Source organism: Nakamurella sp. (genome assembly GCF_044224575.1).
In the GTDB taxonomy this organism is placed as follows: Bacteria; Actinomycetota; Actinomycetes; order Mycobacteriales; family Nakamurellaceae; genus Nakamurella.
Window position 1 is genome coordinate 57,672 of sequence record NZ_JBGAKE010000002.1, and the last position, 57,671, is coordinate 115,342.

General features: G+C 71.0%; 44 protein-coding genes, 1 tRNA gene and 1 pseudogene (2 of these 46 cut by a window edge). 25 read left to right on the top strand and 21 right to left on the bottom strand.

Annotated features, from left to right (window positions below):
- From ACILSK_RS02490 to glnA, 6 genes and pseudogenes are all read right to left on the bottom strand, one after another.
- On the bottom strand, positions 1 to 2,622 hold the 5' portion of the coding sequence (locus ACILSK_RS02490) for a winged helix-turn-helix domain-containing protein (RefSeq protein ID WP_395725537.1). 384 nt of this gene lie to the left of the window's left edge; the window shows 2,622 of its 3,006 coding nt (coding positions 1-2,622); the start codon lies at positions 2,620 to 2,622; its stop codon lies off the left edge, out of view.
- A 10-nt stretch (positions 2,623 to 2,632) separates the two neighbouring features.
- Positions 2,633 to 5,239, bottom strand: a complete 2,607-nt coding sequence (locus ACILSK_RS02495; RefSeq protein ID WP_395725538.1) for a hypothetical protein — start codon at positions 5,237 to 5,239, stop codon at positions 2,633 to 2,635.
- A gap of 149 nt (positions 5,240 to 5,388) precedes the next feature.
- A complete protein-coding gene (locus tag ACILSK_RS02500; RefSeq protein WP_395725539.1) occupies positions 5,389 to 5,676 on the bottom strand; it encodes a YciI family protein in 288 nt (95 codons plus the stop codon).
- Positions 5,677 to 5,694: 18 nt separating this feature from the next.
- A complete protein-coding gene (locus tag ACILSK_RS02505; RefSeq protein ID WP_395725540.1) occupies positions 5,695 to 6,744 on the bottom strand; it encodes an iron-containing alcohol dehydrogenase family protein in 1,050 nt (349 codons plus the stop codon).
- Between the two features lie 5 nt (positions 6,745 to 6,749).
- A complete protein-coding gene (locus ACILSK_RS02510) occupies positions 6,750 to 7,505 on the bottom strand; it encodes an HAD-IIA family hydrolase (protein ID WP_395725830.1) in 756 nt (251 codons plus the stop codon).
- 165 nt (positions 7,506 to 7,670) lie between these two features.
- Positions 7,671 to 9,053, bottom strand: a pseudogene (gene glnA / locus ACILSK_RS02515) (type I glutamate--ammonia ligase); the annotation flags it as partial.
- 240 nt (positions 9,054 to 9,293) lie between these two features.
- Here glnA and ACILSK_RS02520 point away from each other — a divergent pair.
- Together ACILSK_RS02520 and ACILSK_RS02525 are read left to right on the top strand one after the other, a co-directional pair.
- Positions 9,294 to 9,725, top strand: a complete 432-nt coding sequence (locus ACILSK_RS02520; RefSeq protein WP_395725541.1) for an RDD family protein — start codon at positions 9,294 to 9,296, stop codon at positions 9,723 to 9,725.
- Between the two features lie 78 nt (positions 9,726 to 9,803).
- On the top strand, positions 9,804 to 10,034 hold the full coding sequence (locus ACILSK_RS02525; protein WP_395725542.1) for a hypothetical protein: 231 nt from the start codon (positions 9,804 to 9,806) through the stop codon (positions 10,032 to 10,034).
- 15 nt (positions 10,035 to 10,049) lie between these two features.
- Here ACILSK_RS02525 and ACILSK_RS02530 read toward each other — a convergent pair whose 3' ends face one another.
- The 4 genes from ACILSK_RS02530 to lipB all read right to left on the bottom strand — a co-directional run bounded on the left by ACILSK_RS02530 (position 10,050) and on the right by lipB (position 13,883).
- Positions 10,050 to 10,811, bottom strand: a complete 762-nt coding sequence (locus tag ACILSK_RS02530; protein WP_395725543.1) for a DUF4191 domain-containing protein — start codon at positions 10,809 to 10,811, stop codon at positions 10,050 to 10,052.
- Between the two features lie 36 nt (positions 10,812 to 10,847).
- Positions 10,848 to 11,816, bottom strand: a complete 969-nt coding sequence (lipA, locus tag ACILSK_RS02535; RefSeq protein WP_395725544.1) for a lipoyl synthase — start codon at positions 11,814 to 11,816, stop codon at positions 10,848 to 10,850.
- The gene (locus ACILSK_RS02540; RefSeq protein ID WP_395725545.1) at positions 11,813 to 12,952 is read right to left on the bottom strand and encodes a hypothetical protein; all 1,140 of its coding nucleotides are present in this window, start codon (positions 12,950 to 12,952) and stop codon (positions 11,813 to 11,815) included. Before ACILSK_RS02540 ends, lipA begins: the two co-directional genes overlap by 4 nt.
- A gap of 187 nt (positions 12,953 to 13,139) precedes the next feature.
- On the bottom strand, positions 13,140 to 13,883 hold the full coding sequence (gene lipB, locus ACILSK_RS02545) for a lipoyl(octanoyl) transferase LipB (protein ID WP_395725546.1): 744 nt from the start codon (positions 13,881 to 13,883) through the stop codon (positions 13,140 to 13,142).
- A 105-nt stretch (positions 13,884 to 13,988) separates the two neighbouring features.
- Between lipB and ACILSK_RS02550 the strand changes: the two genes are divergently transcribed.
- From ACILSK_RS02550 to ACILSK_RS02570, 5 genes are all read left to right on the top strand, one after another.
- A complete protein-coding gene (locus tag ACILSK_RS02550) occupies positions 13,989 to 15,557 on the top strand; it encodes a protein kinase domain-containing protein (RefSeq protein ID WP_395725547.1) in 1,569 nt (522 codons plus the stop codon).
- 90 nt (positions 15,558 to 15,647) lie between these two features.
- A complete protein-coding gene (locus tag ACILSK_RS02555) occupies positions 15,648 to 16,787 on the top strand; it encodes an exonuclease SbcCD subunit D (RefSeq protein ID WP_395725548.1) in 1,140 nt (379 codons plus the stop codon).
- Positions 16,784 to 19,795, top strand: a complete 3,012-nt coding sequence (locus tag ACILSK_RS02560; RefSeq protein WP_395725549.1) for an AAA family ATPase — start codon at positions 16,784 to 16,786, stop codon at positions 19,793 to 19,795. The genes ACILSK_RS02555 and ACILSK_RS02560 overlap by 4 nt, the downstream gene beginning before the upstream one ends.
- Complete coding sequence (locus ACILSK_RS02565) at positions 19,783 to 20,127, top strand: hypothetical protein (RefSeq protein WP_395725550.1); 345 nt, start codon at positions 19,783 to 19,785, stop codon at positions 20,125 to 20,127. Before ACILSK_RS02560 ends, ACILSK_RS02565 begins: the two co-directional genes overlap by 13 nt.
- A gap of 106 nt (positions 20,128 to 20,233) precedes the next feature.
- Positions 20,234 to 21,616 carry a glycine--tRNA ligase gene (locus ACILSK_RS02570; protein WP_395725551.1) on the top strand — a complete coding sequence of 461 codons (1,383 nt, stop codon included), beginning with the start codon at positions 20,234 to 20,236 and terminating at the stop codon, positions 21,614 to 21,616.
- 10 nt (positions 21,617 to 21,626) lie between these two features.
- Here ACILSK_RS02570 and ACILSK_RS02575 read toward each other — a convergent pair whose 3' ends face one another.
- Positions 21,627 to 22,313, bottom strand: coding sequence for a hypothetical protein (locus ACILSK_RS02575; RefSeq protein WP_395725552.1), 687 nt, complete (start codon positions 22,311 to 22,313; stop codon positions 21,627 to 21,629).
- A gap of 104 nt (positions 22,314 to 22,417) precedes the next feature.
- Here ACILSK_RS02575 and ACILSK_RS02580 point away from each other — a divergent pair, with 104 nt between their 5' ends.
- Together ACILSK_RS02580 and ACILSK_RS02585 are read left to right on the top strand one after the other, a co-directional pair.
- Positions 22,418 to 23,974 carry a DUF6777 domain-containing protein gene (locus ACILSK_RS02580; RefSeq protein ID WP_395725553.1) on the top strand — a complete coding sequence of 519 codons (1,557 nt, stop codon included), beginning with the start codon at positions 22,418 to 22,420 and terminating at the stop codon, positions 23,972 to 23,974.
- Positions 23,975 to 24,041: 67 nt separating this feature from the next.
- A complete protein-coding gene (locus ACILSK_RS02585; protein ID WP_395725554.1) occupies positions 24,042 to 25,604 on the top strand; it encodes a DUF6777 domain-containing protein in 1,563 nt (520 codons plus the stop codon).
- A 19-nt stretch (positions 25,605 to 25,623) separates the two neighbouring features.
- On the opposite strand, the gene ACILSK_RS02590 is transcribed toward ACILSK_RS02585, so the two are convergent.
- Positions 25,624 to 27,207, bottom strand: a complete 1,584-nt coding sequence (locus ACILSK_RS02590; RefSeq protein ID WP_395725555.1) for a M1 family metallopeptidase — start codon at positions 27,205 to 27,207, stop codon at positions 25,624 to 25,626.
- Between the two features lie 67 nt (positions 27,208 to 27,274).
- Here ACILSK_RS02590 and ACILSK_RS02595 point away from each other — a divergent pair, with 67 nt between their 5' ends.
- The 5 genes from ACILSK_RS02595 to ACILSK_RS02615 are packed head-to-tail and all read left to right on the top strand — an operon-like array spanning position 27,275 to position 32,541.
- A complete protein-coding gene (locus ACILSK_RS02595) occupies positions 27,275 to 27,892 on the top strand; it encodes a YdcF family protein (protein WP_395725556.1) in 618 nt (205 codons plus the stop codon).
- The gene (locus ACILSK_RS02600) at positions 27,892 to 29,163 is read left to right on the top strand and encodes a deoxyguanosinetriphosphate triphosphohydrolase (protein WP_395725557.1); all 1,272 of its coding nucleotides are present in this window, start codon (positions 27,892 to 27,894) and stop codon (positions 29,161 to 29,163) included. Before ACILSK_RS02595 ends, ACILSK_RS02600 begins: the two co-directional genes overlap by 1 nt.
- A 56-nt stretch (positions 29,164 to 29,219) precedes the next feature.
- The gene (gene dnaG / locus ACILSK_RS02605; protein ID WP_395725558.1) at positions 29,220 to 31,241 is read left to right on the top strand and encodes a DNA primase; all 2,022 of its coding nucleotides are present in this window, start codon (positions 29,220 to 29,222) and stop codon (positions 31,239 to 31,241) included.
- Entirely contained in the window at positions 31,238 to 31,831 is a 594-nt protein-coding gene (locus ACILSK_RS02610; RefSeq protein WP_395725559.1) for a hypothetical protein, read from the top strand. The genes dnaG and ACILSK_RS02610 overlap by 4 nt, the downstream gene beginning before the upstream one ends.
- A gap of 11 nt (positions 31,832 to 31,842) precedes the next feature.
- Entirely contained in the window at positions 31,843 to 32,541 is a 699-nt protein-coding gene (locus ACILSK_RS02615) for a DUF1707 domain-containing protein (protein ID WP_395725560.1), read from the top strand.
- A 19-nt stretch (positions 32,542 to 32,560) separates the two neighbouring features.
- Here ACILSK_RS02615 and ACILSK_RS02620 read toward each other — a convergent pair whose 3' ends face one another.
- Positions 32,561 to 32,734 carry a hypothetical protein gene (locus ACILSK_RS02620; RefSeq protein WP_395725561.1) on the bottom strand — a complete coding sequence of 58 codons (174 nt, stop codon included), beginning with the start codon at positions 32,732 to 32,734 and terminating at the stop codon, positions 32,561 to 32,563.
- Positions 32,735 to 33,842: 1,108 nt separating this feature from the next.
- Here ACILSK_RS02620 and ACILSK_RS02625 point away from each other — a divergent pair.
- From ACILSK_RS02625 to ACILSK_RS02640, 4 genes are all read left to right on the top strand, one after another.
- Positions 33,843 to 33,915 (top strand) — tRNA-Asn (locus ACILSK_RS02625).
- Between the two features lie 3,301 nt (positions 33,916 to 37,216).
- A complete protein-coding gene (locus ACILSK_RS02630) occupies positions 37,217 to 37,471 on the top strand; it encodes a hypothetical protein (protein WP_395725562.1) in 255 nt (84 codons plus the stop codon).
- 242 nt (positions 37,472 to 37,713) lie between these two features.
- Positions 37,714 to 37,932 carry a hypothetical protein gene (locus tag ACILSK_RS02635; protein WP_395725563.1) on the top strand — a complete coding sequence of 73 codons (219 nt, stop codon included), beginning with the start codon at positions 37,714 to 37,716 and terminating at the stop codon, positions 37,930 to 37,932.
- A gap of 1,149 nt (positions 37,933 to 39,081) precedes the next feature.
- Positions 39,082 to 39,384: a LuxR C-terminal-related transcriptional regulator gene (locus tag ACILSK_RS02640; RefSeq protein ID WP_395725564.1), complete on the top strand. Its 303-nt coding sequence runs from the start codon at positions 39,082 to 39,084 to the stop codon at positions 39,382 to 39,384.
- A 93-nt stretch (positions 39,385 to 39,477) separates the two neighbouring features.
- On the opposite strand, the gene ACILSK_RS02645 is transcribed toward ACILSK_RS02640, so the two are convergent.
- The gene (locus ACILSK_RS02645; protein WP_395725565.1) at positions 39,478 to 39,654 is read right to left on the bottom strand and encodes a hypothetical protein; all 177 of its coding nucleotides are present in this window, start codon (positions 39,652 to 39,654) and stop codon (positions 39,478 to 39,480) included.
- Positions 39,655 to 40,069: 415 nt separating this feature from the next.
- On the opposite strand from ACILSK_RS02645, the gene ACILSK_RS02650 reads away from it, so the two are divergent.
- The gene (locus tag ACILSK_RS02650; protein ID WP_395725566.1) at positions 40,070 to 40,357 is read left to right on the top strand and encodes a hypothetical protein; all 288 of its coding nucleotides are present in this window, start codon (positions 40,070 to 40,072) and stop codon (positions 40,355 to 40,357) included.
- A 1,987-nt stretch (positions 40,358 to 42,344) separates the two neighbouring features.
- The gene (locus tag ACILSK_RS02655; RefSeq protein WP_395725567.1) at positions 42,345 to 42,851 is read left to right on the top strand and encodes a hypothetical protein; all 507 of its coding nucleotides are present in this window, start codon (positions 42,345 to 42,347) and stop codon (positions 42,849 to 42,851) included.
- A 1,373-nt stretch (positions 42,852 to 44,224) separates the two neighbouring features.
- Here the strand turns inward: ACILSK_RS02655 and ACILSK_RS02660 are convergent.
- The 7 genes from ACILSK_RS02660 to ACILSK_RS02690 form a co-directional block, all read right to left on the bottom strand.
- Positions 44,225 to 45,928 carry a long-chain fatty acid--CoA ligase gene (locus ACILSK_RS02660; RefSeq protein WP_395725568.1) on the bottom strand — a complete coding sequence of 568 codons (1,704 nt, stop codon included), beginning with the start codon at positions 45,926 to 45,928 and terminating at the stop codon, positions 44,225 to 44,227.
- Positions 45,929 to 46,018: 90 nt separating this feature from the next.
- Positions 46,019 to 46,501, bottom strand: coding sequence for a VOC family protein (locus tag ACILSK_RS02665; RefSeq protein WP_395725569.1), 483 nt, complete (start codon positions 46,499 to 46,501; stop codon positions 46,019 to 46,021).
- A gap of 91 nt (positions 46,502 to 46,592) precedes the next feature.
- Complete coding sequence (locus ACILSK_RS02670) at positions 46,593 to 47,048, bottom strand: hypothetical protein (RefSeq protein ID WP_395725570.1); 456 nt, start codon at positions 47,046 to 47,048, stop codon at positions 46,593 to 46,595.
- Between the two features lie 95 nt (positions 47,049 to 47,143).
- A complete protein-coding gene (locus ACILSK_RS02675; RefSeq protein ID WP_395725571.1) occupies positions 47,144 to 49,567 on the bottom strand; it encodes an immune inhibitor A domain-containing protein in 2,424 nt (807 codons plus the stop codon).
- A gap of 467 nt (positions 49,568 to 50,034) precedes the next feature.
- Positions 50,035 to 50,328 (bottom strand): hypothetical protein, encoded by a 294-nt coding sequence (locus ACILSK_RS02680; RefSeq protein WP_395725572.1) that lies wholly within the window; start codon positions 50,326 to 50,328, stop codon positions 50,035 to 50,037.
- A gap of 356 nt (positions 50,329 to 50,684) precedes the next feature.
- Complete coding sequence (locus ACILSK_RS02685) at positions 50,685 to 51,614, bottom strand: anti-sigma factor (RefSeq protein ID WP_395725573.1); 930 nt, start codon at positions 51,612 to 51,614, stop codon at positions 50,685 to 50,687.
- An 80-nt stretch (positions 51,615 to 51,694) separates the two neighbouring features.
- Positions 51,695 to 52,243 (bottom strand): RNA polymerase sigma factor, encoded by a 549-nt coding sequence (locus tag ACILSK_RS02690; RefSeq protein WP_395725574.1) that lies wholly within the window; start codon positions 52,241 to 52,243, stop codon positions 51,695 to 51,697.
- A gap of 329 nt (positions 52,244 to 52,572) precedes the next feature.
- Here ACILSK_RS02690 and ACILSK_RS02695 point away from each other — a divergent pair, with 329 nt between their 5' ends.
- The 5 genes from ACILSK_RS02695 to idi form a co-directional block, all read left to right on the top strand.
- On the top strand, positions 52,573 to 53,268 hold the full coding sequence (locus ACILSK_RS02695) for a GntR family transcriptional regulator (protein WP_395725575.1): 696 nt from the start codon (positions 52,573 to 52,575) through the stop codon (positions 53,266 to 53,268).
- 65 nt (positions 53,269 to 53,333) lie between these two features.
- A complete protein-coding gene (gene atzF / locus ACILSK_RS02700) occupies positions 53,334 to 55,103 on the top strand; it encodes an allophanate hydrolase (RefSeq protein ID WP_395725576.1) in 1,770 nt (589 codons plus the stop codon).
- A 49-nt stretch (positions 55,104 to 55,152) separates the two neighbouring features.
- Positions 55,153 to 55,869: a cysteine hydrolase family protein gene (locus ACILSK_RS02705; protein ID WP_395725577.1), complete on the top strand. Its 717-nt coding sequence runs from the start codon at positions 55,153 to 55,155 to the stop codon at positions 55,867 to 55,869.
- Positions 55,870 to 55,966: 97 nt separating this feature from the next.
- Positions 55,967 to 57,553 (top strand): regulator, encoded by a 1,587-nt coding sequence (locus tag ACILSK_RS02710; RefSeq protein WP_395725578.1) that lies wholly within the window; start codon positions 55,967 to 55,969, stop codon positions 57,551 to 57,553.
- 91 nt (positions 57,554 to 57,644) lie between these two features.
- On the top strand, positions 57,645 to 57,671 hold the 5' end (the start) of the coding sequence (gene idi, locus ACILSK_RS02715) for an isopentenyl-diphosphate Delta-isomerase (protein ID WP_395725579.1). It continues 600 nt past the right edge of the window; 27 of the gene's 627 nt are visible here — the first part of the coding sequence; its start codon is at positions 57,645 to 57,647; the stop codon falls past the right edge of the window.

Here is a 57,671-nt window from a genome sequence, read left to right on the forward strand (position 1 = left end):
GAACGCCTCGACGTCGACCTCCGAACCGGGCGGCAACGCCAGCCGGTAGGCGTCACCGCGGCGGGACAGCACTTCGGTACCGGGCAGACCCGCTTGCTCCAGCAGTTGTCGCACGCTGGACACCGCGACCTGCAGCCGGCGCGTCCCGACCGTGAGATCGGCCCCCGGCCAGAGCGCGTCGACCAGTTGCTCGCGGTGCACGTCCCGGTTCGGGGTCAGCGCCAGCAGGCGCAGCAATGCCCGGGCTCGGGGCCGCAGGGCACCCAGATCGACTGTTCGACCGTCGGTCTCGAGCGCAAAACCGCCCAGGCAGCGCAGTCGGACCATCCGCGGTTCGGCCTGCTCGGGTGGGGCCGTCACCGTCACCGTCGCCGGGCCCGGCATCTCGCCCGCGACGGATCCCGGGCCGGGCCGGGCCGGGCCGGGACCGGCGACCAGCAGCGCCAGGGTGTGTCCGAGGTTGCCGGCGGCCGGCAGCGAGGTCAGGTCGGACAGTGCCGTGTCCGGTGCCGCGGCCAGCAGGAGGGCCAGCTGGGCCAGCGCCTGGGGGCCCGCCGCCTGGGCGCCCCGGGCGGCGCCCGAGACCCGGCCGGCCAACTCGGCCACCCCGGGCAGGTGCCGCCCGGCGAGCGCGCAGGCCTGCAGCGCCTCCGCCCACAGCGCGGGGACCGGTGCTTCCAAACGCCGGAAGCGCGCCGCGGCGTCGGCGAATCCGGCGGCGAAACCACCGGATTCGGCCGCCTCGGCGGCGGGATCGGCCACCACGCCGGCGACGGCGGCGGCCAGGGTGAGCAGGGCGGCGCCCCAGTCGTCACCGGTCTCCTCGCACTCCTCGATCAGGTCGAGGCAGACCGCCAGCCGCCAGGCCGACGGCTCGGTGGCCGCGAGCGCGCACTCGCCCAGGCCGCGGGCGAGCCGGGCGATCCACGGCAGGCCGGCGACCTCGGCGTCCAACGCGATCTGCCCGAGGCGCCCGGACAGGTCCCCGGCCTGCTGCGCGATCAGATCGATGACGGTGACCGCCAGATCGGCCAGCAGTCGGTGCGTCGACTCCGCACCACGGTCGGCCAGCACGGTGTCCAGAACTGCTCGGGCGCCGTCGAACTCGCCCGCGAGAAGTTCGATGACGCCACGGGCCAACCGGTTCGGGGCCGGTACCTGGGTGGTGGTGCCGGCCGGCAACCGCGCGGCCGGCAGGCGCCGGGTGGCCAGCCGGATGGGGATCGACCAGTGCCGGGATTCGCCGCGGCCGTCGACCGCCCAACTCATCCCGTCGGTCGACGCCCACATGGCCGCCACCGACCGCTCGCGCCGGCAGGCATCGCGGAAATCCGGCTCGTCCAGCAGGCTCTCGGCCTGCCGGAACCGGTCGACGGCGGCCGGCAACGCGCCCTCCCGAACCCGGCGCCGGGCCTGAGCGAGCGACAGCCACGGATCGTGCTCCACCACGGCGGCGGGCAGCAGCAGGTCGGTGCCGGTCGCGCCGGCATCCGGACCGGTGCCGCCGACCTGCAGCAGGCGGCCGACCGCGCCCCAATCCTCGGCGCGCGCGAACGCCCGGACGGCGGCCCGCCGGTCACCCACCGACTCGAGCAGCGTGGCGCTGCGCGAGTACCACTCGCGGGCGCCGGCCGCCCCGTACTCCTGCACGAGCGCCCATTCCAGGTGGGTGCGCAGCACCTCGTGGTACCGGAAGGTCTGCCCGTCGTCGTCGGAGGAGGTGAACAACTGGCGGTGTTCCAGCTCGTCGAGCACGGTCGAACTGCCGGTGACGCCGAGCAGCTCATCGCACAACGGGCCGGTCAACGTGCCGAGGGTGCAGGTGCGCAACAGGAAGTGCCGGTGTTCCTCCGGCAGCTCGGCGAGCACGTTGCGGGCCAGGTAGGAACGGACCAGTTTCGACCGGCCGCCGAGGTCGTCGACGGCCCGGCCGCGATCGACCGCGCTGCGCCCCGAGGTGGCCAGGTGGAACAGCTGCAGGCCGGCGGCCCACCCACCGGTGCGCCGGGTCAGGGCTGCGGCCGATTCCGGGGACAGCGGCTCCCGGAACACCGAGATGAACAGCTCCTCGACCTCCCACGAACGGAAACGCAGGTCATCGCTCGTGATCTCGCGCAGATGGCCGGAGACTCGCAGACGCGGGATGTTCATCTCCGGCGGACGGCGCGAGCCGACCAGCACCCGCAAGTGTCGCGGGCGCAACTGGACGAACTGCTCCAGGGCCCGTTCGGCTGCCGAACCGGCGATCTCGTGGACATCGTCGAACACCACGATCGCGGGGGTCACCGGCAGCGCGTCCAATGACTCGAGCACGTCCGTGACGACCCCGGTTTCCGCGTCCGGAGCCGGATCGAGCCGCAGGGCCCGGGCCAGATGGGCGACGAAGGCCGGCTCGGTGACGTCGTCGGCAGTGATCCGATACCAGGCGACCGCTGTCCCGGCGGCGTCCGCGGCGGCCGCGACCCGGGCCAGCAGGGTCGTCTTGCCCGACCCGGGCGGGGCGACCACCAGATCCAGCCGGCTCTCGGACGGGGCGGTGAGCAGCTCTTCGAGCCGGCGGCGGCCCAACCCGCCCGGCTCGGGTCGACGCAGCTTCTCGGTCAGTACGACTGGTCTGGTCACGAGCCGCCGATCAGTGGAAGTCGAGGCCGGCGTCGGCCATGACGTGGTCGGCGGCGTCGGTGCCGTCCGGATCCAGCCCGACGTCACCGCCGAGCGGGATCGGACCGGTGTCCGCGAGGAGTGGATTCATGTCCAGGTGCAGCTCCAGGCCGTCGGTGTAGCCGTCCAGGTCGGTGTCCATCAGAGCGGGATCGGTGCCTGCGCTGACTTCGACGCCGTCGATCAGCCCGTCCAGGTCGGTGTCCGCGGCCGTAGGGTTGGTGCCGATCATCGACTCGAACTCGTTGGTCAGGCCGTCGTGGTCGCTGTCCGCGGCCGGATCGCCGATGTCGACTCCCGGGTCGATCTCGAAGGCCGCGGGCACCGTTGCATCATCGTGCGGCACCGGCATCGGCATTGGGATCGGCACTGACGGGTCTGCGGTGGGCGCGATGACGGGATCGGTAGGCATGGTGGTCGGCACGGTGGGCTGGAGCCCGGGCAACACTGCGGCGTACTGGAACCGGTCCCCGATATCCATGACGGTCACCCCGTGGGTGTCGTCGGCCTCCACGGTCATCCCGGTGCCCTGGCTGATCGCGACATGCGCGACGTCCGGTTTCGGGCCGTCCGCGGTGGGTTCGATGGAGAAGCTGAACAGCAGCGCGCCGGGGGTGTGCGCGGCCTGGGCGACCGGGATCAGCAGCCCCTTGGCCTTGAGGTCGAGGTACTGCGCGGCCGAACCGTCCGGAATCTCGATGCCGGCCTGATGTGCCGCCCACTGGGTCAGCTCGGACCGGTCGAACGCGGTCGGATCGGACTGGCCGTCGGCCTCGGCGCCGAACTCGTAGGCGTCACCACGCTGCGCCAGCGCGGCGTCGACCAGCTTCTGGGCCGTCAGGTGCGGATCGATCGGCGGCGTGGGATCGACCGCCGGGGCGGTGCTGGCCGCGGCGACCGCCGCGGTGGTGACGGTGCCGGCGCTCAGGGTGTGGCCGCCGAACATCGACGGGTCGGCTTCCTCGATGTGGCCGAGCACCCCGTCCACGTACTGCCGAATGGAGGGGTTCTGGTTGTAGTCGTAGCCCGGGACCTTGGTCCAGTCGCTCTTCGGGCCGGCCTGGACGTTCTCGCCGGCGAAGTGAGAGGCGATGACGCGTTCCCAGTCGCCCAGACGGTCGTAGGCGGCCTGGGTATCGGCCCGCATCTTGGCGTCCTGCACGTCGGGCGGTGCGTCGCCGGCGTGGTCGTAGCCGCCGTAGCCGTCCCAGGTCCCGTCGATGTACTGGTACGCACCGGATGCGGTGCTGGTCGGATTGTCCGCCGTGTAGTTGCCGTGCGATTCCTGGATCTTGATGCCGTAGATGACCATGTCCTGGGTGAGCCCGGAGGCGTCCGGGACCGCCGCGGCGCCCATGGCCGCGTCGGCCGCGGCGGGAAGTTCGGTCATCGCGGCGGTGCCCGCCCCCGAGTAGTCGACCCCGGGCAGCAGTGCCGCGTACTCGAACCGGCCGCCGGCGTCGTCGGTGATGACGCCGACCTCCTCGCTCTGCGCCTCGACGGTCTGCCCGTGGCCCAGGCTCAACGCCACGTGCGCCTCGCTGGGCCGGCCGCCGCCCGGCTGCGGCTCGCTGGAAAAGTGGAACAGCAACGCGCCGGGGGTGTTCATGCCCTGTTCGATCGGGATGATCAGCCCCTGGGACTTGAGCGCCAGGTACTGCTCGAAGGAGCTGCCGGGGATGTCCGACCCGATCTGCGCCGCCGACCACTGGGTCAGCTCGGCGCAGTCCCACACCGACGGATCGGGATCGGTCTCGGCGACGTCGGCCCCGAACACGTACTCGTCGCCGACCTGCTTGAGCGCCAGGTCGATCATGTGCTGCACCTGCCCGCCCGCGGCGTCGGAGCTGGTCGGTGCTGAGGTCGGCACCACGGCGACCGCGGCCGGGGCGGTGATCAACGTGGCCGGGGCGGCGGTGACCGGGGCCGGGCCGGTGCCCGCGTCCATGGTCAACGGGTCGGTGCCGAACTGGATCTCGGCGCCGTCGGTCAACCCGTCGCCGTCGGTGTCCACGGACGTGGGGTCGGTGCCGAAGGTGACCTCGAGGTTGTCGGCCAGGCCGTCGCCGTCGGTGTCGGCCTTGGCCGGATCGGACCCGATCGAGATCTCGTACGGGTCGGTGACGCCGTCGTGGTCGGTGTCCAGCGCGCCCGCCCGGATGTTCTGCGCGTGCTCGCCCAGCCCGGACACCCCGCCGAAGCCGGGGATCCGCCCCGGGTCGGTACCGGCGGCCACCTCGGCGGCGTCCGGGGTGCCGTCCTGGTCGGTGTCCGCGGACAGCGGATCGGTATGGCTGGACAGCGCCTCGTAGCCGTCGGTCAGCCCGTCGGCGTCGGTGTCGGCGACCGCGGGATCGGTCCCGGCGAGCTTCTCGAAGGCGTCGGTCAGGCCGTCGGTGTCGGCGTCCGCGGAGGTCGGCGACGAGCCCGGATCGATGTCGGTGTCGCCGTTGGTTGCCGGCGCGGGAGCCGTCGCCGCGGCCGCGGCCGCGCCGTTGTGCGTGTTCGCGTCCCGAGCAGGGTCGGTGGTGCCGGGTGGACCGCCCGGGGTCGCGGGGGTGGTGACCGGTGCCGTCATCGGAGTCGCCTCACCTCGCGCGGGCAGGTGGGGGCGACGGCCATGCCGGATACGGTCGACACACGCCACCACCTGGGTCAGGGCGTTTTGAGCGTTTCTTGCACACCGAAGAGCCCTGTGTGGACCCTGAGATACACCGAGGAAAAAAGTTACTCCGTCCAGGGCCCCATCGCGAGACCCCATTGGCGGATCTCACAGCCGGTCACCAGGTCCTGCTGCCGGAACGGATCGTCGCGGAGCAGCTCGGTCACCTGTTCGGCCGAGTCGGCCCGGAACACCAGCAGGGCGCCGGCCGGGCCCTGCGGGTAGGCGCCGGCGGCGAGCACGACGCCCCGGTCGTACAGCTGGCGCAGGAAGGCACGGTGCGCGGGCCGGTGCGCGGTCACCTCAGCGGGTCGCTCGTCGGCGTAGCGGTAGTGCACGGCGAAGACGGGCATGGCTCTCCTTGGGATCGGTCAGGCGAGCAGATCCTTCCAGAGCGGGTCGTCCGCGATGTGGTGGGTCAACCGGTCGATCGCCTCGGGCTCCGACAGCACCGTGTGGTAGCCGGGCTTGACCGATGGCGCTTCCCGGATCGCGGCCAGGAAGGCCGCCCGGTCCAGCGGGTCCGCCCGGATCGACGCCAGGAAGCCGGTCTGCTCCAGCACCTGCAGCACCGTGTCCCGGCTCGGGTCGTCCTGCAGCCAGCCGGTGGCGATGGTGGCCACCCCGACCTGCTCACCGTGCATCCGCGGGCGGGTCGCCAGGTGCTCGTAGGCGTGGGAGATCAGGTGTTCGCTGCCGGAGGCCGGCCGCGACGACCCGGCCACCTCCATCGCCACCCCGCTCATCACCAGGGCGCCGCAGACCAGTTGCAAAAAGCCCAGGTCGTCGACCGCCTTGACCGGATGGGTGACCAGGTTCTGCACGCTCTGCAGCGCGATCATCACCGAGAAGTCGTTGATCGCCTCGCCGGTCGCGTGATAGGCCAACTTCCAGTCGGCGATCGCGCTGTACTTGGAGATCAGGTCGCCGATCCCGGACAGGGTGAACCGCGGCGGGCTGCCGGCGATCACGGCGGTGTCGATCACGACGCCGAACGGGATCGCGGCCTTGGCGCTGATCCGCCGGCCGTCCACCCGCAGGCTGGCGCCGGGGGAGGCGAAGCCGTCGTTGGAGATGGCGGTGGGCACCGCGATGACCGGCAGCCGGTTGAGGAAGCCGATGTACTTGCCGGCGTCCACGGCCACCCCGCCGCCGACCGCCACGACCGCCTGGGTGCCGCGCGGCAGATCGAAGGCCACCGTCATGAGGTCGGCGACGTCGTTGCCGTGCACCACCTCCTGCCGGACCACCGTGATCTCCGACGAGTCCAGCGAGATGCGCACGCTGCGGCCGACGAGGTCCTCGATGCCCTCCCCGTAGAACAACGCGATCCGGTCGAAGCCGTTCTTGCGCAGGTATTTTCCGAGTTTGAACAGGGTGTCTGGCTTGATCCGCAGCAGCGACGGAATTCGGATGTCCATCGCGCTCAGTCCTTCGCCAGGTGGTCCGGGTCGATGTCGGCGACGCTGTCGTAGACGAACGTCGGCCGGTACGGGAACCCGTTCACCGTCCCCGCGTCGGACACGCCGGACAGCACCAGGCAGGTGCGCATGCCGGCCTCCAGACCGCCGACCACGTCGGTGTCCATCCGGTCGCCGATCATGACGCAGTCGCCGGCCGGCACGCCGAGCATCTCCCGGGCGTAGATCATCATCAGCGAGTTCGGCTTGCCCACCACGTACGGCTTCATCCCGGTCGCCGCCTCGATCGAGGCGAGCAGCACACCGGCGGCCGGTTCGGTGCCGCCCTCCACCGGGTCCACCATGTCCGGGTTGGTGCCGATGAACCGGGCGCCGTTGCCGATCAGCTTGGCCGCCTTGCGCAGCTGCGGAAAGGCGAACCCGGACGTCTTGCCCACCACCACATAGTCGGGATCGCTGTCGGTGATGGAATAGCCGACCTTGTAGAGCTCCGCGGACAGGGCGCCGCCGCCGATCACGTAGGCGGTGCCGTGCGGGCGCTGCGAATGCAGGAACTGGGCGGTGGCCATCGCCGAGGTGATGAAGTTCTGCTCGGTCAACCCGCGGAAGCCCAGCCCGTCCAGCTTGCGGACCAGGTCCAGTGGGGTCTGTTCCGAGTTGTTGGTGAGGAACACCAAGCCGATGCCGCGGTCGCGCAGCCGGTCGATGAACTCCTGGGCGCCGGGTACGGCCTGCTTGCCCCGGTAGATCACCCCGTCCATGTCCGAGATGATGCCGAGCTGGCGTCCCACGTCTGCCTCCTGGTGGCCTCGGTCTCTGAATCGTTTCCGACACTATCGAGGCGGCGGCCGCGGCGCGCGGGCCGAAGGTCCCGATCCGGGGCACGACCCGGGAAACGGCGGCGCCCCCGAATCCGGTCGGGATTCGGGGCGCAGGCGGATGGCGTCGATCTCCTCGCGCTTGAGGTTGATCCACATCTCGATCAGGTCGTCGGTGAACACGCCACCCTCGAGCAGGTAGTCGTGGTCCTGCTCCAACCGGTCGATGACCGCGGCCAGCGACGACGGCACCTGCGGGATGTTCGCGGCCTCGTCCGGCGGCAGCTCGTAGAGATCCTTGTCGACCGGCGCCGGCGGCTCGATCTTGTTCTTGATGCCGTCCAGGCCGGCCATCATCATCGCGGAGAAGGCCAGGTACGGGTTGGACGACGGGTCGGGGCAGCGGAACTCGAGCCGCTTGGCCTTCGCGTTGGTGCCGGTCAGCGGGATGCGGATGCAGGCCGAGCGGTTCCGGGCCGAGTAGACCAGGTTCACCGGGGCCTCGTAGCCGGGCACCAGGCGGTGGTAGGAGTTCACCGTCGGGTTGGTGAAGGCCAGCAACGACGGCGCGTGGTGCAGCAGACCACCGATGTAGTAGCGGGCCAGGTCCGACAGCCCGCCATAGCCGGCCTCGTCGTAGAACAGCGGCTTGCCGCCCTGCCAGATCGACTGGTGCGCGTGCATGCCGGAGCCGTTGTCGCCGAACAGTGGCTTGGGCATGAAGGTGGCGGTCTTGCCGGCGGCCCACGCGGTGTTCTTGATGATGTACTTGAACAGCATCACCTCGTCGGCGGAGGCCAGCAGGGTGTTGAACTTGTAGTTGATCTCGGCCTGCCCGCCGGTGCCCACCTCGTGGTGACCCCGCTCGACCTCGAAGCCCATCGAGATGAGGTTCGCCGTCATGTCCTCGCGCAGGTCGGCCTGGTGGTCGTACGGCGGGACGGGGAAGTAGCCACCCTTGAACCGGGTCTTGTAGCCCAGGTTCGGCTGCTCGTCGCGGCCGGTGTTCCAGTAGCCCTCTTCCGAGTCGACCTTGTAGAAGGCGCCGTTCGGGGTGGTGCCGTAGCGCACGTCGTCGAAGACGTAGAACTCGGCCTCGGCGCCGAAGTAACAGGTGTCGCCGATGCCCGTGCTGGCCAGGTACTCCTCGGCCTTACGGGCCACGTTGCGCGGGTCGCGCGAATACGGCTGCAGGGTCAGCGGGTCGTGCACGAAGAAGTTGCAGGTCATCGTCTTGCGCCGGCGGAACGGGTCGACCCGCGCAGTCGTCACGTCGGGCAACAGCGTCATGTCCGACTCGTGGATCGACTGGAAGCCGCGAATGGAGGAGCCGTCGAACGCCATGCCTCCCGCCAGCGACTTCTCGGTCACCGTCGCGGCCGGAACCGTGAGGTGGTTCATCACGCCGGGCAGATCGCAGAACCGGATGTCGAAGACCTCGACATCGTTGTCCGAGATGTACTTGACCAGCTCTTCGGTGGTGGAGAACACGCACGCGCTCCTTGCTGTCGGTGGACAACCCCAGTCGGTGGACAACCTGTCGCAGGGACGGTACAACCCTTCCCTGCATCCCGGGCGTCGGGTCCGGCGGACCGGTCGATGCCCGCCGCGAGCAGTGCTGAACGCGCCGGCCCCGTCGCCATGCCTGCGCCACGCTAAGCAGGTGCTGTTGCCACCGGGTCTCGCCCAGGTTTCGCCGGGGTTACGTGGGCGAATGCCTAGGCTGGAGCAATGACGACGACCAACGACCCGGCCGAGCAGGCCTATCCGGGGCGGGCGCTGGGTCTGCCCGAGGAGGGGGTGGGTTCCGTCGCCTCCATGGGGGCCCGGGTCGGCGCGTTCCTGATCGACATCGTGCTGTCGGCCCTGGCGGCCTGGTGGATCACCGCGCCCGAGGCCCCACGGAACACCAGCCTGCTGGTCTGGGTGGTCATGACGGTCGTGACGGTCGGGCTGTTCGGCATCACCCCCGGTCAGGCGGCCCTGGGCATCCGGGTGGTGCCGATGGACAAGGACCGGGAACGAGTGCGCGCCTTCGTGGGCCTCTGGGCGATCCCGCGCACCGCGCTGATCTTCCTGATCGTGCCGCCGCTGCTGCTCGACGCGAACGGTCGGGGACTGCACGACCGGCTGTGCCGCACCGTGGTGCTGCGGATCCGGTAGGCCGGCCGGCCACATGTGTCGGGACGGGCCGGCGCGGGTACGAACCTGGGACCCCACCGACCCGAAAGGCACTCACCGATGACGGCCGACCTGCCCGCGAAGAATTCCGACCATGACGCTCACGAGGGGCCGGACACGGCCGGCAAGACAGTTCTCGACGGCCCCGCGCTGGAGAACGAACAGATGCGCCGGGGGACCGAGGACCTGAGATCCAGTCAGGACAAGACCGCCCAGGCCCGTGAATTCGCCGACGACGTGGCGCGCACGACCGAACCGGAACCGCCGGCCCGCCCGGGCGACGAATCCTGACGGGTCGGCCCGGGGTCAGCGCTTGCGCATGGCGCGCTGCATGTTGCGCTGCTTGACCCCGGCCGGCATGGGGCCCTTGGGCAGCCCGCCCTGCGTCTTGGCGGCCAGCACGGCCAGCCGGTTGTCCAGGTCGCCGACCATGGCCGCGGGAATGTTGCGCGGCAGCTTCATGATCGCCGGGGCGAGCTTGCGCAGCGTGGTCTCGCCCTCCTCGTTCCCGACGATGAAGTCGTAGATCGGGGTGTCGCCGACGACCCGGGCGACCTTCTTCTTCTCCTGCGCCAGCATCGGCTTGACGCGGTGCGGGGCGCCCTCGCCGACCAGGATGATGCCCGGCCGGCCGATCACCCGGTGCACGGCGTCCAGGTAGGTGTTGCCGGTCACCGCCGGGGTCACCCGCCAGGTGCCGCGCAGGTTGTTCTGCAGGGCCCAGGCGGCCGCGCCCGGGGTGCCGTCGGCCTGGGCGTAGACACTCTTCTGCACCCGCCGGGAGAAGATGATCATGGCCAGCAATGCGCCGATGACGATGCCCAGCGGCAGCACCATCCACCAGGGCAGGAACCACATCAAGGCCAGGGTGACGATCGCCGCGGTGCCGACCAGCGCGCCGATCATGTAGGGCAGCAGCTTCTTGTCGTTCTTGCGCTGCATCTGGAACGCCTGCCACAGCTGGCTGCGGCGCTCCTTGGCGGCGGCCCTCTTCTCGGACCTGGCCGCCTTCTTCGCTTCCTTCGATGGTTTCGCGGAGGAGCCGGACCCGGCGGCGTTCTTGGCCATGAGAACCAGCTTAGTGCCCGGGGTCCGGCTCGGCGCCTACTCCACCACGGTCGAGAGCTCGGGTTGCCGGGCCCGCTCGCGGGCCGTCCGGGCCTCGGCCCCCTGCCGGTACAGCGTGCCGGCCCGGTAGGAGGACCTGACCAGCGGTCCGGACATCACTCCGGCGAACCCGATGGCCTTCGCCTCCTCAGCGAGTTCGACGAACTCCTGCGGTTTGACCCAGCGCTCGACCGGGTGGTGCCGCGGGGTCGGCCGCAGGTACTGCGTGATCGTCACCAGGTCGCAGCCGGCGTCGTTCATGTCGCGCAGCGCCTGCGAGATCTCCTCGCGGGTCTCGCCCATCCCCAGGATCAGGTTCGACTTGGTCACCATGCCGGCGTCCCGGCCCTGGCTGAGCACGTCGAGCGACCGCTCGTACCGGAACGCGGGGCGGATCGACTTGAAGATCCGCGGGACCGTCTCCAGGTTGTGCGCGAACACCTCGGGCTTGGCCTCGAAGACCTGACTCAGCAACTCCGGATGCCCGGAGAAGTCGGGGGTCAGGATCTCCACCCCCGTCTGCGGGGCGTGCGCATGCACCTGGCGGATCGTCTCGGCGTAGAGCCAGGCGCCCTCGTCCGGCAGATCGTCGCGGGTGACGCCGGTGATCGTGGCGTAGCGCAGATCCATGCTGCGGATCGACTCCGCGACCCGGCGGGGCTCGTCCCGATCGAGTTCGCCGGGCTTGCCGGTGTCGATCAGGCAGAAGTCGCACCGACGGGTGCACTGGTCACCGCCGATGAGGAAGGTGGCCTCCCGGTCCTCCCAGCACTCGTAGATGTTCGGGCAGCCGGCCTCCTGGCAGACGGTGTGCAGACCCTCGCGCTTGACCAGGGTCTGCAACCGCTCGAACTCCGGACCGGTGCGCATCCGGGTCTTGATCCACTCGGGCTTCTTCTCGATCGGCGTGGCGGCGTTCCGCACCTCCAGCCGCAGCAGCTTCCGGCCCTCGGGAGCAATCGTCACGGTGTATCCCCCGCCTTCTTCCGGGCCGCTTCCTTGGCCGCCTCGGCCTGCTCGGCGGCGGCCTTCTTGACGGCCTCGCGCGCCTTGTCGGCCGCGTCGGCGAGATTCTGGGCGCCGGTGCTCGCCTTGCCCGCCGCCTTGTCGGCGGCGGTGGAGACCGAGGTGGCGGCGGAATCGGCGGCCGACGCGGTCGCGTCCGCCGCCTTGTCGGCCGCGTCGGCGATCTTGTCCGCAGCCGCGGGAGCCTTGTCGGACACGGCGTCCGCGGCCTTGTCGGCCTTGTCAGCTGCCTTGTCCGCGGCCGCACCGACGGCGTCCTTCGCGGTCTCGACCGCGTCGGCGGCCTTGTCGGCGACGGTGTTCGCGGCGGCCGCCGCCTTGTCCTTGGCGGTGTCCACGGCGTCGGCGGCCTTGTCCTTGGCAGCGTCCACGGCGTCGGCGGCCTTGTCCTTCGCCGTTGCCGCCGCATCCGCGGCCTTGTCCAGCGGGCTCGCCGCCGGCTTGCTGGGCGGGGTGTAGGTGGGGGCGGGCGCGTTGTCCGGCGGCGGGGTCCCGCCCGAGCGCAGCTTGGAAAACGCGTACGCGCCGCCGCCGGCGACCGCGCCGATGATCAGCAGATTGCGCACCCGGTGGGACTTCTTGCCGGACTTGGCTTCGGCCTTGGCCGCCGCCTTGTTCGCCGACTTGCTGGCCTTGGCCGCCTGCACGCTGGCCGCGGTCAGCGCCTGCGCCAACGTCGCCTGCCCCTTCTCCTGGACGACCTGGGCGACGTCGGCCACCTGGGACCGGCCCTTCTTGGCCTGCTTCGCGGCCTTGGCCTGGGCGATCTTGGCCTGCTGGGCGGCTTTGGCCTGGGCGATCTTGGCCTGCTTCGAGGCGGTGGCGGCGGCCTTCTTGCTCGACTTCTTGGCGGTGCGGCGGGCCCGGCGGCCGAGCTTGACCGCGGTCTCCTCGAGCTGCTCGCCGGCCTTCTCCACATACGGCGTGGCGGCGTGCGCAGCCTCACCGGCCAGGGCGGCGGCCTTGCTGGCCGCATCGTGGGTCACATCGGCCACCTTGTCGGCGACCAATTCCGCGATCTCGCCGGCCTTCGCGGCCAGATCCTGCGCGGCGGACCGCCGGGTGCTCCTGCTCATCAGAACTCCTCATCGTTGAACGGCGCGCCCCACGGAACCGGGGCAGGTCGCCGAGGCGGCGAGCCCACGGTCCGGGTTCCCCGCCCCCACTGTCCCCACACGGTCCGACCGGGCCGAACGCAGGGCCACGGTGACCGTCGGCTCGCAGAGATCATTGTTCCATCTCGTGGATGGGCACGCCCCCTGGTCAGCGACCGGCCGGGCCGGCCAGCAGCGGATCCAGCCGCCAGTCCACGCCGGACGCCGGTGGGGGCGCCGGTTCGCGTTCTTCCGGCAGGTGGGTGTCGAGGGTGCCGTCGAATCCCTGCCGGAGCCGGTGCTCAACCACCCCGACCACGTCGTCGACGGTGACCCGGCGGCCGAGCTCGATGCTCAGCGAGGTCACCCCGGCGTCGGTGATGCCGCAGGGCACGATGCGGTCGAACCAGGTCAGGTCGGGGTCGCAGTTGAGGGCGAAGCCGTGCACCGTCACGTTGCGGGCGACCCGCACCCCGATGGCGGCGACCTTGCGATCGGGCCGGCCGCCGTCCGCGGGGAGCCAGACGCCACTGCGCCCGGCCACCCGGATCGTCGCCAGGCCCAGGTCGCCGCACGCGCTGACCAGGATGTGTTCCAGCAGCCGGATGTAGGCGACCAGATCGACCGGGGTGGCCAGTTTGACGATCGGATATCCGACCAGCTGCCCGGGGCCGTGCCAGGTGATCCGGCCGCCCCGATCGACGTCGACCACCGGGGTGCCGTCGTTGGGCCGGTCGGCCGGGCGGGTTCGTTTGCCCGCCGTGTAGACCGGCGGGTGCTCCAGCAGCAGCACGGTGTCCGGGCCGGTGCCGGCCACCCGGGCGGTGGCCAGGTCGCGTTGACGCTGCCACGCCTGCTCGTACTCGACCACGCCGCACCGTTCGATGCGGACCGGGTCCGTGTCCTCACGCATGGGGCGACGGTACGCCGGGCCGGGTTGCGCACGCATCGCGCCACCCCCACCTGCAGAATGTGGACAACTCCGGGCAGGGGGCGGTCCAGGCCCTAGCGTGGGGTCATGGGATTCGCGATCGGCGCCTACCGGGCGGTCGAGCACCTCGGCGGTGGCGGCTCCGGTCATCGGGTGTCGCCGTTCTGGCGCGCCGAGGACACTCGCACGCTCGAGGACGTGGCCCTGGCCGTCCTGCCGGTGGAATCGGCCGAGTCCGTCCGGGACCTCATTGATTCGGCCGGCGTCATCCGCCATCCCCACCTGCTGCCGGTCTCGGACGTCGTCGAGGACCAGACCCGGGTCGCGTTGGTCAGCCCGTGGCCGCGCGGTGGCCGGCTGACCGAACTGGTCCGCCGGCGCGGCCCGCTGTCGGTCGGTGAGACGGTCACCGTGCTGCTGCCGGTGGCCGCCGCGCTCGCCGACCTGCACCGGGAACGAGTGCGGCACGGCTGGGTCTGCCCCGAGGCGATCTGGTTCGACGCGCGCGGCCGGCCGTTGCTGGGGCCGACGGCGGTGAGTCTGGCGGTGGCGGACGTCGCCGGACCGGTCGCCCTGGGGTGCGCGGACGTCGCGCCCGAGGTGTTCCGGCAGGCCCGGTCCGGCGCGCCGGGGACGTCGGCGGACGTCTTCTCGCTCGGGTCGGTCGCGCTGTTCGCGATGACCGGTCGGTCGGCCTGGCCGGCCGACGAACCCGCGGACGTGCTCGTCCAGTCGGCCGCCGGGCAGTGGCCCGATCCGCCCGACGACGCCGGCTCGGCCGAGCTCGTCTCGTTGGTCCGGTCGATGCTGCGGATCGATCCGGCCGCCCGCCCCACCGCCGACGTGGTGGTCGGCCGGTTGTCGGCCGGTGGCCTCGGGGATCCGGCGCCGATCCGCCTCGGGTCCGGACCCTGCCCGACCCCGGCGTCGTCGAAGCGGTGGCGAGGCTGGGCCGGTCGGGCCGATGCCGAGCCGATCGGGGCCGCCGCCCCGGACGCGGCCGAGTCCGGGATGCCGCCTCCCGGCGATGGCCCGTCTGGCGGGCAGGTCCCCGGCGATGGTCCGTCCGATGTCTCGGCCGCGGACGCGGCGGGCGTGTCCGCCGGACCGGGCGCGCGCGGGGAACCGGCGCCCGGCCGCCGGCGGGGGCCGTTGGCCCGGTTGCTGGTCGCCGTGCTGACCGGGCTCCTGCTGACCGTGCTGGTCGCCCAGGTGGGTCAGTGGGTGGCCGATCCTCCCACCGACTCGGCGGACTCGGCCGGCCCGGCGGCGTCCACCGACTGGGCGCGGGTCGTCACCGATCTCGACCTGGCGCGCAGCCGGGCCCTGGCGGCGGGCGACCCGGTCCTGCTGGACCAGGTGTACCTGCCCGGCTCGGCCGCCGGGGCCGCCGACGCCAGCATGGTCGCGGGGCTCGCGGACCGGGGGCTGCGGGTCGTCGATGGACGGCACGATCTGGTCAGCGTCGAGGTCCTGGACCCCGACGGGACGGACGGCACCCGGCTGGCGGTGGTCGACCTGCTGGCCGCCCGCCCGGTGTTGGACGGCTCGGGGCGGCAGGTGGCCGCCACGACCGGCCGCGGCGAGCAGCGACGGGTCCTGGTGCTCGCCGCGACCGACGACGGCTACCGGATCCGCGCCATCGAGCCGGGCTGAGCCGGCCCAGGCCCGGCCGATCCGGGACCGGGTGGGCACCTGCGCGAGTCGTGCGGCGTCACTGTCGTACCCCACTCCTACGGTTTGCTCATGCGGCTGCTGCACACTTCCGACTGGCACCTGGGCCGAACGTTCCACGGGCAGAACCTGCTCGCCGATCAGGAGGCGGTGCTGACCGCGCTGGCCGACCTGGCCATCGAGCACCGGGTCGATGCGGTGCTGATCTCCGGTGATCTCTACGACCGTGCGGTGCCGTCGCCGGACGCGGTGCAGGCGGCCTCGCGGATCCTGTCGAGGATCGGCGCCGCCGGCGTCACGGTGGTGGCGATCGCGGGCAATCACGACTCCGCGCCCCGGCTGGGCGCCTTCACCGACTTCCTGGCCGCCGGCGGCCTACATCTGGGAACCACGGCCGATGGCGTCGGCCGTCCGGTCGTGGTGGGCGACCCGGACGGCGACGTCGTCGTGTACCCGGTGCCGTTCCTGGAACCCGACCTGGTGCGGTCCCGGTGGGACCTGCCGGCCGGGTCCGGCCACCAGCAGGTGCTGGCCCGGGCGATGGACCGGGTGCGGGCGGACCTGGCCGCCCGGCCGCCCGGCACCAGGTCGATCGTGCTGGCGCACGCGTTCGTGGTCGGCGGGCTGGCCGCCGGCTCGGAACGGTCGATCGCGGTCGGCGGCGTGGAGGCGGTCAGTGCGGACGTCTTCGGCGGGATCGATTACGTCGCGCTCGGGCACCTGCACCGCAGCCAGGTGGTCGGCGAACGGATCCGCTACTCGGGATCGCCGCTGCCCTACTCCTTCGCCGAGGCGGCGCAGTCGAAGGGTGTCTGGCTGGTCGATCTGGCCGCGGACGGGGCAGTGCAGGCGACCCGGTTGGCACTGCCGCAGATTCGCCGGATGGTGTCGGTGCGCGGCCGGCTGGCCGAGATCCTGGACACCGACCCCGACCTCGCGGACGCCTTCCTGTCGGTGGAACTGACCGACGAGGACCGGCCGGTCGATCCGATGCGCCGGCTCCGGGAGATCTTCCCGCACACCCTGGTCGCCACCTGGGTCGGCGACCCGGCCGCGGCGGCGGTGCCGCCCCGGGCCGGGATCGCGGCCGGCGCGGGTGATGACGATGGCCTGGTGCTCGACTTCCTGCGGGACGCATGGGGACGCCCGCCGGCGCCCGACGAACGGGCGCTCGTCGACGAGGCGCTGACGGCGCTGCGGGCGACGGCATGAGGATCCATCGGCTGGAGCTCACCGCATTCGGACCGTTCGCCGGCACCGAATCGATCGACCTGGACGCGGTGGGGGCGGACGGGTTGTTCCTGGTGCACGGCGACACCGGCGCCGGCAAGACGTCGCTGCTGGACGCCGTCGCCTTTGCCCTGTTCGGGCGGGTGCCGGGCGCCCGCAACGACGCCCGGCGGCTCCGGTGCGACCGCGCGCCCGCGCACGTGGTCACCACAGTGCGGCTGGTGGCCACTGTGGGCGGCCACCGGGTCGAGATCATCCGCCGGCCGGAATACCTGCGGCCGAAGGCCCGCGGAACCGGCAGCACCCTGCAACGGGGAAAGGTCTCCCTGCGTTGGCTCGACCCCGCACCGGCCGGCGCCCGTGCCCGGATCGAGGGCCTGACCAGGGTGGACGAGGTCGGCGATGCCGTCATCGATCTGCTCGGCATGTCGGCCGAGCAGTTCTTCCAGGTGGTGCTGCTACCGCAGGGCGACTTCGCCCGGTTCCTGAGGGCCGATACCGCCGACCGCGGTGACCTGCTGGCCCGGCTGTTCGGCGCCGATCGGTTCGACCGGGTCGAGGACTGGTTCGTGCAGGCCCGGCGGGCGTCCGGGCAGCAGCTGCGGGAGTGCGAGGACCGGGTGCGGGAGATGACCGCCCGGGTGGCCGAGGCGGCGCGTGTCGAGCCTGCCCCGAACCCCGACCCCGGATGGCTGGCCGACCTGCGGGACGGCCTCGCCGATCGCTCGGCGCTGGCCGCGCAGGACGCGGTCCGGGCGGCTGCCCGCCGGGACGGCTCAGCGGCGGCGCTCCGCACGGCGTCCGATCGAGCCGCCCGGGTGGGCCGGCTGCGGGAGATCCGCGCCCGCCGGCGGGAGCTGGATCGGGCCGCCGGAGCGATCGAGCGGGACCGGCAACGATTGGCCGCGCACACCCGCGCCGGACCGGTGGTCGCCGCGACCCGCGCGCTGTCGGCGGCCCAGGAGGTGCAGCGGGTTCGTCGACGGCACCGAGCGGCGGCCGAGGAGCGGCTGCAGGAACTCGCAGCGGCCGGGGCCGAGAGCGACCGGCTGAACCTGGGCATGCTGTCCGGTGACGTGGTGGCCATCCGATCCGCGGCCGGCGCCGACCGGGAGCAGGCCGGATCGCTGATCCCGCTGGTCGGGGAGGCCGCCGAGCAGGCCCTTGATCAGGCGGCGCTCGCCGCCGCGCGGCGCCGGCATCACCGGGACGAGGCGGCCGCGGTGGAGGTCGAGCAGCGGTTGGCGGCGTTGCCGCCCCGCCTGGCCGAACTGGACCGTCGGGTCGTCGAGTCCCGCTCCGCGGGCGATCGCCTGCCCGCGGCGCGCTCGGCACTGGCTGCGGCGCAGGACGTCCGGGACGCGACGGAGTCCGTTCCGGGGCTTCGGGACGCCGCGGCGGGCGCGGCGCGGGCGGCCGCCGCGGCCACCGACCGGCACCAGGCCGCGGTCGACGAGCGGCAGCGGCTGGTGCAGCGGCGGATCGACGGGATGGCGGCCGAACTGGCCAACGCCCTCGCCGGGGGCGGGGCCTGCCCGGTATGCGGCAGCGTCGACCATCCGTCCCCGGCGACAGTGGGCGCGTCCCCGGTGGGCGCGGAGACCGTCGCGGCGGCCCACCGGGCGGAGCAACGCACGGCCGCCGCCCGCGAGCAGGCCGCCGCCCGGCGGTGGACCGCCGACGCTGCGCTGGCCGACGCGGAGCGGGTCGGCGCCGGGTCGACCTCCGCCGCCGCGGAATCGGCCGTGCAGGACCGGCTGGCCCTGGTGAACCGGCTCGCCGCGATGGCGGGCAACCTCGACGCGCTGATCGGCCTGCGGGAGGCGGCGGCCAAGGCGCTGTTCGAGCAGGAGCTGCGCCGGGACGAACTCGGCACCCTGGTTGCCGCCGGGACCGCCGAGATCGCCTCGTTGACCGCTCGCATCGAGCAGCGAGGCGTCCGGTTGCACCGGGTGCGGGCGGGTCACCGTTCGATTCAGGACCGACGCGACTACCTGCTGCGTCGGGCGTGCGCCCTGGACGCGATGGCGGAGTCGTCGGCGGCGCTGGCCGAGGCGACCGATCAGGTGGAACGGGCGTCGGCGGCGGTCGTCGAGATGCTCGCCACGTCCGGATTCCCCACCGTCGCTGCGGCGGCCGAGGCGGCCGAGATCGACGCCCCCGCGCTGGCCGAGCGGATCCGCGCGGTCGAGGTGGAGGCGGCCGCACTGCTGGCCCAGGAGGCGGACCCGGAGCTGGTCGGTCTGGACGAACACGAACGCATCGACCTGGCCGGGCCGGCAGCGACGGCGGAGACGGACCGGGTGCGCGCCGAGCGGCTGCATCTTCAGGCCCGGGCGCTGGACGACCGGGTGAGGCAGGTAGCGACCGCGGCGACCCGGCTGCTGGCGGCGTGGCGGGCCGCCGACCCCGTTCGAACCCGCGATCGGCAGGTCGCCGCACTGACCGAGGTGATGCTGGGCCGTGGTGCCAACCGGCTCGGGATGAGCCTGCGCACGTACGTGCTCGCGCACCGCCTCGCGCAGGTCGCCGCGGCGGCCACCGACCGGCTCACCCGCATGTCGGCCGGCCGGTACTCGTTCGTGCACAGCACCGAACGGGAGGCCCGTGGCCGGGCCGGCGGTCTGGGCCTGGACATCATGGACGGGTGGTCGGGCCTGGTCCGCCCGGCCAAGACGCTGTCCGGCGGCGAATCGTTCGTCGCCTCGCTGGCCCTCGCCCTCGGCCTCGCCGACGTGGTCGCCGCCGAGGCGGGTGGCCGGCAACTCGACACCCTTTTCGTGGACGAGGGTTTCGGCAGTCTGGACCCGGAGGCCCTGGATCTGGCGATGGCCACCCTCGATGAGTTGCGGGCCGGCGGCCGGACCATCGGGGTGGTGTCGCACGTGGACGAGCTCCGGCTGCGGATCCCGCGGCAGATCAAGGTCGGCCGAAGCCCGCAGGGGTCGACGACCGAGGTGCTCGGGATCGGATCGCCGTGTTCCTGCTGATCGCCCACTTCGAGGACGGCGGGTCGGCCGGGCCGGCCGGGCCGGCCGAACCGGCGGGCTCGACCGAGGCGGTGGGGCTGCTGGGGGAGCAGCCGGCCACCCGGTCGCTGCGCTGGGCCCGGTCGACCGAGGAGCCGCATCGCTGGGTGTTGGTGGCGGAGTTCGACACGGCCGCCGACTTCCGTCGCGCCCAGTCGCCGTTCCCGGTGCGGGCCGCGTTGATCCCGTGGCTGGCCGGGGCCGCGTCGTCGGCCGCGTTCGAGGTCGTCTCCGCCGCCGACCGAGCCGTCTGGTCCGCGCCGGAGGTGATCGTCGACGATCCCGGCCGGTGAGACCAGTAGGCTCAGCGGCTGTTGACCGACCCGGCGGAAGCCACCGACCGGGACATCGCCGGGCCACCGTTGATGGTGACCCGACCCGCACCACAGGAGTTTGCACGTGGCCGCCGACCGCATCGACGCCGTTGTCTCCCTCGCCAAGCGCCGGGGTTTCGTCTACCCCAGTGGCGAGATCTACGGCGGCACCCGGTCGGCGTGGGACTACGGCCCGCTGGGCGTCGAGCTCAAGGACAACGTCAAGCGGCAGTGGTGGAACGCGATGATCCGCTCCCGCGACGACATCGTCGGGCTCGACTCGTCGGTGATCCTGCCCCGACAGGTCTGGGTGGCCTCCGGGCACGTGGCCGCGTTCGTCGACCCGCTGGTCGAGTGCCTGTCCTGCCATCACCGGTTCCGGGCCGACCACCTCGAGGAGTCCTACCAGGAGAAGAAGGGCCGGGCGCCGGAGAACGGCATGGCCGACATCGTCTGCCCCAACTGCGGCACCCGCGGCTCCTGGACCGAGCCCAAGGAGTTCAACGGCCTGCTCAAGACCTACCTCGGACCGGTCGAGGACGAGTCCGGCCTGCACTACCTGCGCCCGGAGACCGCGCAGGGCATCTTCGTCAACTACAACAACGTCGCCGCGTCGTCCCGCAAGAAGCCGCCGTTCGGCATTGGGCAGATCGGCAAGTCGTTCCGCAACGAGATCACCCCGGGCAACTTCATCTTCCGCACCCGCGAGTTCGAGCAGATGGAAATGGAGTTCTTCGTCAAGCCGGGGACCGACGAGGAATGGCACCAGTACTGGATCGACACCCGGACCGACTGGTATGTGGATCTGGGTATTGCGCGGGACAACCTGCGTCAGTACGAGCATCCCCAGGAGAAGCTGTCCCACTATTCCAAGCGGACGGTGGACATCGAGTACCGCTTCCATTTCCAGGGCAGCGAATGGGGCGAGTTGGAGGGCATCGCCAACCGCACCGATTTCGATCTCAAGACGCATTCCGAGCATTCCGGTGTCGAGTTGTCCTACTTCGAGCAGGAGACCGGCGAGCGGTGGACCCCGTACGTCATCGAGCCGGCGGCCGGCGTCGGCCGGCCGATGATGGCGTTCCTGTTGGAGGCCTACGCCGAGGACGAGGCGCCGAACACCAAGGGTGGGGTGGACAAGCGGACGGTGCTGCGGCTGGACCCGCGGCTCGCGCCGGTCAAGGCGGCGGTGCTCCCGCTGTCCCGCCACGCCGACCTGTCGCCGGTGGCCCGTGACCTGGCCGCGTCGCTGCGCAAGAGCTGGAACGTCGACTTCGACGACGCCGGTCAGATCGGCCGGCGCTACCGGCGGCAGGACGAGATCGGCACGCCGTTCTGTATCACCGTCGACTTCGACACCGCCACCGATCAGGCCGTCACCATCCGCGACCGCGATTCGATGACGCAGGAACGGGTCTCGCTCGACCAGGTGCAGTCCTACCTCGGTGGGCGGCTCACCGGCTGCTGACGCCGGTGGCCTACGGAGCGGCCCGCTCGGCCGGGAGCGGGTTGCCCTGCGGGTCCAGACCCCGCTTCTTGTTGACGTAGTCGATGCCCTCGGCCGTCTCGGCCGGCGTCCAGATCTGCGGCCCACTCTCGTTGATGATGCCGTCGGGGCTGCCTGTGCCGGCGATCCAGGCCGCCTTGGCGAAGTGCGCGCAATTGCGGTACAGGAGCTGGTAGTAACTGCCCTCCCAGGCGTTGACCACGTTCAGCACCCGCAGGAACCGGTCCCGGCTCATCGTCTCCTTCTGCCGGTGCATCTGCTGCCCGTCGTGCCCGTCCGGGGACATCAGCTCGCCGGGACCACCGGTCGGCAGGATCCCCCAGGTGCCCGGCCAAAAGCCCACCGAGCGCTTCCGCCCCTTGCCCCCGACCTCTTTCACGTCGACCCAGGCGTGCCCGATCACGTCATCGGTCATCGCGTTGAGGCCCATCTCGTACGACTCGACCGGCTTGTCGTTCCACGCTCCGAGGTCCATCGTGGCGGACCGCTGGAGTGGGGTCTGCTCCGGTCCCGACCGTCGTGGTGCCGACAGCGCCCGGACGACCGCCTGGTTGCCGGCGGCCCGCTGCATTGCCAGTACGGCGTGTTCGGGCGATGCACCGGTGAGTGACGGGGTGCCGGGACGGGGCGTCGGGGCCGGCCGCCGGTGCTGCTGCATGGGCCGACGGTAGGCATCCGGTCCCGACACCGTCAACGGGATTCACGCATCGTGATTTCAGGCTCGGCCTTGCGGCCACGACGTCCCGGATGGACGATTCGTCCGTGACTGTGCGCACTCGTTGGCTCATCGTGGTGGGCGTCGTGGTCCTGGTGGCCGGGATCGTCGGTGGGGTGGTGTGGGTGCGGCGGGCGCGGCCGGAGGCGGCGCCGGTGACGGTGGTGTTGCAGGCGGCGACGGATCCGGGGGTTGATTCGTTCGTGCCGGTGGTGTCGAGCCGGCCGGTGGCGCCGGCGTTGCCGCCGTCGGGTGTGGCTGCGGGGGTGACGGTGACGGTGGATGCGGACAGTGGGGTGCGGGTGGTGTCGGGGACGACGGATCGGTTGTATGCGGGGGTGAGGTCGGGCAGTCCGGAGTTGTACGGGGGTTCGGGGAGTTTGTCGGCGTGTGATCCGGCGGCGATCGCGGAGTTTCTGGCGGCGCATCCGGAGAAGGCGGCGGCGTGGGCGGGGGTGCGGGGGATCGGTTCGGATGCGATTCCTGGGTATTTGGGCAGTCTGACGCCGGTGGTGTTGGTGCATGACACGGTGGTGACGAATCACGGTTTTGCGGGGGGTGCGGCGACGGCGTTCGTGTCGGTGTTGCAGGCGGGGACGGCGGTGTTGGTGGATGCGACGGGGTTGCCGGTGGTGCGGTGTGCGTGTGGGAATCCGTTGTCGGCGCCGCCGCGGGTGGATCTGAGTGCGGTGGATGTGCAGGGTGCGCGGTGGGACGGTTTCGACCCGGCCGCGGCGGTGACGGTGGTGCCGGGGTCGGCGGTGGCGCAGTTCGTGGTGGTGGACGTGGCGACCGGGCAGGACGTCACGGTCACCGCCGGGCCGGGGGCGGCCCCGTCAACGACCGCGCCATCGTCCACAACCCCGACCTCATCCGTCGCGGCACCGGCCGACCAGTGCATCCTGGAGCTGGCGTGGCCGGCGGGCGGCCCCGGCTGGATCGAGTCGCCGGAGGGCAACCTCACCTGCCAGGAGATGATCGACCAGTGGCGGCGGTACGAGCAATGGCCGGGTGAGCGCGGCGGCTCCCAACAATGGGTGACCTTCGATGACGGCTGGACCTGCACAGTCACTCTGGCCAGCGAAACAACCTCCGCTGTCGGTCATTGCGGCCAGAGTGACGATCGTCGATTCGCGGTTTATCAGGGACCCCCCGGAGTGCTGACGACGGTAGCGACGACGACCGCCCCATCGACGGCGTCAAGGACCACGGATCCGCCGAGTCCGGCCGCCGTCCAGCCAACACCAACGCCGGCCGCGACCGCCGACATGTTGCTCACGCCGTCGGGGAACATCATTTGCTCAAACCGCAATGTGCAGTTCGGCTGCGCGATCAAACAGTTCGACTTCGCCTTCGATGTGAATTCGGAATCCTGTTACGGGCCCCGCTGGGCGATCGTCGAGCTGGGCACGACTGGAATGCCCGTGGCGTCGTCGTGTTCGGGTGACTTCTTCGTCACCCCGGCGATGCCTGAGCCGACGCCGTACGGGTCGACGGTCAGGTTCGGTGACATCAGCTGTGATGTCCAGGAGACCGGCTTGACCTGTACGAACCTGGACGGTCACGGGTTCACGCTCTCGCGTGCGGCGTACCGCCTGTTCTGACCAGTGGTCCCGGAGTGTGCAAAGCGGAACGGGCGCAATGCGCCCAGTGTGTCGGTTGGAGTTGGGGATGATGAGTAGGCGTTCGCGTTGGTGGCTGGCGGGGGTCGTGGTCGTGGTCCTGGTGGCCGGGATCGTCGGTGGGGTGGTGTGGGTGCGGCGGGCGCGGCCGGAGGCGGCGCCGGTGACGGTGGTGTTGCAGGCGGCGACGGATCCGGGGGTTGATTCGTTCGTGCCGGTGGTGTCGAGCCGGCCGGTGGCGCCGGCGTTGCCGCCGTCGGGTGTGGCTGCGGGGGTGACGGTGACGGTGGATGCGGACAGTGGGGTGCGGGTGGTGTCGGGGACGACGGATCGGTTGTATGCGGGGGTGAGGTCGGGCAGTCCGGAGTTGTACGGGGGTTCGGGGAGTTTGTCGGCGTGTGATCCGGCGGCGATCGCGGAGTTTCTGGCGGCGCATCCGGAGAAGGCGGCGGCGTGGGCGGGGGTGCGGGGGATCGGTTCGGATGCGATTCCTGGGTATTTGGGCAGTCTGACGCCGGTGGTGTTGGTGCATGACACGGTGGTGACGAATCACGGTTTTGCGGGGGGTGCGGCGACGGCGTTCGTGTCGGTGTTGCAGGCGGGGACGGCGGTGTTGGTGGATGCGACGGGGTTGCCGGTGGTGCGGTGTGCGTGTGGGAATCCGTTGTCGGCGCCGCCGCGGGTGGATCTGAGTGCGGTGGATGTGCAGGGTGCGCGGTGGGATGGTTATGACCCGGCCGCGGCGGTGACGGTGGTGCCGGGGTCGGCGGTGGCGCAGTTCGTGGTGGTGGACGTGGTCACCGGGCAGGACGTCACCGTGGCAGTAGGGCCGAGGGCGTCGGCGACGACCTCCGCGCTTTCGGTGTCGGCAACGGCGACCCCGGCCGCGCACGCCGGTCCGTGCACATTTGCTCTCACCTGGCCTGATGCGGGTCCTGGATGGATTGATCCGCTTGGCGGCGACCTCACGTGCCAACAGATGATCGACCAGTGGCGCCGGTACGAGCAGTGGACCGGAGAACGCGGCGGCTCCCTGCAACTGGTCGACTTCGGCGACGGGTGGAACTGCCGCAACTCCCATCTCGAGCAGAACCAGTGGCCGCTCGCGGTCGGTCTGTGCGCGTCGGGAAATATCGGCTTCAGGGTCCAGAAGGGTGTACCGAGCAGCGCCGGCGTGTCCGCTGCGGGGACACCGACCTCCGCCGCCGCGAGTGCCCCGACACCGGTGTCTGCCACCGGGTCCGTCGAATCGTCTCCCGGGCAGCCAGCAGCGAGTGCCGTCAGCGACGTGCTGATCACTCCGTCGGGCAACATCGAGTGCGCGGTGCGGAACGGTCAGTTCGCCTGCACGATCAAGGAATTCAACGGTGACCTGGGCGATGAGCGGTGCCCCGGCAAGCGGGGCGCGATCGTCCGGCTGGATCCGACCGGACCAATTCACGTTTCGTCCTGTCAAGGCGACTTCTTCGATGGCATCTCCTGGCCGGCGCCCACTCCCTACGGGACGACGACCAAGCTGGGTGACATCACCTGCGACGTCGAGGAGACGGGTCTGACCTGCACCAACCTGGACGGCCACACCTTCACGCTGTCCCGGGCCGGCCTGCGGTGACCCCGCGGCGGGGGAGCGTTCAGTTGCCCAGGGTGCCCGGGTACAGGTACTGCGGGTCGGGGATCTTCTTGCCACGGAACCAGGCGTCGATGAACGCGGTGTAGTCCTGGCCGGTCGACTGGTTGACGAACGTCTCGAAGTCGTCGAACGAGGCATTCTTGCCGCCGTAGGTCGCGGGCCAATCCTTGAGGATCTTGAAGAATGCGTCGTCGCCGATCTCGCGGCGGAGCGCGTGCAGGGCGACCGGCCCCTTGTCGTAGACCCGGGTGAACTCCTTGCCCGGGCCCATGTCGACCAGCGGCGAGGCCCAGAACGCGGTGTTCGTCGGCGAGTTGGCCATGATCCTCTTCCAGTACCGGTCGAGATCGGCGCCGTTGACCTTCTCCTGGTAGAGCCAGGTGGCGTAGGAGGCAAAGCACTCGTTGAGGCAGATGTCGGCCCACCGTTCGACGGTGACGTCGTCGCCGTACCACTGGTGCGCCAGCTCGTGCACCACGGTGTCCAGGTCGTCGACGCCCGCGGTGTACACCGGGCGGGTCGCGGTTTCCAGCGCGAACCCGGTGCTGGACCCGATGAAGATGCCGCCGGCCGCCGGCATCGGGTAGTCCCCGAAAAAGCCGGACAGCACGTCGATCACCGCACTGGTCTGTCGGGCCAGGTCGGCGGCGCCCGCCGGCGCGTCCGGGCCGATCGCGGACAGCACCGGCCGGCCGTCGGACAGGGTGCCGTCGACGGTGGTGAACTTGTCGATGTAGATCGTGTCCAGGTACGGGGCCACCGGCACGTCCAGCACCCAGCTGCTGGTGGTCATCCCGGCCGGGGCGGGCGGCACGTCCGTCTTCGGTACGCCGTTGGAGATCACGTTCCAGCCCTGCGGAACGGTGGCGGTCACCGCGAAAGTGGCCGTGTCGGCCGGATGCTCGTTGACCGGGAACCAGGTGGACGCGCCGGTCGGCTCGCCCGCGACGAAGGCGCCCCCGGATTCGGTCCGGTACCAGCCGCCGTCGCCGAGGTCGGCGGTGCCGCCGCTGACGACATCGGGCGAGCCCGCGTAGCTCACCGAGACCGTCAGCGGCGAGGCCGCGGCCAACGCCGACGCGGGGGTGATGACCAGCTCGGCATTCTGCTGGTCGAACGTTGCCGCGGCGTCGTTGACGGTGACCGCGCTGACCGTGAGGTTCGGCTGCAGATCCAGGTTGAACCGGCTCAGGCCCTGCTCCGAGGTGACCGAGCCGGTGATCGTGGTGGTCGCGGCCAGCGCGTTCGTCGGTGGGTCGTAGGTCAGATTCACGTCGTAGTGGTCGACCTGGTACCCGCCGTTCCCGGCGGTCGGATAGTAGGGGTCGCCGATGCCGTCCGAACCGACGGTGCCGCCCGAGCCGCCCGTGGCTGACGCGGACGCCGGCCCGGGCGTGGTGGACGGCACCGTGATGCCCGGGGCGTCCGACGACGATCCGGCGGACGTCGGCGGCGTCGACCGGCTCGGCGCGACTGCATCGCCCGCCGTCGGGGTGCCACCCACCTGCGAACAGGACGAAACGGAGACGGCGGTCACCAGGGCGAGGGCGAGGGCCGCGGAGGCTCGGCGGCGCGACGTCGGCATGCTCCGCACCGTACAAGCGCGCCCCGTCTGATCGGGGTGAGCCACCCCGGCCTGGCATGATCACCGCGTGCGGACGCTGCTGCGCTACCTGGGCGGGACCGCGCTGGTCGGGCTGCTGGTGGTCGCCGGAACCTGGGTGCGGGTCGGTCAGATCGGTGCCGAGGACATGACGGCGAGCAGCGGGGTCGACGCGATCGTCGTCCTCGGCGCCGCCCAGTACGACGGCGACCCCTCGCCGGTGTTCCGCGCCCGTCTCGACCGGGCCGCGCGGCTCTACCGGGACGGGGTGGCCCCGCACATCGTCACGATCGGCGGCGGGCAGCCCGCCGACCGCACCACCGAGGGGCAGGCCGGGGTCGACTACCTGGCCGCCGCCGGGATCGAGGAATCCGCGCTGACCGCGGTCGGCGCCGGGTCCGACACCCTGGCCAGCCTGCGCGCGGCGGAACCGGTCCTCGCCGGCCACGGCTGGACGTCCGTGGTGCTCGTCACCGATCCCGCGCATTCCGCCCGGTCCGCGCTGATGGCCCGCGACCTGGGCTGGACGGTGCAGACCGCGCCGGTCCGGGACGGCCCGGCCGTGCGCGCCGACGTGCAGACCGAGTACCGGCTGCGGGAGACGCTCGGGGTGCTCTACTACCGCGTCACCGGCGGCCCCTCCGGCATCAGCGCGACGGTGTTCTGATGGCCGCTCGCACCGACCTGCTGCCGGCCGGCTACGGTCCGGCGGATCTGGACCGGCTGCTGGACGAGTCGCCGAAGACGGCCGCGCTGCCCGGCGCCGCGGACGCCGGCGGACGCAGCCCGTTCACCCGGGATCGGGCGAGGGTGTTGCACTCCAAGTCGTTCCGCCGGCTGGCCGGCAAGACTCAGGTCGTCGCCCCCGACGAGGAAGGGGTGCCGCGGACCCGGCTGACCCACTCGCTGGAGGTCGCGCAGATTGCCCGGGAGATCGGCGCCCAGTTGGGCTGCGACGCCGATCTGGTCGACCTGGCCGGGCTGGCTCACGACATCGGCCATCCTCCGTTCGGGCACAACGGAGAGGTGGCGCTGGACCGGGTCGGTCTGGCCGCCGGCGGGTTCGAGGCGAACGCGCAGAACCTGCGGCTGCTGTCCCGGCTGGAACCCAAGATCGTCACTGCCGACGGCCGGGCGGGCGGGTTGAACCTGACCCGGGCCGCGCTGGACGCGGTGATCAAGTACCCCTGGCCGCGGCCGGCCGGCGGCGGCAAGTTCGGTGTGTATCGCGACGAGCGAGCGGTCTTCGACTGGGTGCGGGCGCCGGCCCCCGGCAGCCGGCGCTGCCTGGAGGCCCAGGTGATGGACTGGGCCGACGACGTCGCCTACTCGGTGCACGACGTCGAGGACGGTTTGGGATCCGGCCGGATCGACCTGGCCCGGCTGGCCGACCCGGATGAGCGGGATGCGGTGTGCGCGGCGGCCGCCCCGTACTCCGACGAGTCCTTCGCTGATCTGCGTACCGTGCTCGACGATCTGTTGGCCCTGCCTGCGGTCGCGGTGAGCCGCCGGTATCCGCCCGGACCCGTCGCCGACGCCGCCGTCAAGTCGATGACCAGCGAGCTGACCGGCCGGTTCTGCACGGGCGCCATCGCGGCCACCCGGACGGCCGCCGGCGCCGGCGTCCTGCTGCGGTATCGCGCCGACCTGCAGGTCCCGCGGTTGCTGCGGGCGGAGGTGGCGCTGCTCAAGGCGGTCGCCGGCCGGTACGTGATGGCCGATCCCAGCCGGATCCGGAAGCAGCAGCGCGAGCAGCAGGTGCTCACGGAGCTGGTGTCGGCGACGGCCGAGCGGGGCCCCGACGAGCTCGACCCGCAGTTCGCCGGGGAGTACCGGCGGGCCACGGACGACGCGGCGCGGCTGCGGATCGTGCTCGATCAGGTCAGCCTGCTCACCGACGCGCAGGCGCTGGCCCGGCATCAGCGGCTCTGCGGGTGATCGGACGGACTGTGGACAAGTCCGGGGCGGGTGCGCGACGGACCTAGACTCGCCTGGTGGCCGGACGGATCTCAGACGCTGACCGGGAGAAGGTCCGGGATGCCAGCCGCATCGAGCAGGTGGTCGGCGAGTACGTCGCCCTGCGCAACGCCGGCGGCGGAAACCTCAAGGGGTTGTGCCCCTTCCACGACGAGAAAACCCCGTCGTTCCAGGTCAGCCCGGCCCGCGGGTTCTATCACTGCTTCGGCTGCGGCAAGGGCGGCGACGTCTTCTCCTTCCTGCAGGAGATCGACCACCTGACGTTCAACGAGGCGGTGCAGGCCCTGGCCGACCGGGCCGGCATCACGCTCACGATGGTGGAGGGCGGCACGTCGACCCGGGCCGAACGCGGCACCCGGTCCCGGTTGCTCGCCGCGAACAAGGCGGCGGCCGCCTACTACGCCGACCAGCTGGCCACCGCGGGTGCGCAGGTGGCGCGGGACTTCCTGGCCGAACGCGGTTTCGACCTGGCCGCGGCCGCCCACTTCGGCTGCGGGTACGCGCCCGACGGCTGGGATGACCTGGTCAAGGCGTTGACCGCGCAAGGATTCTCGGTCGACGAGCTGTACAAGGCGGGGCTGGCCCGGCCGGGCCAGCGGGGGCCGATCGACCAGTTCCATCGCCGGCTGCTGTGGTCGATCCGGGACGCCGCCGGCGACGTGGTCGGGTTCGGTGCCCGCCGCCTGTTCGACGACGACCGGATCCAGGCCAAGTACCTGAACACGTCGGAGACCCAGCTGTACAAGAAGTCCCAGGTGCTGTTCGGCCTCGATCTGGCCAAACGGGACATCATGAAGCAGCGGCAGGTCGTCGTCGTCGAGGGCTACACCGACGTGATGGCCATGCACCTGGCCGGCATCACCACCGCGGTCGCCTCCTGCGGCACGGCCTTCGGCGACGAGCACATCACCGTGCTGCGCCGCTACCTGCTGGACACCCAGGCCGGCCCCGGCGGGATCCGGGCCAAGGACGGCACCGTCGTCTACACCTTCGACGGGGACGCCGCCGGGCAGCAGGCCGCGCTCAAGGCGTTCGAATCCGATCAGCGGTTCGCCGCCAACACCTTCGTGGCCGTCGAGCCGGGCGGCATGGACCCCTGCGAGCTGCGGCAGGCCCGGGGCGACGAGGCGCTGCGGGAGCTGGTCGGGTCGGCGAAGAACCTGTTCGAGTTCGCTATTCAACAGTCGGTCGAGCGTTTCAACCTGGAGACCGCCGAGGGGGAGTACGGCGCACTCAACGCCGGCATCCCGCTGGTCGCCCGGATCAAGGACGACATCCTGCGCGACCGGTTCGCCAAGACGCTGGCCCTGCACGCCGGCACCGACATCGACGAGACCCGGATGCGGGTGCGTCGGGCGGCGCAGACGCGGGCCCGGACCACCGACGGCGGCGACCGGCGCCGATCCGACCAGCGACCAGATCCGCGAGCGGCCCGGCGGCCCGAAGCGGGTCCGGGCGACCATGGCCCGGAGCCGGAACCGCCGGAACCACCGGCCGAGTCATCTCCGGAGTCGGCGCCGCCGGAAGGCGGCTGGCCCGATCCCCGGGACCGCGAGTTGAAGGCCGAGCGGGAGGCGCTCAAGCTGGCCCTGCAGCAGCCGGCCCTGGTCGCCGGCGGCTACGGGATGCTCGGGCCGGAGATGTTCCGCGCCCCGGCCTACGCCCGGGTGCACCAGGCGATCGAGGCCGCCGGCGGTCCCCGGGGCGAGCGCACCGGGCCGCCGTGGGTGGACGACGTGCGCGGCGAGCTGCCGGAGGGCCGGCTGCGGTCGCTGGTCACCGAGCTGGCCGTGGAACGGCCGGAGTGGCTGACCGACGACGTCGACGCGCACTACGCCGGCGGCATCATCGCCCGGCTGGCCGAACGGCAGGCCAAGCGGCAGGAGCTTCAGCTGCGGTCGGCGCTGCAGCGGGCGGAGGCGTCCGGCGACCGGGATCAGGCCCGCGCGCTCAATGCCGATCTGCTGGAGTTCACCCGGTACCGGCTCGCGCTGACCCAGCGGGCCGCCGCGATCGACCAGGCCTGGGCGCAATCGTGAGCCCGGCCCTGTTCCGGCGCCGCCAGCCGTTGCCCGCCGCCCTGCGCTCGGCCCTCGACGCGGACGAACGGATCAACGTCACCGCCCCCTGCGACGACGGCCGGCTGCTCGCGGTCAGCCGGTTCGGCCTGTGGGTGGTGCCCGGACCGGTCACCGCGGACGGTCCGGCCGCCGCGCTCCCGATGGAGGCCGTCGACGGAGTCGCCGGGCCGGCCCAGCGGATCGGCTGGGAGCTGGTCGCCCGGGCCCGGCTCACCGCTCGGGTGCTGTCGGTGATCCCCACGCGGGTCGCCGGCAGCCTGCCGGACGGCGTGGACGTGCTGGTGGACGAGCCGGAGCTGGTGTTCGGGCTGGCCACCCGTAGCGGGCTCACCGACGTGGTGCATCAGCGGGTGCGCCGGTCGGTCGCCGCGAGCCGGCACCTGCCCTACCCGGGTGCCGGCGGCTGGGTGGTGCTGCGACGGGTTCCCGGCCGCGACGGTCTGAGCCGGCAGGTCCGGCTGGACCCAGGCGCGGACGCCGACGTTCCCGGCTTCGCCGCCGCCGTCGTCGCGGTGGCCGACGAACTCGCCGACACCGTCCCGTCCTAGACTCGACGGCGATGACTCAGGACGCCGAACAGCCCTTCGATCCGAGCAAGCTGCGGGCCTCGGACGACGATCGGGCGGCCGTCGCGCAGGTCCTGCAGACCGCGACCGACGAGGGCCGGCTCACCCCCGCCGAGCTGCAGGAGCGGCTCGACACGCTCTACCGATCCAAGACGCTGCGCGAACTGGAGCCGTTGACCTGGGACCTGCCGGGGCACCGCGACCTGGTGCCGCAGGTGCCGCCGGGACCGCTCCTGCCTCCCGTGGCCGGGCCGGTCCTCGGGCCGGTGGCCGGTTCAACAGTCGGTCCGGGGTCGGCCGGATCGGCGATGGCCCGGGTCGGTGGCACCCCGACGTCCAGCGTGGCGATCGGCATCATGTCCGGGGCCACCCGGGCCGGCAACTGGGTGGTGCCCGCGCAGTTCTCCGCGGTCGCGATCATGGGTGGGGTCGACATCGACCTGACCAAGGCACGTTTCGCCGAACGCCAGGTGACCATCAGCGCCGTCGCGATCATGGGCGGCATCGACATCGTGGTGCCGGACGACATCACCGTGATCGTGAACGGCATCGGCTTCATGGGCTCGTTCGAGGACAATGCCCGGGTCGAAGGCACCCCCGGCGGGCCGGTCGTCAGGATCAACGGGGTGGCCCTGATGGGCGGCGTGGACGTGCACCGGCCCAAGGGCGGCAAACTCTCCCTGGAGAAGTGAGCTCACCGCCCGGCGCCGATCACTCCTTGGAGAACACGCTGGAGACCTTGGCCTGGACGAACCCCGCGGCACCCTGCACCGCGGGATGGTCCGCGACCTTCGACGTCCACCGCTTGATCTGCTCGTAGCGCTCGCGCCCGGCCCGGGAGCCGAGGACGTATCCGATGCCGATGCCCAGCACGAGGCGGACCATGATGGAACCTCCTGATCGATGCGACCCGCGCCGGGCTCAACCGGCGTGGTGCAGACAGTCTTCCCTATCGGCAGGTCGATCAATCGCGGGCCGGCCGGTTCGCCCGACCCGCCGACCGGCCGCAACCCGGGCGCACCGGCGCCCGAGCCGTCCGGCCGACGGGAAGGTGTTGTCGCTCAATCGATCCGGATGTTTCGCTGGATCACCAGGAGCCGCGCCCGATCGGATGGGCGCACCGCTCGCGGTGGCGATCGCAGGTGGTGCAACACTTCTCGGGATACCGGCACAGGTGCAGCACGTTGCCGCGAGTGTCAGACATGGAGCTCACGCGGTCGGAGTTCGGCCCGGGCGGGTCGGCCCGGCGTCGCCAACGCGACGGAATGACCATGGTAGTGCCTCTTCTCGTGCGGGATGTCGGGGAATGCGAAGACCCCCGGCGTCCCAACGCCGGGGGTCTGCCTCCATGATGCCACGACCCGCGGCCGGCGCGGGTCGTGACGAACGACTCGCGCGCCGGTCCCCCGATCGCGACGGCGCGTGACCTGCCGCGGGCCGGATCCGACCGTCCTGCTCGGGCAGACCCAGGGGCGCGCGCCATCACACCCTGTGGTTGGTGCTTCGTGGTTGGTGTTTGGCGTCCGGTCCCGGGGAGGGCTGCGCCGTCGGGCCGGTCCATTCCGGGGTCGCCTGCACGCCGTGGAGTGACCGAGGATCGGCGCCCGCCGGCGCCCCGGTGTGCCCCGCGAGGTTCTTCACTACCCGGTAGCCGCGTCCTCGCGCGTCATCCGGCACGCTGGCGCAGCCGGCCGTGACCGGCTGGGTCGAATGCGTCCATCCCCACCGTCGAGCAGGACGTCCGCGCCGGAGGGGACCGACTGTTCGGCGACGGGGACCGGGACTGCGGCGCCCGCCGCGAACACCCCGACCCGTCGGCCGGTCCCTGACAGGGTCGGCTGGGCAGGGTGCCCGCCGTGTACCCGATCAGCAGCGCCAGCGACGTCGCGGAACGGCGGGCAGGTTCGGGCGCACCGGGCGGAGGGGTAGCCCGGTTCGAGAACCCCCTCCGGTGCGTTATCCTTGCTGCCGCGGTCGCGTGCGGCCACGGCGGTCCTCCGTAGCTCAATTGGCAGAGCATCCGACTGTTAATCGGACGGTTGTTGGTTCGAGTCCAACCGGGGGAGCAAGAGAACGAGCGCGTCCTCGCTGCACAGGTTCGCGGTGAGCCAGCAGGTTCGCGCGCGAAGCCATGACCAGATGAACTCCGCTTGATGGGTGACCGTGCAGCCGGGCGCTCCCGGGCCTGGGGCCTGCGCAGGTCCTCCGCTGGCGTGGCGTTGTACGAGTCAAGGCCGGCCGGCGCGGGCAGGAACACGGCCGCCCGCCGAACCCTGACGAACCCGAAGGCCCGCGCGGCGGGGTGAGTCGGGTGGTCGTCACCGTCGGTGTGACCAGCTTCGGAAAATGGACAACCGGCCGCCCGCCGTCTCCGGGAGGACCTGTACGGGAGGTGCGTGGACGAACGCCCGGGCGTCACCGGTCGGTCGCGCTAGCGGCGGATCAGGATCTGGTCGAGTGAAGTCTGACGGCCGGCGGCGTGCCGTGCCCGTCCACCCCCGGTGTCCTGGTCTCCTGGGACGGCCCCGCCGCCCTGACGTCCGCAGCGGCGCGCTGCTCGACGGCGACTGCAAGCATGTTCTGGGCAGGCGAATTCCCTGAGGACGTGGTGATGAGGACGACGTCGCCGCGTTCCAGCTCGAAGACGCGCTTCGCCCCGGATACGCCCCGTGGCCGGTGGACGCTTCCGAGCGTCCTCGTTGATCGGAATCCCGGCGTGTGCAGGTCCCTGCGCCCTCTCGGCGCGCCACGCCACGCTGGGTACGGCAGGCGTCGCGCCGCCCTTGCACCGGCCCGTCGTTGGAGGGGCACCTGGGCGTTGTGGGCAACTCCCCATGGCTGTGCGGTTGCGGTGATCGTCCGGACAGCACCGATCCGGGCGGACAGTTGACGGACCGGCGGACAAGCTGGAGGGCGCGATGAGTCATTCGCTGACGATCGACCTGGCCGATGCCACCGCGGCCGGCCGCGCACTCGCATCAGTCTCGGACGACGCAGCCGGGCCGGGCTCGGCCTTCCTGGCCGCCGCGGGTGCGGTGACCGGGCCTCGTCGCCGCCGATCCATCGATCGCTGCGCAGTCGACCGGCGATGCGATCGGCGCGGCGTGCGCAGGAGATGGCGTCGTCGGCACTCGGGTTTATGGGCTGATCCAGACGCGGCCGCCGCGCTGGCGGCCACCGAGAACGCGGCCATCCGCCGATACGGCACACTGACTGCCAACTGGTGAGCGGTCCGCGTTGGACCGTCCCCCGCTCGACCACCAGCTGGCGCTCGCCCGGTCCGATCCCGGCTCAGGGACGTGGTCTGGCCGGTCGGCGAGGCCGCAGCATCGGCTCGAAGGGTGACGTGGTGGCCGCCGGCGGAGCGGCCGATGTTCCTGCACCGGGAATCGCGACCGGGGACCCTGATCCGATCCTGTGGACCCTCGACCTGGTGAAGGACGTCTTGGCCGTCGCGCGGGCTGGTCGGCGACCGATATGAGGCGTCGGCGGCTGTCGCTGCCGACGATGCCCGCTCCCGGTAGGGTCCTTCCGGGCGGGTAGCTCAGTTGGTCAGAGCAGTGGACTCATAATCCGTCAGGTCGAGGGCGTCTGGAGCCCCTCTGCCCCACGTTTGCGTGCAGCTCAGACGCTCCCGTGGGAATCAATTGGCGAGCTGATCTTGGAAATCTCGCTCCAAATTACTCGAAGGCGCAGGGCGTCCTGGCGCTGACGACCGCGAGGGCCCGCCGCTTCGAACCCGTGCCACGCCGTGTCTTAGTGACCCGCTATCTGAGGTGGATGGCGACGTCCGAGGAGGAAACACGAGAGGCGTTCGATCGGCAGTAGCCCGACCAGCCCGCTGCCGAACTTGCCCTGATGACCGCCAGACTTTCGCAACTGTTTCCGCCAGCCCAGCAGCGGCTGCACACCGACCACGACGCCGGCCGGGTCCGCTCGGTGCGGGAGGACATTCGCCTTTCAGGGGACCTGGGAACGGCATACCAGCGAGCTGGGTATTAATCCGGACAAGACCGATCGGTATCGTAGCGGAAGTGGATGTTGTAATGCCATCAAGGTACCCGTTACCTATGATGGACGGCAATGGGAAAGACCTTGATCGGCACTGTGTTGGCAATGCAGTCTATACGGGTGACAGCTTCGATATACTCGAGCTCCGGCAGGTTACCTTTCGGTTCCATATCGAGGAAAGCGAGCCTTGGCGAAGGCCGACAGGCTCTGTCGTGGTGCAGGACAAATCCCCTTCAATTCATCGGATCTGGAGCCGGTCGTCGGTGTAGTACTGCATATGATATCAGCTGCGGAGCTTGGCAGCGGTGTGATCTTCAGTGGACGGCCTCCCGTGCCTGCTGTGTGTCCGGTGGCGCGTCTCAACAGCTGGGGAAGGGTGAAGCCGAATGGGAGTCGTGTTTACGGGGTTCGGTTCGCTCTATTGCAGTACTCGCCAACTAACGCCCAGCAAGCAGCAATCACTGCTGACCTTACGAGAAATGGTACAGAGGCACCAGGACGTATTGGCGGCTGAATTATGACGGCTCACGAGACTATGGGTGCATGATGATCAACAACAAGGCTCACTTTGGCTACAACGACTGGACACGCTTTCAAGATATCTACAATCAAGAGTTCAACGCATGCGGCTCTGACCATCTACGAGCGCAGTCGTGACTTCAGCCCTTGGTACGCCATGCACTCCAGAGCAAGTATCGAAGAACGGTCGGCCGGACATCCTGAAGAAACCTGGTCGCTATACCGTCGCCGGGCGACGACATCTCGCCCGGCCGCTGATCACTTCGCCGCCCTGATGGAGCTGGTTCGGTCCGGCCAGCTGACCAAGGACCAGATCGAAGAGTACCGTGGCAGATGCTCGCCGAATTGGCCGCCGGACGCGCACACCGCCTCCGTCCCCAGACGATCGCCGGGATGGCGAACCGGCTGGGCGTTTCGCCACACGTGCACCCACCGTCCGGGATCGGTCACCCGGGGTAGCGTGGAATCAGCGGCTCGCGGGTGCGGATCGGAGGCGCGACGATCTTCGGTCATCGGGAGGCCGATCAGCATGGAACTGGTGGGGCGGAGAACGGCGGAACCCGCGACCCGCAGTATCCGGTTCGGCAACGGGGTCGTCATCGTCGGGGACGGCGTGGGCAAGTCGGCGCTCGCGGCGGCGGTGGCCGGGTCTGCGGGCGAACCTGATCGGCGCCGGTCAAGCTGCTGGCCACGGCGGCTGGCCGATCCCCTACGCCGCGCTCGCCCTGCTGGTTGACGCCACCACCCGCATCCCGCCCTCGTTCCCGGGTTGATGCTCCGGCGACTGGCCGAGCTGGGCGGGGAACGACCGTCCGGTGCCGCGGTTGACGACGCACATTGGTCGACGACCATTCGGCATCGGCGCCGCTCACCGTCATCGCGCAGGGCGGGGCCCGGGTGCTGGTCACGGTCCGCGGCGGTCGTCCGCCCGCGGTGGTCGCGTTGTGGAAGGAGCGGCTGCTGGACCGCATCGACCTGCTGCCCTTCACCCTGGCCGAGGCGGGGACCCTGCGTGGGCGCGGCTGTGGTGACGTTGCGGCCATGACCACCCAGTTCGTCTGGGAGCAGAGTCAGTACACGCGCTTTACCTGACGGAGCTGGCCCGCTACGGCGTCCGCGCCGGCCGGCTCGCCGAATCCAACGCGTTTGGTGGTGGTCGGGCGGTACTGACGCCGCCGCGCCTGGCGGAACTGCTGGGTCGGCTCGGCCTGTCCCCGGCCGCCGCCGAGGGGTGGACGCGCCGCGCCGCCGAGCCGCTGCCGTACGACACGCTACGCGGTGTGCCTGACCGACGCCATCCTGGAGCTGGACCGGCGGGGCGTCGTCGAGAGCGCATGGCCCGCCGCGGCGCCGTCCGGCTGCGCATCGCCCACCCCTGCTCCGCGCGCGGCGGTCATGATCAACGGCCGAGTCCCCGCCCGCCGCCGCACGGTGCGGGCCGGCTGCTGGCGGCCCTGGCCGACCATGTCGACCTGCTGCGTCGGCCACCTGGGAGTGGCGGCCGGCGGCAACCGGACGTCGACCTGCTGGTGCAGGCGTCCCGGGGTCGATGATCGTCCTGGACGCGACCGCGGCCGTCCGGATGGTGCAGCGGCGCTACACGACGAGGCCTGGACGCGGTCGCGCTGGCCGATGCCCAGGCTGAACTCGGTCACGCTGACCCAGGCGCTCGGACGCCTTGACCACGGCGCGGGACTGATCCGGGACGCCGACGACCGGGCGACGGTCGGGCTGAGCGAGGCCGCCCCGTGACCTGTGGTCGCCGCGCCGGCCGGGCGAGGCGTTGTCCATTCCTCGAGGGCTGGCTGCGGAGTTGCCGGCTGACCAGGTCGAGGCGATGTCGTACTGGGCGCTGCTGACCCTTGTTCTATGCCCGGCCGGCCGACGCGGGCCGGATCGTCGACCGGGTCCTGCGGGGCCACCTGGCCCGGCGCGCCTGCGCCGCCTGATGGTCCAGGTGGCGGTGGCGAGCTGGCCGACCGTCCGGCGCAGGCCCGCAAGGCGCGATCCGATCTCGCCGACGTTCTTCGCCGCTACCCCCAACCGGCGACGGTTCGTCCAACTGCCTGCGGCGACCGCCGAGATGGCGACCGGACCACCGACCTGCCCTGGGCCGGTGGCCGCGGCGGTCGATGGCCCGCCTCAACACGAGTGCCGACCCGCCGGATCGCGTCGGACCGCCCAGGAGCCGGGGCCGAGGTGGCCGCCGTTGTCAGCCACCATCTGGCCGGCGACCACCGCGCCGCGACCCGCGGCCCTGCGGGAGGCGACCGTCCAGCACCGCAGGGCGAGGACTATTTCCGTCCGAGGCGACCGCCGGGCTGGCCGTGGTGCTCGCCGAAGAGGGTCAGCTGGCGCAGGCCCGAAAGGCATTGTGCGAACCGGGTCCCGACGACGTCGCGGTGATCCTGGCCTCAGTGGCTGGGCGCGCGCCTGATCCTGGCCGGCGAGGCTGGTCCGGGCGGCCGGCGAACTGCCGTCCGAACGGCCCGCGAGACGGCCGCGGCCGGCGCGCTGACCACCGCGCTGCGGTACCTGGCGGACGCCGGCCGGATGGGCGCCGAGGCGCCGGCGGCACAGGCCGCCGAGGCGCTGGCCGCCGACGTCGAGAGCGACCTGTCCGTCGCCTGCCTGATGGGCATCCGGGACGGGTCGGGTTCCGTCTCTGATCGCTGCTGCGGGACGCCCATCTCGCGGTCGGTGTGTTCGGTCACGCCGCAGAACTGGCCGACCTGGCCATCCGACGGCCACGGGTCCAGGTCGCGCACGACCGAAACCCAGGCCGAACATGCCCGCAGATCGCCGCCCGCGCTCGGTCCGAACTGGGCCGGAGCGTCGCCCGTCCGGCCCTGCCCGAGCAGCTCACCCGCCGGGAGACCGAAGTCGCCTGCCTGGCTGCGCGGGGCCTGCGCGACAAGGACATCGCCGACGAGCTGCAGTTCTCCGTCCGGACGGTCGAAAGCCATCTGGCGACCGCCTACCGCTGCGGATCGCCTCCGGCGTGATCTCAATGACGTCCTCGGCGGGCGACCGGCCCCCGGTGATGCCGGATCGGTTGCGGGAATCACTTTCCCGATCCGGCTCGATCCTGCCGGTCCTCAGGTGTTGTTGACCCAGTACGAGCAGAAGCTGTCGTTGACCTGCGAGTCGTTCACCTGGTGGCTGATGTCCAGGAAAATGCCCCAGGTCCTCTGATTGACGACCTTCTCGGTGACCCAGTAGTGCTTGGCGACCGACTGTCCCGGATTCAGCGAGGTCGAGTCGAACTCCACCACCTTCGTTTCCGTTCTGGAACACGCCATTGAGGGACCAGGACCGGCTGGACGAGTGAAATTGGTCCGGACGGTAGCGTTGCCCTCGTTGGTGTAGGCGACGTTGAAGCGGTACCAGTTGATCCCGTCGCCCCAGTTCGTGTATCCCGGACGACCGAGCACTGGGTGACGTGTCCAGATCGGGCTACGTCGCGACCGTTGGCAGCCGGGGTGGCGGCGATCATGAGCGGGCGCGGCGGCAGCCAGGCCAATCCGGCGATCCTGGCGGCGAACGTTGTCTTTCTCGACATTTCAGGGGAACCCTTCCGTGTTCCTGTCCCGCCGGACGATCCGGCGAACGGTGAGAAAGACCGTAGGGCAGATTCGGCGAGACGGCATTACCCAGTTCTGAGTAGCGGGTCGGACGCGACCACCGGGCGTGGCCGCGGTGGTCAATTCGGGCGCACACCTGCCGGGCATAGCTGCGGGTCAGGTGCTTGGACACGGTGGCCGCCGACAATCCCAGACGCTGGCCGATCTGGGCGTCGGTCAGTCCGTCGGCGACCAACGCCAGATCTCCTGGCGCGCGGTCGCGCCACACCAGGTGGACGACCACCGCCGGCGGCTCCATCCCGGCGGCGGTCCCCGGCCGCAGCAACGCGACCGGTGCCAGTACCGGCGTGACGACGGGGGCTATCTGGTGGTCGGCACCAACCGTACGATCTGATGCACCGCCGCCGCCAGATGGGACCGGGCACCGTCGAGAAGCGCCACCTGACGATCGTGGTGAAGGAACTGCGGTACCGGCTCAGCGCGAGCAGCTGGATGGTGTCCTGCCGGGCGGCAACCAGTGCGCAGACCTGGTCGTCGATGCCGCGGTGGCTGGCCACGCGCGTAACCGGCGCGGCCCGCCACCGCCGGCAACAGCACGTCCGGAGATCCGGATCGCGGGCCGGACGGCGACTTCGCGACCGCGACTGACGTACAGCGGTGGGCGCAGCGGATGTCCGGCTCACCTCGGCGTGTACTGTTGCAGAAGGTCGGAGTCTCCTCCGAGGGTCGGCCAGCGACCACTTCTTCGTGCTCTGTCCGCAGGTTGACACGCATCAGGGACGCGCTATCCGGCGCCGACCAGCCCCTGCCGCCGCCTCGAGCAGGGACGGAAACATCGGTGGCGGCGTCGATGCCGCCCGCCCGTTCCGCGTACTCCAGGACGGCCAGCAGATCGGCGGAACGCAGGTCGCGCAGCCCTGGCGGGCGGTGACGGACGACCCGATCCCGGTCGATCTGCGGTGCCGCAGTGGGTTGACTCACGATCCGGATTTCCTCCACGATGCCACGGCGCGATCCTGTCCGGTCCTCCCCACGGTGCTACCGGGGCGGGCGGCGCATCTCGGTGGTGCACACCCAATCCGGGCTTGATCGGTACGTAGCCGCGCGCGGCGGCCCTGACGAGGTAACCAGATCTGGGACACCTCCGATCACCGGGCCGCCGCCCGGGTCTTCATCGTCGTTCACATCCACCCACCGACAAGGGAGCTGATCGAGATGGGTTCCATCATCAACCGGGCGGCCGCCGGGCGCGGCTGCGCTGGCCCCCGGGCTGGGCGCCGCGCCGGCGACGGCCGCCGTGGCCCCGGCCTACGCCGGATCCACGGTCACCGCCGACGGGACGTCCGCCGCCGCCGGCACCGCAGCGGCACGCGCCGATGTCCAGCGGGCACAGCCGCTGGAACGTGGTCCTGTACTTCGCGTCCCAGGGCATCGACGCGCCAGGTCGCCGCGGACGGCCGGCACTGTTCCTCTGGGTCATCGGCTGATGCTCCCGCCTTGAACTGGGCACCGGACCCCGACCGACCCGAAAGACCCTACGTCCCGACGAATCCCGGAAAGGGGGTGACGACATGGAGATCACCGTGGTGAAGGTCGAGCGTATCGAAGCGACCCTGGTACATGTCCGAGTACGAGGCCTGCAACGGGCAGGCGGCCGGGCTTCGTCAGCGCGCCGGCCGCCCACCACGCTCTATCCTCAACTCGAACGAAATCGCCAGCCGAAACGAGACATGCCCACCTCTTCCCGGCCTGAAACCGGTGCCCGTGCACGGACATGACGGCACCCTGGAGGCCGCCGCCGTTCGCTCGAACGATCTACCTGGGACGATCCGACCGGATCCGTCCTGGCCCTGCTGACCATCCTGGCCTCGCGGCGACACCGCAGACCAGCTCCCGGCGGTCCTCGCGGCCGCCGGACATCCCGAGCCCACTGCCGAGCATGTCCCGATCGTCAACTCGACGACTGGGGACTGCCGGAACGGGCGGATCCGGTGGACCGGCTCGACGACGCCACCCTCGACTGGCACGCCAGCAACCTGCGGTATTACGACCTGGTTCAGCAACTCCGGCCCGCAGCAGCGGCGACATGCACCGCGCAGCGACGAATGCGAACGTGCTGCTGCTCGGCGCCGGGGCCTTGGGATCGGGACAGTCCCTGGTCGGCCCGGCGCTGGCCGGATCACCGTGGTCGACGACGACGTCGTGGAGACCAGGAAACTCGCCCGTCTTGCCCGCCCACATGACCGCGGGCGACATCGGGCGGCCCAAGGTGCAGGCCGCGGCGGACTGGGTCGCTCGATACCTCGCCGAGACCCGGCTGCGCCCGGTCCGGGGGCGCGGCCGACGCCGACGACATCGCCCGCCACGCCGACGGCGACATCGTGGTCTGCGCGATCGACACCCCCGACGACGTCCACCTGCTGGTCAACGAGGATGCCCGCTGCCGGCTCGGGATCCTCTTCGTGGCCGGTGGTCTTGCCCGCAGCACGCTGGCCTACTGGTCCGTGGACCCTACCGGTCGGCCTGCCGCGAATGCCTGGAGCGGCACCGCCGGGAACGGTGCCCTGCATCCCGCGCTCGAGGCCGACCCCGTCCTGGGTGGTGGTGGGACGGCGAACTGCGCGACACCATCGCCCAGCTGGCCGCCGGGTTCGACGATGGAGGCGATGCGCTACGTCACCGGCAGCGAGCCGTCGGTCGTCGCCGCCGAATATCACGTGCTGGAACTGGCCGACGGCGAGGCCACCAACGCTCGCCGGGTGGCGCACCCGCAAAAGCTCCCGCCGGATCGCCCGGGACCACCGCCGATGACCGAAGCGGCCCCCGGTTGCCGGGGTGATCTGCTCAGCGGCACCGTTCCGGGACCCGACGGTCGTGCCCGACGGTGACGGATACGTGATCGGCCGGTCGCGCGGACTACCTGGCCGTCCCCGAGATCGGCGGCCAGGTCGCCCGGTGGTTGCGCGACGGCCACGACGTGGCGCAGTGTGCCGAGCTGCGCAGGCGGCCGCCGGCAGCCGGTCGATCGTCGCCCGCCATCGCGGTGCTCGAACAGGCCGGTTTGCTGCCCGACGAGGCGACGACGCCGGACCCACCGCCCTGCGTGGGACAACGGTTGGGCCGCTTGCTGTTCGGACTGGCCGGGTGGGCCGTTCAAGGTCCTCGGGCGGCTGCGGTATCTGCTGGCTGCAGGTCCCCGCGCGTCTTCGACGTTCGTCGACGGCTTCATCGTCGACCTTCGCCGTTGCCGGCGATGCCGCCGGCCGTCGGAACTGCCGCCGGGCTCCTCACCGGCGCGGCCCACGTGCTGGCCGCAGCCCGGTACGGGGTGCACAGCCGCCTGTCCATCGGCCGACGCCTCTTCGGCGATCGTCTACCAGACCGACCTCACCGGGCCGGGGCTGCCGCGGCGGCAGCGGGCCGTGCCGATCGCCGCCGGAACACCTCCGACGCTGCCATTCTCGGCGTCCTTCGATCGTCGAGCGGATGCCGCCGGTCACCGCCGAGCCACTGATGGTCGTCATCCGCGGGTTGGTGCTGCTCAAGGTCACCGGGCTGGTCTTCAGATCGAGGTGTTCATGCGCACCGACGTCTACGCGCTGTTCGCGCTGGCCACCAGGTGCTGCAACCCACATCAAGGCGCCGTCGCGCGGGGCTGCGTATCCGCCGCGCGACCGACGACGACCGCGCGCTGCTGGCTGCCACGAGCACCCGCGAGGTGCGCTGGGCCCGGCTGGCCTTCGTCCTCTATCCCTGGGTGCTTTGGGCCACCTGTATCTCGAGCCTGGATTCCGACCATCACCCGGATCGTGGAGCTGTCGGTGCATGCCATCGTCGACAACGGGCTGCTGAGCCCGGGCGGTGCGAGTGCGGTCGTGCGCTCGCCCTTGCTTCTGTCCCGCTCGGGTGGACGGCCTGGGGAGTCGCCCGCAGCGCCGGGCTGCACCGCCGTCCGGACAGGATGCTGCGGCGGCGGGTCGGGTCGTGGGTGACCCGACGCGGCGCCTGGCCTGAGCAGGGATTCGTCAGGTGCAGAACGCGATAGCGACCGAAGTCCGGCGGACGGCGTACCGGTCAGCCGGGAGACGGGCGGCGATCGGCCACCGCGTCCATCAGCTCTGGTCGAACGCGCCGAGTTCGCTGCCCGTCGCGGCGGCACCATCGCGGACATCAGGGCCGGCCCGGTCGGCACCTGAACCGGCGCACGACCACCTGCGCGGCCTGGCTTCGATTCCGGAGCCGGGCCGCGTCGGCGCATGCGTCACCGACCGTCCGGCCTCGGTGGCTCACCCGCGGAGATCTCGTCGACCGTCAGTCCGCCCTCGGCGTACCGTCGGCGCAGTTCCTTCTTGTCGAACTTGCCGACCGAGGTCTTCGGAATCGAATCGACGAACGTCCACCGCTCGGGGATCTGCCAGTGGGCGACCTTGCCCTCGAGAAACGCGGCAAGTTCGGCGGGACCGACCGGTGCTCCTTCGGTCGTCACGACGGCGGCCAGCGGCCGTTCGTCCCACCGGGCGTCCGGAACGCCGACGACTGAGGCCTCCAGCACCCCCGGGTGGGCCATGATCGCATTCTCGAGGTCGACCGAACTGATCCACTCGCCTCCCGACTTGATCACGTCCTTGGCCCGGTCGGTCAGGAGCAGGAAGCCGTCCGCGGTCAACGCGCCGACGTCACCGGTCAGCAGCCAGCCGTCGGAGCTGAACTTGTGCTCCATCGAGGCGCGTTCGGCCGCCGGCTCCGTTCCGTTGCTGAAGTAGCGGGCCGCGATCCAGGGGCCCTTGACCTCGAGCTCGCCGACGCTGCGCCCGTCCCACGGCTGAAGGCCACCGTCGGGTCCGCGAAGGCGACCTTCGACGCCGGGCAGCAACCGCCCCTGCGCGCACCGGTACCGCCAGTACTCGTCGGAGCCGGGAGCGACGGAAGACGGCGGGAACGCGAGTGTGCCGACGGGTGACATCTCGGTCATGCCCCATCCGTGGATGATCTCGATGTCGAACTCCTCCTGGAACCGGCGGATGAGCGCCGGGGGAGCCGCCGATCCACCCACCATCAGCCGGTGGCACGTCGAGACGTCGCCACCGTGGCGCTGCAGGTGGTGCAGCAGGTCGTTCCAGATCGTGGGGACGCCCGCGCCGGTGGTCACCCGCTCGGCCCGGATCATCTCCGCGAGGGGCTCCGCCTGCAAGAACCGGTCGGGCATGATCAGACTCGTCCCGCCGAGCAGCGCGACGTAGGGGAATCCCCAGGCATTCGCGTGGAACAGCGGCACGACGACCAGGCTGCGGTCGCCCTCGCGAATCCCCAGGGCGAACGCGTCGGTCAGTGCGTGCAGGTAGTTGCTGCGGTGGGAGTAGGCCACCCCTTTGGGATTTCCCGTGGTCCCGGAGGTGTAGCACATCGACGACGCGGAGTTCTCGTCGAGATCCTCGGGCCAGTCGTAGACGTCGGGCTGACCGTCGATGAGATCGTAGAAGTCGTCGACACCTTCGACCTGTGGCGGCGCTCCGAGGGCTTCCCGGACCTCGTCGTCGATCGGACCGTTGACGATCACCCGGCGGACGGTCGGCAGATGCGGCAGGAGCCGACTGAAGGCCCCGGCGAGGGAGTTGTCGACGATGACGACCTCATTGCCGGCATGGGTGGTGACGTAGACGAGCTGTTCGGGGAACAGCCGGATGTTCAAGGCATGCAGGACCGCGCCCATCGACGGGACGGCGAAGTAGGCGACCAGATGCTCCGCGTTGTTCCACATGAAGGTGGCGACCCGCTGATCGCCTGTGATGCCCAGGCCGCGCAACGCGTGGGCCAACTGGGCGGATCGGCGGCCGATCTCGGCGAAGGTCATCCGCCGCGGAGTATCGGATGTCCAGGTGACCACTTCCTTGTCGGCGTGCATGACGCTGCCGTAGCGAAGGATCTGCGAGATCAGCAACGGCGTTGTCTGCATCGAGCTCTTCATGGGGTGCGTCCTCTCCGTGCGCCTCGCATGGTCGAGAACCGACCCGGGACGGGCCGGCCCGTGGTTGATCGGACGGTGACGTCGGCCGCGTCAGCCATCGGCGAGCGCCGCGAGCATCTGGCGGGCGTATTCCTGGATCTGATCCTTGGTCAGCTGACCCGACTTGACCAGCTCCATCGCCGCCTCGAAGTCGGGCTTGGACACCCCGAACTCCAGGGCGATGCCGTCGGGGTCGCGGAAATTCAGGTGGTAGCCGAACTCGGCCTCGCGGATCGGGGTGAACTCGACGCCGAGCTGCCGGAAGCGTTCCTCCCAGGCGTGCAGGTCGTCGAGGTCGCCGGCGGCCAGGCCCACATGGTCCAATCCCGTCGTGAGCTCGGTGAAGCGGCCACCGGCGCGTTCGGGGTGCGCGACAAGGGCGAGGATGAACGCGGATGGGTTGTGCAGGTAGATCCGTCCGTACCCGAAGTCGAGGATCTGAATGAAGTCCAGCACGTCCGTGTAGAAGCGGTGGCTCACTTCCAGGTCGGTCACCGTGAGCGAGACGTGATCGACCCTGACGAGTTGCGGCATCTGGACCCCTCGGTGCGATGGCGGGAGTGCGTGTGTCCGATTCTCCGGGGTCCGTCAAGCCACCGACCGGCCGGCGGGCGCCGGCCGTCCCTCAGCCGGCGGGCTTGCTCGTCAGCAGAACCTGCACGGGCGGGCCGCCGCAGTCGAAGAACTCACGGTCGCCGGGGGCCCGGACGAGCACCCGCAGGCGGGTTCCTGCGGTGAGCGAACCGGCGGCCTTGCTGTACAGCGCGACGGTGTCGTTGTCGTCGGTGGTGAACAAGTAGCACGGTCCCGAACCGTCCCGGGTCACGGTGCCGAGCAGCCAGGTCCCGAGGATCTGATCGCTCGGCGCGGACGGCGGCACCAACGGCGGCCTGATCGTCGGGAGGTCGGTCGTGCTCAGCCCCGGATCCACCGGTGGCGGAGCCGAACCGGCCGGTCCGCTCGACGGGTCAACCGAGGCCGACGACGGGTTCGCGCCGGCCGACCCCGACCCCACGGCCGACCCCGATCCCACGGTCGGTGTCGGGGCCCCCGCGCAGGCGGCCAGGATCAGTACCGCCATCGCCGCGACCGCTCCTGTGGCCGCGTGCCGTCGCGCTCCCATGACTCCAGGACGGTGCTCCTGCCTGCTCACGTTGCACGGTCACGCAACCTCGGTCAGGACCAGCTGACCCGCACGGTCGCCGACGTGCCGCTCTCCGACATGACCCTGATCTTCACCCCGGCTCCGCGCACCTTGACCCCATGTTCGGGCACGTTCGGGTCGAACCAGTTCTTGGTGTCGTCGAACAGCGGCTGGCCGTTCTGCCCGCGGATGTAGCTGGCCTGCCCGTTGAAGTGCAGGGTGAACGAATCGGCCTTGCGGGTGCTGAACGGCGCGTCGTAGATCTGCACGCGGGTCCGCCAGGGATTGCCGTCCAGCCGGTACAGCGTCGTCGGCCGGGCGTCGATGTACAGATTGCGTCCCTCGCCGGGGTGTTGGCTCACCCCGTTGTCCGTTTGCGACAGATCCCAATAGGAGATGAGCAGCCCGGTCTGATACGGGTAGTGCTCGACCCAATCCGGCTTGGCCGGGAACCCGAAGTTGTAGGGCCCGGTCTTGAGGTACTGATCGAACGAGACATAGGTCCGATATCCGGCAATGTAGTAATTGTCGTAGTCATGGCTGATCGATGCCCCGACGGCCGAGAAACCTTGCAGGGCCCACCCGTTGGGCGCGTTCTCGGCGCCGTCCGACAGCAGGGTCTGGCCGCCCGTGGTGATGGTGACGGCGTCGAGGAATATCCCCGCCGGCCGGGTGTCAACATTGCCCTGCACCGCGCCGTCGGTGACGTAGTGCACGCGCAGCTGGATGGTCTTGCCGGCGAAGGCGGACAGGTCGAATGTCGCCGGAACCCAGCTCCCGTCGTGGCCGGCGCCGCTCACTCCGTCGATGCCGTTGCCCTCGGCGGCGCTCGTGATCGACCCGGGAATGGCGGTGAAGCCGGACCCGTCGTCCACTTCGACGTAGGCATAGTCGCAGGGATCGGGCCCGCAGTCCTCGATGTTCCACCGCGCCTGGAAGGACAGCTGGGCGGCATCGGACGGCAGCGTCACCTGCCGGGTCATGGAGCTGTCCAGGTCGTCGCCGGTTCCGGACCACCACTGGAAGGCGCCCTCGAACGGCGAGCCGACGTCGGTGACCACCCTCTTCTTCGGCAGAACGACGACCAGTCCCTGGGCCTGTGCGGTGTTGTACTCCTCGGGGCCGAGCCGGTAGGTGCGTTGCTGGCCACCGGCGACAATCTCGTAGTCGAGCCAGCCCAGCTGGAGCTTGTTCCAGGCGCCGAGGTCGCCGGCGCGGTCACCGATCGACTGCTCGCCCTTGCCCCCGAGCCGGCTCTGGGCCATCAGGGTCCAGTACTCGTTGGCGTTGTCGCCGCCGTAGATGTCGTAGTCGTCCGGCAGCCCGAGGTCGTGCCCGTATTCGTGGAAGAAGACGCTCCGGCCGCCGTTCTCGGGCTGGATCGTGTAGTCGGCGATCCAGACGCCGCTGTCGCCGATCTGGTTGCCGCCGATGCGGTTGATGGCCGGACCCTGGTCGGCTCCGCAGGGACTGCACTGGAAGGTCCGCCAGCGGTGTGACCAGATTGCGTCCTCGCCGAACACCGGATCGCCATCGGCCTGGTCGCCGCCGGCGTGCACGATCTGGAAGTGGTCGATGTAGCCGTCGGGCTCGTTGAAGTTGCCGTCACCGTCGTAGTCGTACCGGTCCCACTGATCGAAGGACCGCAGATCGGAGATCACGTCGGCCTTGGGCCGGCCCGCCGCGAGTTGATCGGCGTACCACTGATCGGCCGCATCCCGCACCAGGGCCCACGTGTTGGAACATACGTTGCTGCCGCACGGGTACCCGTCCGACCGCCCGTACCGGGCCTGGTTGTACGGAACCGTGACCCAGTCGGTGACCGTGCCATCGACGGAATACCGCCCGGAGGACTGCTTCTCGTAGTACGTCTTGAGCGATTCGACGCCCGGACCGGTACCGAAGTACAGCTGCTGGAAGTACGCCCGGTTGTAGTCCTGACGCCAGTTGGTGGAGTTGTCGACCCGACGATCGGGCTGCGGGATCTGATTATGCAGGGGCCCGTCGTACGTGATCGGTCCGGGAATGTTCGAATTGGTGTCCTGATCCGGGTAGTTCGGATTCCGTTGGTTGCCGAATTCGGCGAGCACCACGAAGATCTTGTCCGTGGTCTCCCGTGAGACTTCGACGTAGCGGTCCTTTCCCTGGCGAGGCGGGGTCCGGTGCCGCCCGTTCGTGGTGGCCGGCGCGTCGGCCGAACCCAGGTTCACCACCGTGCTGCCATCGCGCTCTTCGGTCGAGAGTCGACCGTTGAGCACCCCGGTGATCGCCTGCTCGCGCAGCGCCCGGCGCTTGTCCTCGGCGGGGTTGGGTAATTCGTCGGAGGCCGGAACCGAATCCGGCGTCGCGACCACCGGCTCGTCCGTGGGCGGCGCCGCCGCAGCCAGGGGGGTGACGGCGAAGGTCAACGCCACCCCGAGCGCCACAGTGGTCAGAACGGCGATCGTGCTGCGCATGCCGCACCCCTTTGCCCGGAGCGATGTGGTGCCGGCCCGGCCCGCCCGCAGGTCTGGCCGGCCGGGCTGGATCGACGCCCGCAAACCATACGCGCGGCTCACCGATCGCACCTGTCTGATCGACGGGCGTCGACACACCGAGGCCGGCGGGCGGCTGATCCGGGGTCGTCGGCCGATCGGACCCGGCAGGCGAAAAGCACTCGGGGGAGGGGTCTTTCGGTATGCTTCCCGCCCGCTTCCCCGACCTGGCCGGAACGGCGTCGGCGTCGATCGCATCACCCGGACGGACTACATGCGCAGGTCCGGCAGCGGTCGCTTCGGCACGCCGACCGGCGATTCGAATTCGCCGCCGGGCCCCGGGGGATCACTCCGTCAGGCCAGCCGGTACCGGGATCCGGGCTGCCGGTCGCTTGCCGCGATCGGTGCCATCATTGCCGACCAACCGATTCCGGCCGGCGGTTGATCGGTCAGGCGCCGGCCCGCGCGACGCCGACACCGAGGGTCAACGGGTCGCGGACCGCCGTCGGGACCAGCGCGTCGGCCGGATAGCGGTGGGCCTGCCCCAACTGGTCGGTGACGATCACCGTGTTCTGGCGGCTGCGGATCTCGGTGACGATGTGCGGCCGCCCGCCGGTCGGCCGCCACAGGTCGCCCGGACCCAGGTGCCCGACGTGGTGCATCGTCTCGGTGTAGCTGTTGCGCGGGACGGAGTCGGCCCGGTGCTCGAATACTTCCGCGGCATTGCCGAGGGTCACACACATGTCGCCTTCTCCCAAGTTCGGTCGGCGGGCCGCCATCGGTCGACCGCCAATGTCGATGCGGATGAATGCAGGAGATGCTGGCCGACCATGCGGAGAATAGCCACCACCGGTCGGCTTGCGTGGCCCGTGGCCTGCGTCACACGGCGTAGCGACCCGGTCCGTCAGTCCCGAGAAGGGCGCTGACCTGGGTCGATACGTCGGAGTTGGCCACCGACCGCGGCTCCGCCCGGTGTGATGCTTGTTGCATCGTGACGATGATCATGCTGAACGGAATGCAACGAAATCCGGCGTCGACCGCTTTGTGCCATTGACCGGTCCGAATAGTGCGGCCGTGTATCCGCTGGCCGGTCAATGGCCTACGTGACCTCGACCGCAGTACCCACCAGGACCCGCTGACCGGAGGAATCCTGGTTGCCGTCCGCCGCTTCCTGGGTGATGGTCATCGTCGGGAAGGCATCCGGGGACACGCCGGACCACAGCACGACGTCGGTGCCCTCGTTGAACGTGCCGATCGGCACCAGCACGCCGTCCGCGTTGCGCAGCCAGCCCTGGTAGAACCGGCCGTTGTCCAGCCGGGGGAGTCCGGTCACGTTCAGCTTGATCTCCCAGCCGGAATCCGACTTGAGCATCACCGCGCTACCCGCTGCGGTCGGCGCGAGGTCGGTGGGTTGGAACGCCACGTCGAACGTGCGTTGGGCCGGCGGGCGGAACAGCAGCAGCCCGCTGACCACGACCACGGCGATCGCCGCAGCGGCCGCCACCAGCAGGGTCGGCCGTCGCCAGCCCGGACGCGACGACCGCTCCGCACGCCGCCGCCGGGCCTCCGACAGATCGGCCGGTGTCGACAGATCGGCCGGTGTCGACGGATCGGTCGGCGCCGGGGCCGGAGGCCCGGCGGGCGGGGCGAGGGGGACGCCGGCGGACGGCGCGGACGGGACGCCGGCGGACGGCGCGGGCGGCCGGAAGGCGGCGATGTCGTCCGGCCGTCGCACCGTCTCGGTCGGCCGGTCGTACGGCGAATCGGCGATGGCGGGAGACCCCTGGCCCACCGGCGGCAACGCGGCCGCCTCGGCCGCGATCGCGGCAACCACCGAATCCTCCAGTGCGGCCGGTGGTTCGGCCCACAGCGTCGGGTCGGCGAGCAGGGCCCGCAGCTCGTCCAGTTCGGCGCGGTCGGCCTCGGGAAGCGACTCCGCTGCCGGGTCGGGGTCACCGACCAGGTAGTCGATCCGGGCCCGGTCGGCCGGGCTGTCCTGCGCGTCGTGTCGCCCGTTGCCGGGAGTCATTGATGGTCACCTCCTCTCGCAGGGTAGTTCCGGGGTGGGGGATCAGGGGCCGTTCAGCGGTCGGTCCGCGCTCCGGGGCGTCAACCGAATCCTTCGCGTAGGTGTCCGAGCCGGCCGGCCAACTTCTTGTGCGCACGGTGGGACCGGGATTTGACCGTGCCGACCGGCACGCCGAGCCGCTGCGCCACCGCCGTCTGGGTCAGCCCTTCCAGATGCTGCAGCTGCACGACCTCGCGCTCGTCCGGTGGCAGCTCGTCCAGTGCCTGCCGGACCTGCCAGGCGTCGTACGTCCGCTCGATGGCCACCGGCTCGGACACCAGCGCCGGGTGGGACGCCGGGACGTCGTCGATGTCGGAGCTGACCTGCCTGGACTCCTGCCGGTGCACGTCGATGGCCGTGCGGCGGGCGATGGTTGCCAGCCACGGAGCCAGGTCGCGGCCCGGATCGACCGTCCGGGCGGACCGCCACGCCTTGAGGAACGTCTGCTGGGCCGCATCCTCGGCCAGTTGCGGATCGCCCAACTGGTTGCGGCAGACCGCGTAGACCAGCCGTCCGTACTCGCGGTACACGGCGCGGACCGCGTCGGAGTCGCCCGCGCGAAAGCGAGCCATCTCCTCCTGGGTCAGCACCCGGATAACAGTAGAGCGGACCCGGCCCGGGCCGCGTGCTCTCCCTTCCCGGGCCCGGCGCGGTCGTCATGTCCTGGAGTACGGGCGACCGGGTGAAGCGGTTCTCCTGGTGGGTCCGGGGCTACGCCGAACGGGTGATCGGGCTCGTCCTCGTCGGGCGGTCAGCACCGCCGACCGGCCCGGCGGATCATTCCGCCGGGGACGGGGCTCCGGGCCGTCCAGCTTCTACACTGGGCAGACCACCGGCCGAGGGTGGATACGGGGATCGCACGGGGGGAGGCGCTGTCGATGAGCGAGCGTCAGCGGACGAATCCTCGGCACCCGGACCGATGAGCGCCCAGACCGCGGACCTGTTCGCGCCCAGCCTGGTCGAGGCGACCACCCGCCGGCTGCGCAACGAGATCCTCGCCGGCGCCCTGTCCCCCGGTGAGCGGATCATCGAAGAGCAGATCTGTCAGCGTTTCTCGATCAGCCGAGCCCCGGTCCGCGAATCGCTGCGGCTGCTGGCGCAGCAGGGTCTGGTCGAGCACCTGCCCCGGCGCGGTGCCCGGGTGGCGACCTGGTCGGAGGAGGACATCCGTCAGCTGTTCGAGGTGCGGGCCGTGCTTGAACGGCACGCCATCAGTACGGCGCTGCCGCTGGACTTCGCCGGGGGACAGGATCCACTCGCCCAGGTGCGCGCCCGGCTGGACGATATGCGGGCCGCCGAGGAGTCCGCCGACGAATTGGCCCGGGACGACGCCCATCGCGCCTTCCACGCCGCGATCGTCGCGTTGGCCGGCAACCGCCAGCTCGACCTCACCCTCGAGCCGATCCTGATCAAGTTGCAGCGGCCGATGGCGATCAATCTGCGGCTGGAGGCCACCCTCGTCGGGCCGGGGGAGGGCATCCGCCGGCACGCGGCGCTCATCGCCGCGTTGGAGACCAACGACCACCACACCGTGCTCGCCGCGTTCGCCGAGCACGGCGCGCAGCGGTACCTGCAGTTCCGCCGGGACGCCGCCCCGGCCGGCGTCGGCGGCTGAACCGCGCAACACACTGTTAACGGGGGAACACGACCCGGATACATCGATTGTCGACAATCGACCACATGGCGCAGAGCATCAGTCGTGGTCCGGCCGACGGCCCCACCATCGACGATCTGACCCGGACGTACCGCGCGGCCGAGGCCACCCCGTCGGATGTCATCGACGGCATGCTGGCGCGCATCGCCGACCGGGGTGACGACGGCGCCTGGATCTCGGTGGTGGAGCGTTCCGAACTGCTCCTGCGGGCCAAACAGCTCGAGGCCCACCCGGACCCGACCGGCCTTCCGCTGTACGGCATCCCCTTCGGCGTGAAGGACAGCATCGACGTCGCCGGGGTGCCGACCACGCTGGCCTGCCCGGATTACGCCTACGTGCCCGACCGGACCGCCCCGGTCGTGCAAAGGCTGGTGGACGCCGGCGCGATCTACGTCGGCAAGACCAACCTCGACCAGTTCGCCACCGGGCTCAACGGCACCCGCACGCCGTACAGCCTGCCGCGCAGCGTGTTCGGCGGCGGGCTGATCTCCGGCGGGTCGAGCTCGGGCTCCGCGCTGGCAGTGGCCGGCGGCGAGGTGCCGTTCGCGGTGGCCACCGACACCGCCGGATCCGGTCGGGTACCGCCCGCGCTCAACGGCATCGTCGGGCTCAAGCCGTCCCGCGGGCTGATCAGCACCGTCGGGCTGGTGCCGGCCTGCCGGTCGCTGGACTGCATCAGCCTGATGGCCCGGACGGTGCCCGACGTCGGCCGGGTGCTGGACGTGGTCGCCGCCGTCGACGAGCGTGACCCCTACTCACGGTCCCGGTTCCGCGAGATTCCCGACCTGACGGCGTTGCGCATCGGCCTGCCCGACATCGGCGAGCTCGAGTTCTTCGGCGACGAGCCGATGCGGGACGCCCACCTGGCCGCCCGGTCCCGGGTCGGGTTGCAGTTCAGTCGCGTGGTCACGGCGCCGTTCGGTCCGTTCCTGGCCGCCGGCGAGCTGCTCTACCAGGGCCCGTGGGTCGCCGAACGGCTCGCCGAGTTCGGCGACTTCCTGGCCGACCACCCGGATTCCGTCCTCCCGGTGATCCGGGCGATCATGGCGGGCGGCGCGACGTACTCGGCGGTCGACGTGTTCGCCGCACAGCACCGGCTGGGGGAGTTGCAGGCCCAGGTCCGGCGGCTGTGGCGGGACATGGACGTGCTGGTGCTGCCGGCCGTCGGCACCACGTTCACCGTCGAACAGGTGCTGGCCGACCCGATCGCCACCAACACGATGCTCGGCCACTACACCCACTTCGGCAACCTGCTCGACCTGTGCGGCGCCGTCGTGCCGGCCGGTCTGACCCTGGACGGCCGGCCGGCGGCGCTGATGGTGCTGGGACCCGCCTTGTCCGACGACCGGGTCCTCGCGGTGGCCGGTGCGCTGTCCGGGCACCCGGTGACCCCGCCGGGGGTGGCCGACGACGTGACCCTGGTCGTGGTCGGCCATCACCTGTCCGGTCAGCCGCGCAGCCGCGATCTGGTCGAGCACGGCGGCCGGGTCCTGACCAGCACCACCACCGCACCGCGATACCGGTTGCTGCGCACCGGCGGGAGCGGTCCGGTGCCGGTGCTGGTCACCGCGCCGGACGGCGGCGCGGCGATCGAGGTGGAGACGTGGCGGCTGCCCGCCGCCGCCCTGCCCGGCATCCTCGCCCGCTCCAGCCCGTCGGTGTGCCTGGGCCGGGTCGAGCTGGCCGACGGGAGCACGGAGATCGGCTTCGTCGCCGACACATCCGCCCTCGATGACGAGGACCTGTCCGACATCACCGCCTACGGCGGCTGGCGGGCCTACCTCGCCGAGCACTGAACCGTCACCCGCGCCGACCCCGAATCCCGACCACCCCTGGGAGTCCACCGTGCCCGACATCGTCTCCGTCCCCGCCCGACCCGCGCCATTCGCCTTCGACGTCGCCAGCACCGCCCTGGTCGTCATCGACATGCAGCGGGACTTCCTGCTGCCCGGCGGATTCGGCGAGACCCTCGGCAACGACGTCGCTTTGCTGCAGAAGGTGGTGCCGCCGCTGACCGGCCTGCTCGAGGCCGCCCGGTCCGCCGGGATGCTGGTCATCCACACCCGCGAGGGTCACCTGCCCGATCTCTCGGACTGCCCGCCGGCCAAGCTTTCCCGCGGCGCGCCATCCATGCGGATCGGCGACCAGGGCACCCTGGGCCGCATTCTCATCCGCGGCGAGTACGGCCACGACATCATCGACGAGCTCGCGCCGATCGAGGGCGAGATCGTCATCGACAAGCCCGGCAAGGGCGCGTTCTACGGCACCACCTTCGGTGACGTGCTCGTCGAGAACGGCATCACCCGGCTGATCGTCACCGGGGTGACCACCGAGGTCTGCGTGCACACCACCGTCCGGGAGGCCAACGACCGCGGCTACGAGGCTCTGGTGGTCTCCGACTGTGTCGGGTCGTACTTCCCGGAGTTTCAACGAGTCGGCCTGGAGATGGTCGCCGCGCAGGGCGGAATCTTCGGCTGGGTCGCCGATTCCGCGTCGATCATCGCCGGGCTCACCCCGGCACCGCTCGAATCCGACCCCCACCAACCGGCGTTCGCCGGCTGACCCACCGGACCGGCCGCGTCCCCGAACCGGCCGACCCACGCACTCCCTTCACTCACCGTCCCCACCTCCCGATCCCCCCACCCGCAGGGAGAACCGCATGAACCTCACCGGCTTCAAGAACTCGGCGTCGTCGGACGGCACGCTCAAGCTGCCGTACTGGACCAAGGGCGAGACCAACGCCTTCTTCGGACTCGGGTTCAACATCCTGGTCAACGTCCTGACGTTGACCGCGCTGCTGCTGTTCGTCGTGCAGATGCCCGCCGCATCGGTGCTCGGCACCGTGCTGCCGGCGCTGGGCATCGCCATGCTCGTCGGCAACGTGTATTACACCTTCCTGGCCCGCCGGCTGGCCCGGAAGGAAAACCGGACCGACGTCACCGCGCTGCCCTACGGGCCCAGCGTGCCGCACATGTTCATCGTCGTGTTCGTCATCATGCTGCCGATCTTCCTCAGCACGGGCGACCCGGTCCGCGCCTGGGAGGCCGGGCTGGCCTGGGCGTTCATCATCGGCGTGATCGTGCTGATCGGCGCCTTCATCGGCCCGTTCATCCGCAAGATCACCCCCCGGGCGGCGATGCTGGGCACCCTGGCCGGCATCTCGATCACGTTCATCTCGATGCGGCCGGCCGCGCAGATCTGGGACGCCGCCTGGATCGGGTTGCCGGTGCTGGGCATCATCCTGGTCGGCTTCTTCACGAACATGCGGCTGCCCGGCGGCATCCCGGTCGGCCTGGCCGCGCTGCTGGTCGGCACCGCGATCGGCTGGATCGGCGGCTACATGTCCGTGCCGGACGTGCAGGCGGCGGTCAGCCAGATCGCCATCGCGGTGCCCAGCCTGCACTTCGACCTGCTGTTCACCGGCCTGGGCAACATCGCGCCGCTGCTGGCCACCGCCATCCCGCTGGGCGTCTACAACTTCGCCGAGGCGATGAGCAACGTGGAGAGCGCCGCGGCGGCCGGCGACAGCTACAACCTGCGCAGCGTGCTGCTGGCCGATGGGGCCGGCGCCATCGTCGGGTCGGCCCTGGGCTCGCCGTTCCCGCCGGCCGTCTACATCGGCCACCCGGGCTGGAAGGCGGCCGGTGGCCGCGGCTCGTACTCGATGGCCAGCGGCGTGCTGATCGCCGTGCTGTGCTTCCTCGGGCTGTTCGGAGTGCTGAACACGCTGCTGCCGATCCCGGCGATCGTGCCGATCCTGCTGTACATCGGCCTGCTGATCGGCGCCCAGGCATTCCAATCGGTGCCCAAGATCCAGGCCGCCGCGGTTGTCGCGGCGATCCTGCCCAACCTCGCCCAGTGGGGCACCGGGCTGATCGACAACGCGCTGGCGGCCGCGGGCACGTCCGCCGATCAGGTCGGCGAGGCCGCCCTGACCAGCGCCGGCCTCGTGTACCACGGGATGAAGGTGTTCGGCGAGGGCGCGGTGCTGGCCGGCATGGTGCTCGGCTCGATCGTCGCGTTCCTGCTCATGCGCAACTTCTACTATTCCGCGGCCGCCGCCGGGGTCGGGGCCGCGCTGTCCTGGATCGGCCTGATCCACGCCGAGCAGGTCCAGTGGGCGGCCCGGCCCGAAGTGGCCCTCGGCTACGCGATGCTGGCGGTCGTGCTGGTCGCGTTCGCCGTCCACAAGCGGAACGAGAGGGCCGAGGTCGAACTCGATCCGGAGGTGCCGGCCGAAACCTGATCCGAGCCCGTTCGAGCCGGCATCGCAGGACCGTCCCGGCCGGGACCCGTTCCCGGCCGGGACGCTTCCGTACGTCGGTAGGCTCGCGGTCGTGCCGCCGATCCGTCACCCGCTGTTC

Bases quoted from the DNA above. Each gene is read 5' to 3' on its own strand.
- ACILSK_RS02675 (WP_395725571.1), bottom strand. From the start codon at position 49,567: ATGCGCAGCACGATCGCCGTTCTGACCACTGTGGCGCTCGGGGTGGCG.
- ACILSK_RS02575 (WP_395725552.1), bottom strand. From the start codon at position 22,313: ATGCAGCAGCACCGGCGGCCGGCCCCGACGCCCCGTCCCGGCACCCCG.
- lipB (WP_395725546.1), bottom strand. From the start codon at position 13,883: ATGCGTGAGGACACGGACCCGGTCCGCATCGAACGGTGCGGCGTGGTC.
- ACILSK_RS02620 (WP_395725561.1), bottom strand. From the start codon at position 32,734: ATGGTCCGCCTCGTGCTGGGCATCGGCATCGGATACGTCCTCGGCTCC.
- ACILSK_RS02560 (WP_395725549.1), top strand. From the start codon at position 16,784: ATGAGGATCCATCGGCTGGAGCTCACCGCATTCGGACCGTTCGCCGGC.
- ACILSK_RS02500 (WP_395725539.1), bottom strand. From the start codon at position 5,676: ATGCCCGTCTTCGCCGTGCACTACCGCTACGCCGACGAGCGACCCGCT.
- ACILSK_RS02530 (WP_395725543.1), bottom strand. From the start codon at position 10,811: ATGGCCAAGAACGCCGCCGGGTCCGGCTCCTCCGCGAAACCATCGAAG.
- ACILSK_RS02660 (WP_395725568.1), bottom strand. From the start codon at position 45,928: ATGAAGAGCTCGATGCAGACAACGCCGTTGCTGATCTCGCAGATCCTT.
- ACILSK_RS02510 (WP_395725830.1), bottom strand. From the start codon at position 7,505: ATGGACGGGGTGATCTACCGGGGCAAGCAGGCCGTACCCGGCGCCCAG.
- ACILSK_RS02600 (WP_395725557.1), top strand. From the start codon at position 27,892: ATGGCCGCTCGCACCGACCTGCTGCCGGCCGGCTACGGTCCGGCGGAT.
- ACILSK_RS02695 (WP_395725575.1), top strand. From the start codon at position 52,573: ATGAGCGCCCAGACCGCGGACCTGTTCGCGCCCAGCCTGGTCGAGGCG.
- ACILSK_RS02540 (WP_395725545.1), bottom strand. From the start codon at position 12,952: ATGAGCAGGAGCACCCGGCGGTCCGCCGCGCAGGATCTGGCCGCGAAG.
- ACILSK_RS02520 (WP_395725541.1), top strand. From the start codon at position 9,294: ATGACGACGACCAACGACCCGGCCGAGCAGGCCTATCCGGGGCGGGCG.
- atzF (WP_395725576.1), top strand. From the start codon at position 53,334: ATGGCGCAGAGCATCAGTCGTGGTCCGGCCGACGGCCCCACCATCGAC.
- ACILSK_RS02525 (WP_395725542.1), top strand. From the start codon at position 9,804: ATGACGGCCGACCTGCCCGCGAAGAATTCCGACCATGACGCTCACGAG.
- ACILSK_RS02505 (WP_395725540.1), bottom strand. From the start codon at position 6,744: ATGGACATCCGAATTCCGTCGCTGCTGCGGATCAAGCCAGACACCCTG.
- ACILSK_RS02710 (WP_395725578.1), top strand. From the start codon at position 55,967: ATGAACCTCACCGGCTTCAAGAACTCGGCGTCGTCGGACGGCACGCTC.
- ACILSK_RS02585 (WP_395725554.1), top strand. From the start codon at position 24,042: ATGATGAGTAGGCGTTCGCGTTGGTGGCTGGCGGGGGTCGTGGTCGTG.
- ACILSK_RS02680 (WP_395725572.1), bottom strand. From the start codon at position 50,328: ATGTGTGTGACCCTCGGCAATGCCGCGGAAGTATTCGAGCACCGGGCC.
- ACILSK_RS02685 (WP_395725573.1), bottom strand. From the start codon at position 51,614: ATGACTCCCGGCAACGGGCGACACGACGCGCAGGACAGCCCGGCCGAC.
- ACILSK_RS02555 (WP_395725548.1), top strand. From the start codon at position 15,648: ATGCGGCTGCTGCACACTTCCGACTGGCACCTGGGCCGAACGTTCCAC.
- ACILSK_RS02635 (WP_395725563.1), top strand. From the start codon at position 37,714: ATGGCCCGCCGCGGCGCCGTCCGGCTGCGCATCGCCCACCCCTGCTCC.
- ACILSK_RS02670 (WP_395725570.1), bottom strand. From the start codon at position 47,048: ATGGCGGTACTGATCCTGGCCGCCTGCGCGGGGGCCCCGACACCGACC.
- ACILSK_RS02495 (WP_395725538.1), bottom strand. From the start codon at position 5,239: ATGACGGCACCGGTCACCACCCCCGCGACCCCGGGCGGTCCACCCGGC.
- ACILSK_RS02550 (WP_395725547.1), top strand. From the start codon at position 13,989: ATGGGATTCGCGATCGGCGCCTACCGGGCGGTCGAGCACCTCGGCGGT.
- ACILSK_RS02590 (WP_395725555.1), bottom strand. From the start codon at position 27,207: ATGCCGACGTCGCGCCGCCGAGCCTCCGCGGCCCTCGCCCTCGCCCTG.
- ACILSK_RS02615 (WP_395725560.1), top strand. From the start codon at position 31,843: ATGACTCAGGACGCCGAACAGCCCTTCGATCCGAGCAAGCTGCGGGCC.
- ACILSK_RS02665 (WP_395725569.1), bottom strand. From the start codon at position 46,501: ATGCCGCAACTCGTCAGGGTCGATCACGTCTCGCTCACGGTGACCGAC.